This is a genomic window from Amycolatopsis sp. NPDC051372 (assembly GCF_040682095.1).
Classification (GTDB): domain Bacteria; phylum Actinomycetota; class Actinomycetes; order Mycobacteriales; family Pseudonocardiaceae; genus Amycolatopsis.
The window spans coordinates 71,718-127,537 of record NZ_JBFBAF010000031.1; the positions used below are offsets into that span (position 1 = coordinate 71,718).

Annotated in this window: 53 protein-coding genes and 5 pseudogenes (2 of these 58 cut by a window edge); 33 read left to right on the forward strand and 25 right to left on the reverse strand. The window is 69.9% G+C overall.

Annotated elements, in window-relative coordinates; all coding sequences use genetic code 11:
- Together aceB and aceA are read right to left on the reverse strand one after the other, a co-directional pair.
- Positions 1-1,139: the 5' portion of a malate synthase A gene (aceB, locus tag AB0M56_RS37510; protein ID WP_364185220.1), read on the reverse strand. The gene continues 469 nt to the left of window position 1, outside the view; 1,139 of the gene's 1,608 nt are visible here — the first part of the coding sequence; its start codon is at positions 1,137-1,139; the stop codon falls past the left edge of the window.
- Positions 1,140-1,207: 68 nt separating this feature from the next.
- Complete coding sequence (gene aceA / locus AB0M56_RS37515) at positions 1,208-2,497, reverse strand: isocitrate lyase (protein WP_364185222.1); 1,290 nt, start codon at positions 2,495-2,497, stop codon at positions 1,208-1,210.
- A 229-nt stretch (positions 2,498-2,726) separates the two neighbouring features.
- On the opposite strand from aceA, the gene AB0M56_RS37520 reads away from it, so the two are divergent.
- Positions 2,727-4,154 carry a short-chain fatty acyl-CoA regulator family protein gene (locus AB0M56_RS37520; protein ID WP_354880371.1) on the forward strand — a complete coding sequence of 476 codons (1,428 nt, stop codon included), beginning with the start codon at positions 2,727-2,729 and terminating at the stop codon, positions 4,152-4,154.
- Here the strand turns inward: AB0M56_RS37520 and AB0M56_RS37525 are convergent.
- Positions 4,149-4,520 (reverse strand): hypothetical protein, encoded by a 372-nt coding sequence (locus AB0M56_RS37525; RefSeq protein WP_364185224.1) that lies wholly within the window; start codon positions 4,518-4,520, stop codon positions 4,149-4,151. The genes AB0M56_RS37520 and AB0M56_RS37525 overlap by 6 nt on opposite strands.
- A 107-nt stretch (positions 4,521-4,627) precedes the next feature.
- Here AB0M56_RS37525 and ilvA point away from each other — a divergent pair, with 107 nt between their 5' ends.
- On the forward strand, positions 4,628-5,884 hold the full coding sequence (ilvA, locus tag AB0M56_RS37530) for a threonine ammonia-lyase IlvA (protein ID WP_364185226.1): 1,257 nt from the start codon (positions 4,628-4,630) through the stop codon (positions 5,882-5,884).
- A 45-nt stretch (positions 5,885-5,929) separates the two neighbouring features.
- On the opposite strand, the gene AB0M56_RS37535 is transcribed toward ilvA, so the two are convergent.
- The 3 genes from AB0M56_RS37535 to AB0M56_RS37545 form a co-directional block, all read right to left on the reverse strand.
- Entirely contained in the window at positions 5,930-6,274 is a 345-nt protein-coding gene (locus AB0M56_RS37535; protein ID WP_364185228.1) for a nuclear transport factor 2 family protein, read from the reverse strand.
- Positions 6,275-6,320: 46 nt separating this feature from the next.
- Entirely contained in the window at positions 6,321-7,781 is a 1,461-nt protein-coding gene (locus tag AB0M56_RS37540) for an alpha/beta fold hydrolase (RefSeq protein WP_364185230.1), read from the reverse strand.
- 100 nt (positions 7,782-7,881) lie between these two features.
- The gene (locus tag AB0M56_RS37545; RefSeq protein WP_364185232.1) at positions 7,882-8,607 is read right to left on the reverse strand and encodes an FCD domain-containing protein; all 726 of its coding nucleotides are present in this window, start codon (positions 8,605-8,607) and stop codon (positions 7,882-7,884) included.
- Positions 8,608-8,684: 77 nt separating this feature from the next.
- Here AB0M56_RS37545 and AB0M56_RS37550 point away from each other — a divergent pair, with 77 nt between their 5' ends.
- Together AB0M56_RS37550 and AB0M56_RS37555 are read left to right on the forward strand one after the other, a co-directional pair.
- Positions 8,685-9,566, forward strand: coding sequence for a carbon-nitrogen hydrolase family protein (locus AB0M56_RS37550; protein ID WP_364185234.1), 882 nt, complete (start codon positions 8,685-8,687; stop codon positions 9,564-9,566).
- Positions 9,563-10,897 (forward strand): APC family permease, encoded by a 1,335-nt coding sequence (locus AB0M56_RS37555; protein ID WP_364185236.1) that lies wholly within the window; start codon positions 9,563-9,565, stop codon positions 10,895-10,897. The genes AB0M56_RS37550 and AB0M56_RS37555 overlap by 4 nt, the downstream gene beginning before the upstream one ends.
- Positions 10,898-10,972: 75 nt before the next feature.
- On the opposite strand, the gene AB0M56_RS37560 is transcribed toward AB0M56_RS37555, so the two are convergent.
- A complete protein-coding gene (locus AB0M56_RS37560) occupies positions 10,973-11,728 on the reverse strand; it encodes an acyltransferase (protein WP_364185238.1) in 756 nt (251 codons plus the stop codon).
- A 53-nt stretch (positions 11,729-11,781) separates the two neighbouring features.
- Between AB0M56_RS37560 and AB0M56_RS37565 the strand changes: the two genes are divergently transcribed.
- Both AB0M56_RS37565 and AB0M56_RS37570 read left to right on the forward strand, forming a co-directional pair.
- On the forward strand, positions 11,782-12,729 hold the full coding sequence (locus AB0M56_RS37565; RefSeq protein ID WP_364185240.1) for a nucleoside hydrolase: 948 nt from the start codon (positions 11,782-11,784) through the stop codon (positions 12,727-12,729).
- A 488-nt stretch (positions 12,730-13,217) separates the two neighbouring features.
- Positions 13,218-14,381, forward strand: coding sequence for a C40 family peptidase (locus AB0M56_RS37570; RefSeq protein ID WP_364185327.1), 1,164 nt, complete (start codon positions 13,218-13,220; stop codon positions 14,379-14,381).
- Positions 14,382-14,419: 38 nt separating this feature from the next.
- Here AB0M56_RS37570 and AB0M56_RS37575 read toward each other — a convergent pair.
- Positions 14,420-15,712 (reverse strand): annotated as a pseudogene (locus AB0M56_RS37575) (FAD-dependent oxidoreductase).
- A 77-nt stretch (positions 15,713-15,789) separates the two neighbouring features.
- Here AB0M56_RS37575 and AB0M56_RS37580 point away from each other — a divergent pair.
- From AB0M56_RS37580 to AB0M56_RS37600, 5 genes are all read left to right on the forward strand, one after another.
- A complete protein-coding gene (locus AB0M56_RS37580; protein WP_364185242.1) occupies positions 15,790-16,401 on the forward strand; it encodes a helix-turn-helix domain-containing protein in 612 nt (203 codons plus the stop codon).
- Positions 16,402-16,419: 18 nt separating this feature from the next.
- Positions 16,420-17,322 carry a carboxymuconolactone decarboxylase family protein gene (locus tag AB0M56_RS37585; RefSeq protein ID WP_364185244.1) on the forward strand — a complete coding sequence of 301 codons (903 nt, stop codon included), beginning with the start codon at positions 16,420-16,422 and terminating at the stop codon, positions 17,320-17,322.
- Between the two features lie 85 nt (positions 17,323-17,407).
- Positions 17,408-17,764, forward strand: a complete 357-nt coding sequence (locus tag AB0M56_RS37590) for a GatB/YqeY domain-containing protein (protein WP_364185246.1) — start codon at positions 17,408-17,410, stop codon at positions 17,762-17,764.
- A gap of 217 nt (positions 17,765-17,981) precedes the next feature.
- Positions 17,982-18,803 (forward strand): helix-turn-helix transcriptional regulator, encoded by an 822-nt coding sequence (locus tag AB0M56_RS37595; protein WP_364185248.1) that lies wholly within the window; start codon positions 17,982-17,984, stop codon positions 18,801-18,803.
- A gap of 116 nt (positions 18,804-18,919) precedes the next feature.
- The gene (locus AB0M56_RS37600; RefSeq protein ID WP_364185250.1) at positions 18,920-19,642 is read left to right on the forward strand and encodes an SDR family oxidoreductase; all 723 of its coding nucleotides are present in this window, start codon (positions 18,920-18,922) and stop codon (positions 19,640-19,642) included.
- Between the two features lie 149 nt (positions 19,643-19,791).
- On the opposite strand, the gene AB0M56_RS37605 is transcribed toward AB0M56_RS37600, so the two are convergent.
- Genes AB0M56_RS37605 through AB0M56_RS37615 form a run of 3 tightly spaced genes read right to left on the reverse strand, consistent with a single transcriptional unit; the run spans position 19,792 to position 21,269 of the window.
- The gene (locus AB0M56_RS37605) at positions 19,792-20,286 is read right to left on the reverse strand and encodes an SRPBCC family protein (protein WP_364185252.1); all 495 of its coding nucleotides are present in this window, start codon (positions 20,284-20,286) and stop codon (positions 19,792-19,794) included.
- Positions 20,237-20,644 carry a metalloregulator ArsR/SmtB family transcription factor gene (locus AB0M56_RS37610; protein ID WP_364185254.1) on the reverse strand — a complete coding sequence of 136 codons (408 nt, stop codon included), beginning with the start codon at positions 20,642-20,644 and terminating at the stop codon, positions 20,237-20,239. The genes AB0M56_RS37605 and AB0M56_RS37610 overlap by 50 nt, the downstream gene beginning before the upstream one ends.
- A gap of 31 nt (positions 20,645-20,675) precedes the next feature.
- Positions 20,676-21,269, reverse strand: coding sequence for a cupin domain-containing protein (locus AB0M56_RS37615; protein ID WP_364185256.1), 594 nt, complete (start codon positions 21,267-21,269; stop codon positions 20,676-20,678).
- Between the two features lie 90 nt (positions 21,270-21,359).
- Between AB0M56_RS37615 and AB0M56_RS37620 the strand changes: the two genes are divergently transcribed.
- The 4 genes from AB0M56_RS37620 to AB0M56_RS37635 all read left to right on the forward strand — a co-directional run bounded on the left by AB0M56_RS37620 (position 21,360) and on the right by AB0M56_RS37635 (position 25,099).
- Positions 21,360-22,364 carry an NAD(P)/FAD-dependent oxidoreductase gene (locus AB0M56_RS37620; protein WP_364185258.1) on the forward strand — a complete coding sequence of 335 codons (1,005 nt, stop codon included), beginning with the start codon at positions 21,360-21,362 and terminating at the stop codon, positions 22,362-22,364.
- Positions 22,365-22,366: 2 nt separating this feature from the next.
- A complete protein-coding gene (locus AB0M56_RS37625; protein ID WP_364185260.1) occupies positions 22,367-22,996 on the forward strand; it encodes a class I SAM-dependent methyltransferase in 630 nt (209 codons plus the stop codon).
- A 208-nt stretch (positions 22,997-23,204) separates the two neighbouring features.
- Positions 23,205-23,600 (forward strand): MmcQ/YjbR family DNA-binding protein, encoded by a 396-nt coding sequence (locus AB0M56_RS37630; protein ID WP_364185262.1) that lies wholly within the window; start codon positions 23,205-23,207, stop codon positions 23,598-23,600.
- Positions 23,601-24,088: 488 nt separating this feature from the next.
- The gene (locus AB0M56_RS37635; RefSeq protein WP_364185264.1) at positions 24,089-25,099 is read left to right on the forward strand and encodes an aldo/keto reductase; all 1,011 of its coding nucleotides are present in this window, start codon (positions 24,089-24,091) and stop codon (positions 25,097-25,099) included.
- Between the two features lie 6 nt (positions 25,100-25,105).
- On the opposite strand, the gene AB0M56_RS37640 is transcribed toward AB0M56_RS37635, so the two are convergent.
- Complete coding sequence (locus AB0M56_RS37640; protein WP_364185266.1) at positions 25,106-25,324, reverse strand: hypothetical protein; 219 nt, start codon at positions 25,322-25,324, stop codon at positions 25,106-25,108.
- Positions 25,325-25,502: 178 nt separating this feature from the next.
- Between AB0M56_RS37640 and AB0M56_RS37645 the strand changes: the two are divergent.
- Positions 25,503-26,150, forward strand: a pseudogene (locus AB0M56_RS37645) (transposase); the annotation flags it as partial.
- A gap of 416 nt (positions 26,151-26,566) precedes the next feature.
- Entirely contained in the window at positions 26,567-27,340 is a 774-nt protein-coding gene (locus AB0M56_RS37650) for a chitinase (protein ID WP_364185268.1), read from the forward strand.
- Positions 27,341-27,391: 51 nt separating this feature from the next.
- Here the strand turns inward: AB0M56_RS37650 and AB0M56_RS37655 are convergent, their stop codons facing one another.
- From AB0M56_RS37655 to AB0M56_RS37675, 5 genes are read right to left on the reverse strand one after another with little or no spacing between them, the layout of a single operon-like run.
- Positions 27,392-28,153: an HAD family acid phosphatase gene (locus AB0M56_RS37655; protein WP_364185270.1), complete on the reverse strand. Its 762-nt coding sequence runs from the start codon at positions 28,151-28,153 to the stop codon at positions 27,392-27,394.
- A 55-nt stretch (positions 28,154-28,208) separates the two neighbouring features.
- On the reverse strand, positions 28,209-29,405 hold the full coding sequence (locus AB0M56_RS37660; RefSeq protein ID WP_364185272.1) for a class I SAM-dependent methyltransferase: 1,197 nt from the start codon (positions 29,403-29,405) through the stop codon (positions 28,209-28,211).
- Position 29,406: 1 nt separating this feature from the next.
- Complete coding sequence (locus AB0M56_RS37665; RefSeq protein ID WP_364185274.1) at positions 29,407-30,372, reverse strand: class I SAM-dependent methyltransferase; 966 nt, start codon at positions 30,370-30,372, stop codon at positions 29,407-29,409.
- Positions 30,369-31,148, reverse strand: a complete 780-nt coding sequence (locus tag AB0M56_RS37670) for an enoyl-CoA hydratase-related protein (RefSeq protein WP_220237540.1) — start codon at positions 31,146-31,148, stop codon at positions 30,369-30,371. Before AB0M56_RS37670 ends, AB0M56_RS37665 begins: the two co-directional genes overlap by 4 nt.
- Positions 31,149-31,203: 55 nt before the next feature.
- Positions 31,204-32,016: an ABC transporter ATP-binding protein gene (locus AB0M56_RS37675; RefSeq protein WP_364185276.1), complete on the reverse strand. Its 813-nt coding sequence runs from the start codon at positions 32,014-32,016 to the stop codon at positions 31,204-31,206.
- 327 nt (positions 32,017-32,343) lie between these two features.
- Between AB0M56_RS37675 and AB0M56_RS37680 the strand changes: the two genes are divergently transcribed.
- Entirely contained in the window at positions 32,344-32,889 is a 546-nt protein-coding gene (locus AB0M56_RS37680; RefSeq protein ID WP_364185278.1) for a cysteine dioxygenase family protein, read from the forward strand.
- Complete coding sequence (locus AB0M56_RS37685; protein ID WP_364185280.1) at positions 32,886-33,281, forward strand: rhodanese-like domain-containing protein; 396 nt, start codon at positions 32,886-32,888, stop codon at positions 33,279-33,281. The genes AB0M56_RS37680 and AB0M56_RS37685 overlap by 4 nt, the downstream gene beginning before the upstream one ends.
- Positions 33,282-33,308: 27 nt before the next feature.
- Here AB0M56_RS37685 and AB0M56_RS37690 read toward each other — a convergent pair whose 3' ends face one another.
- Both AB0M56_RS37690 and glgP read right to left on the reverse strand, forming a co-directional pair.
- Positions 33,309-33,566 carry a GNAT family N-acetyltransferase gene (locus tag AB0M56_RS37690; RefSeq protein WP_364185282.1) on the reverse strand — a complete coding sequence of 86 codons (258 nt, stop codon included), beginning with the start codon at positions 33,564-33,566 and terminating at the stop codon, positions 33,309-33,311.
- Positions 33,567-33,814: 248 nt separating this feature from the next.
- Positions 33,815-36,358, reverse strand: a complete 2,544-nt coding sequence (gene glgP, locus AB0M56_RS37695) for an alpha-glucan family phosphorylase (protein WP_364185284.1) — start codon at positions 36,356-36,358, stop codon at positions 33,815-33,817.
- 98 nt (positions 36,359-36,456) lie between these two features.
- On the opposite strand from glgP, the gene AB0M56_RS37700 reads away from it, so the two are divergent.
- The gene (locus tag AB0M56_RS37700; RefSeq protein ID WP_364185329.1) at positions 36,457-37,881 is read left to right on the forward strand and encodes a neutral zinc metallopeptidase; all 1,425 of its coding nucleotides are present in this window, start codon (positions 36,457-36,459) and stop codon (positions 37,879-37,881) included.
- 85 nt (positions 37,882-37,966) lie between these two features.
- Here the strand turns inward: AB0M56_RS37700 and AB0M56_RS37705 are convergent, their stop codons facing one another.
- Positions 37,967-38,203: a hypothetical protein gene (locus tag AB0M56_RS37705; protein WP_364185286.1), complete on the reverse strand. Its 237-nt coding sequence runs from the start codon at positions 38,201-38,203 to the stop codon at positions 37,967-37,969.
- 200 nt (positions 38,204-38,403) lie between these two features.
- Positions 38,404-39,333: a tetratricopeptide repeat protein gene (locus tag AB0M56_RS37710; RefSeq protein WP_364185288.1), complete on the reverse strand. Its 930-nt coding sequence runs from the start codon at positions 39,331-39,333 to the stop codon at positions 38,404-38,406.
- Between the two features lie 165 nt (positions 39,334-39,498).
- On the opposite strand from AB0M56_RS37710, the gene AB0M56_RS37715 reads away from it, so the two are divergent.
- Positions 39,499-39,903 carry a hypothetical protein gene (locus tag AB0M56_RS37715; protein ID WP_364185290.1) on the forward strand — a complete coding sequence of 135 codons (405 nt, stop codon included), beginning with the start codon at positions 39,499-39,501 and terminating at the stop codon, positions 39,901-39,903.
- 4 nt (positions 39,904-39,907) lie between these two features.
- Here the strand turns inward: AB0M56_RS37715 and AB0M56_RS37720 are convergent, their stop codons facing one another.
- Positions 39,908-40,213 (reverse strand): thiamine-binding protein, encoded by a 306-nt coding sequence (locus AB0M56_RS37720; protein ID WP_364185292.1) that lies wholly within the window; start codon positions 40,211-40,213, stop codon positions 39,908-39,910.
- Between the two features lie 86 nt (positions 40,214-40,299).
- Between AB0M56_RS37720 and AB0M56_RS37725 the strand changes: the two genes are divergently transcribed.
- Complete coding sequence (locus AB0M56_RS37725; RefSeq protein ID WP_220237531.1) at positions 40,300-40,800, forward strand: MarR family transcriptional regulator; 501 nt, start codon at positions 40,300-40,302, stop codon at positions 40,798-40,800.
- A 95-nt stretch (positions 40,801-40,895) separates the two neighbouring features.
- On the opposite strand, the gene AB0M56_RS37730 is transcribed toward AB0M56_RS37725, so the two are convergent.
- From AB0M56_RS37730 to AB0M56_RS37740, 3 genes are all read right to left on the reverse strand, one after another.
- Complete coding sequence (locus tag AB0M56_RS37730) at positions 40,896-41,267, reverse strand: DUF3817 domain-containing protein (RefSeq protein ID WP_364185294.1); 372 nt, start codon at positions 41,265-41,267, stop codon at positions 40,896-40,898.
- Positions 41,268-41,567: 300 nt separating this feature from the next.
- On the reverse strand, positions 41,568-43,967 hold the full coding sequence (locus AB0M56_RS37735) for a GH92 family glycosyl hydrolase (RefSeq protein ID WP_364185296.1): 2,400 nt from the start codon (positions 43,965-43,967) through the stop codon (positions 41,568-41,570).
- A 76-nt stretch (positions 43,968-44,043) separates the two neighbouring features.
- On the reverse strand, positions 44,044-47,286 hold the full coding sequence (locus tag AB0M56_RS37740; protein ID WP_364185298.1) for a GH92 family glycosyl hydrolase: 3,243 nt from the start codon (positions 47,284-47,286) through the stop codon (positions 44,044-44,046).
- 322 nt (positions 47,287-47,608) lie between these two features.
- On the opposite strand from AB0M56_RS37740, the gene AB0M56_RS37745 reads away from it, so the two are divergent.
- From AB0M56_RS37745 to AB0M56_RS37795, 11 genes and pseudogenes are all read left to right on the forward strand, one after another.
- On the forward strand, positions 47,609-48,592 hold the full coding sequence (locus tag AB0M56_RS37745; RefSeq protein WP_364185300.1) for a LacI family DNA-binding transcriptional regulator: 984 nt from the start codon (positions 47,609-47,611) through the stop codon (positions 48,590-48,592).
- Positions 48,589-49,626 (forward strand): class I mannose-6-phosphate isomerase, encoded by a 1,038-nt coding sequence (locus tag AB0M56_RS37750; protein ID WP_364185302.1) that lies wholly within the window; start codon positions 48,589-48,591, stop codon positions 49,624-49,626. Before AB0M56_RS37745 ends, AB0M56_RS37750 begins: the two co-directional genes overlap by 4 nt.
- 4 nt (positions 49,627-49,630) lie before the next feature.
- Positions 49,631-49,932 (forward strand): annotated as a pseudogene (locus tag AB0M56_RS37755) (ATP-binding cassette domain-containing protein); the annotation flags it as partial.
- Between the two features lie 20 nt (positions 49,933-49,952).
- Positions 49,953-50,177, forward strand: a pseudogene (locus tag AB0M56_RS37760) (ABC transporter permease); the annotation flags it as partial.
- 75 nt (positions 50,178-50,252) lie between these two features.
- Positions 50,253-50,474: pseudogene (locus AB0M56_RS37765) on the forward strand (sugar ABC transporter substrate-binding protein); the annotation flags it as partial.
- A gap of 106 nt (positions 50,475-50,580) precedes the next feature.
- The gene (locus AB0M56_RS37770; protein WP_364185304.1) at positions 50,581-51,639 is read left to right on the forward strand and encodes a histidine kinase; all 1,059 of its coding nucleotides are present in this window, start codon (positions 50,581-50,583) and stop codon (positions 51,637-51,639) included.
- The gene (locus AB0M56_RS37775) at positions 51,636-52,391 is read left to right on the forward strand and encodes a LytTR family DNA-binding domain-containing protein (protein WP_364185306.1); all 756 of its coding nucleotides are present in this window, start codon (positions 51,636-51,638) and stop codon (positions 52,389-52,391) included. The genes AB0M56_RS37770 and AB0M56_RS37775 overlap by 4 nt, the downstream gene beginning before the upstream one ends.
- A 37-nt stretch (positions 52,392-52,428) precedes the next feature.
- Positions 52,429-52,776 carry a hypothetical protein gene (locus AB0M56_RS37780; protein ID WP_364185308.1) on the forward strand — a complete coding sequence of 116 codons (348 nt, stop codon included), beginning with the start codon at positions 52,429-52,431 and terminating at the stop codon, positions 52,774-52,776.
- Positions 52,777-54,519, forward strand: coding sequence for a cation acetate symporter (locus AB0M56_RS37785; protein ID WP_364185310.1), 1,743 nt, complete (start codon positions 52,777-52,779; stop codon positions 54,517-54,519).
- 71 nt (positions 54,520-54,590) lie between these two features.
- On the forward strand, positions 54,591-54,950 hold the full coding sequence (locus AB0M56_RS37790; RefSeq protein WP_364185312.1) for a DUF485 domain-containing protein: 360 nt from the start codon (positions 54,591-54,593) through the stop codon (positions 54,948-54,950).
- Positions 54,947-55,820, forward strand: the 5' portion of a protein-coding gene (locus AB0M56_RS37795; protein ID WP_364185314.1) for a cation acetate symporter. 758 nt of this gene lie beyond the right edge of the window; the window shows 874 of its 1,632 coding nt (coding positions 1-874); it begins with the start codon at positions 54,947-54,949; its stop codon lies off the right edge, out of view. The genes AB0M56_RS37790 and AB0M56_RS37795 overlap by 4 nt, the downstream gene beginning before the upstream one ends.

Consider the following 55,820-nt stretch of genomic DNA (forward strand, 5'->3'; position numbering starts at 1 on the left):
AAGACCTCGCGACAGACGGGGGCCAGCCCGGGGTGTGCGACCCACGAGCCGTCGAACCCGTCGCCCGCCTCGCGTTCCTTGTCCTGGCGGACCTTCTCGAACGCGGTCGCGTTTGCGTCAGGGTCCTTACTCGGGATGAACGCCGCCATCCCGCCGATCGCGTGCGCACCACGGCGGTGGCACGTGCGGACCAGCAGTTCGGTGTAGGCACGCATGAAGGGGACCGTCATCGTGACCTGCGCGCGGTCCGGCAGCACGAAGTCGGCGCCGTGCTCGGAGAAGTTCTTGATGACGCTGAAGATGTAGTCCCAGCGCCCCGCGTTCAGGCCGGCGGCGTGCTCGCGCAGCTCGAAGAGGATCTCGTCCATTTCGAACGCAGCGGTGATCGTCTCGATCAGCACGGTCGCGCGGACGGTGCCCCGCGGGATACCAAGCTCCTGCTGCGCGAACAGGAAAACGTCGTTCCACAGGCGCGCCTCGAGGTGGTTCTCGAGCTTCGGCAGGTAGAAGTACGGGCCGCTGCCGCGCGCGATCAGCTGGCGCACGTTGTGGAAGAAGTACAGCCCGAAGTCGACCAGGCTCGCCGACAGCGGGCGACCGTCGATGCGGATGTGCTTCTCCACCAGGTGCCAGCCGCGCGGGCGGGCGACGATCGTCGCCGGGTCGTCGCCGATCGTGTAGTGCTTGCCTGACTCGGTGGTGAAGTCGATGTTGCGGCGGATGGCGTCGAACAGGTTCAGCTGGCCGTCGACGATGTTGTGCCACGTCGGCGAAGTCGCGTCCTCGAAGTCGGCGAGCCAGACCTTCGCGCCGGAGTTCAGGGCGTTGACGGTCATCTTGCGGTCCGTCGGGCCGGTGATCTCCACGCGGCGGTCCTCGAGACCGGGCGCCGGCGGCGCGATGCGCCAGCTGTCGTCGGCGCGGATGCGGCGCGTCTCGGGCAGGAAGTCCAGCTGCTCCTCCCCTGCCTGCACGCGCTCGCGACGGCGGCGGCGCTCGTCGAGCAGCTCGCGGCGGCGTCCGGCGAAGGCGTTGTCGAGCTTGGCCACGAACTCCAGCGCGGCCGGGGTGAGGATCTCGGCGAACCGGTCACCGGCGGGACCGGTGATTTCGATGCGGTAGTTCAGCTTGTCGGCCATCTCGTACCTCCGCGAGGGAAAGAAGGGGGGCGGGCCGGCGACCGGAATCGCCGGCCCGCGGGGGTAGGTCAGTGGAACTGGTCTTCTTCGGTCGAGCCCTTGAGCGCGGTGGTCGAGCTCTCCGGGTTCAGGGCCGTGGACACCAGGTCGAAGAAACCGGTGCCGACCTCGCGCTGGTGCTTGGTCGCGGTGTAGCCGCGCTCCTCGGAGGCGAACTCGCGCTCCTGCAGCCCGACGTAGGCGGTCATGCCTTCACGGGCGTAGCCGTGGGCCAGGTCGAACATCGAGTAGTTCAGCGCGTGGAAGCCGGCGAGCGTGATGAACTGGAACTTGTAGCCCATGGCGCCGAGCTCGCGCTGGAACCGCGCGATGGTGTCGTCGTCGAGGTGCTTCTTCCAGTTGAACGACGGCGAGCAGTTGTAGGCCAGCATCTGGTCCGGGAACTCGGCCTTGATCGCCTCGGCGTACTTGCGGGCGATCTCGAGATCCGGAGTGGACGTCTCCATCCACAGCAGGTCGGCGTACTGCGCGTAGGCCAGGCCGCGGTCGATGCAGGGCTCGATGCCGTTGTTGACCTCGTAGAAGCCCTCGGCCGTGCGACCGCCGGTCAGGTACTTCTGGTCACGCTCGTCGACGTCGCTGGTCAGCAGCGTCGCGGCCTGCGCGTCGGTGCGGGCGACGACGAGGGTCGGCACGTTCAGCACGTCCGCGGCGAGGCGGGCGGCGTTGAGGGTGCGCTCGTGCTGCTTGGTCGGGATCAGTACCTTGCCGCCGAGGTGGCCGCACTTCTTCTCGGACGCGAGCTGGTCCTCCCAGTGCACGCCCGCGGCGCCGGCGGCGATCATGCCCTTCATCAGCTCGAACGCGTTCAGCGGGCCACCGAAGCCGGCCTCGGCGTCGGCGACGATCGGCGCGAACCAGTCGATGTCGGTGTTGCCCTCGGCCCAGTTGATCTGGTCGGCGCGGCCCAGCGCGTTGTTGATGCGGCGGACGACGGCCGGGACCGAGTTGGCCGGGTAGAGGCTCTGGTCCGGGTAGGTCTGGCCGGCCAGGTTGCCGTCGGCGGCAACCTGCCAGCCGGACAGGTAGATCGCCTTGAGGCCCGCGCGGACCTGCTGGACGGCCTGGTTGCCGGTGAGGGCGCCCAGCGAGTGGACGTAGTCCTCGGTGTGCAGGAGCTCCCACAGCCGCTCCGCACCGCGACGGGCGAGCGTGTGCTCTTCGACGACGGAGCCACGCAGCTTCACCACATCGGCGGCGGAGTAGGTCCGCTGGACGCCCGCCCAGCGGGGGTCGGTCTTCCACTGCTCGGCCAGCTCGGCCGCCGCCTGGTCGAGCTGCTTGGCCTGCTCGGTCATCGGACTCTCCCGTGTTGCGAAGTTTGCGATTGCTCGCCTTGCCTGGTTACGACCCTGACACGAGCACGAAAAGGCGGTCCATAGCTCCAATTTGCCAATTTATGTGAAGGATGCGTAGCATCTTGCAAAGCTTGCGAATCGCTGATTGGCAAGTCGGGTGAAAATCCACGGCCTTGATCGTTCACGTAATCGTTCAGGGCCGGAAACCTTCCGGCCGATCGGAGGAGCGATGGACAAAACTTTCGCCGGGGCGCGGCTACGGCATCTCCGTGAGAGCCGTTCGATGAGCCAGGCCGACCTCGCTCGTGTGCTCGAGATCTCACCCAGCTACCTGAATCAGATCGAGCACAACTCACGGCCGTTGACGGTGCCCGTGCTGCTGCGGATCACGCAGGCGTTCGGCGTCGACACGGAGTTCTTCGCCAACAACGACACGTCTCGCCTGGTCGCGGACGTGAAGGAGGCGCTGCTCGACGAGGTCGTCGGCGTCGAGGTGACCACGAGCGAGCTCAACGAGCTGGCCTCCAACCTGCCCTCGATCGCCCAGGCACTGGTGAAGCTGCACCGCAGCTACCGCAACGCCGTGGAGAGCACGGTCGCGCTGACCACGGAAAACGGCCTCGGCCTGCACGGCAGCGCCGCGGCGCCGTTGCCGCACGAAGAGGTGCGCGACTTCTTCTACGAGCGGGAGAACTACGTCGCGGAGCTCGACGAGCGCGCCGAACGCATGGCCGCGGAGATCCCGTTGCGCCGAGGCTCGGCGCTGACGTCGCTGAAGGATCGCCTCTGGCAGCGCTACGGCGTGGAGGTGACTAGCGAAGGGCTGAACGAAGCCGCAGGTCAGCAGCACCGCTACGAGCCGGCGACGCGCGTGCTGCGGCTCGCACCGAGCTTGCGCGTGGGGCAACAGGCGTTCCGGATGGCTTCGCAGATCGCGTTGCTGGAGTACGACGACCTGATCACCGAGCTGGCCGACTCGTGGGCGTTCTCGGGGCCGACCGCGCGGACGCTCGCGCGCGTGGGCCTGGCGAACTACTTCGCCGGCGCGCTGATCCTGCCGTATGGCCCTTTTCTGACCACGGCGGAGAAATTCCGCTACGACATCGAGCGGCTGTGCGACCACTTCGGCGTCGGCTTCGAGACGGTGTGCCACCGGCTGTCGACGCTTCAGCGGCCGAAGCAGCGGGGCATCCCGTTCTCGTTCGTGCGCGTGGACCGGGCGGGGAACATGTCGAAACGCCAGTCGGCCGCGGGGTTCCACTTCTCGCGCGTGGGCGGCGCGTGTCCGTTGTGGAACATTTACGAGGCATTCGCTTCGCCTGGCAAGATCCTGACACAGATCGCGGCCCTGCCCGACGGCAAACGCTACTTCTGGGTCGCGCGCACGGTCTCGCGCAACATCGGCGGCTTCGGCAGCCCGGGCAAGACGTTCACCGTCGGCCTCGGCTGCGAACTCCGTCACGCGGGACGGCTCGTCTACTCCACCGGCCTCGACCTGGACGAGCCCGCCGCGGCGACGCCGATCGGGATGGGCTGCAAAGTCTGTGAACGCCCGGCTTGCTCGCAGCGCGCGTTCCCGGCGATCGGCAAGCCGCTGACGGTCGACGAGAACACCAGCACGTTCGTCCCGTACCCGGCGGTGCCGAAGAGTTCATGAGCTGCGGAGGCGGATGTAGGTGTTGGACGCCGGCAGGTAGGCGAGCACGAGGCCGATCAGTGACAACACGCTGAGCATGACATCGAGGACACCGATGGTCGGCAGAGCGTGCCCGTCCACCAGCGCGCTCACCGCCGCGTAGCCGGGCACCAGCGTGACAACACGTGATCCGGCCCCAGCGCCCGCCCAGCCAGAGCCGCACCACCGAATACACCAGCACCAGGCACCAAGGACAGCGAGCAATCCGATGCCACCGGACGCCGGCGAAAGTGCGCCCATGGCCGGCAACACCGCGGTCTGGCCGATAAAGAAGGCGGCAGCGAGCACGACCGAGACCGGCCGGTCAGGCTCGTCCGAAACGTTCATGACTGCGCAAATTAGGCCGTTCCCCCGGCAGTCGGTGACGGCTGACCGCAAGCTGCCGCCCGCACCGCCTCGGACGTCGCGATGAGCGGGAAGTAGATTCAACGATCGTGCAACGGATCGATACCGTCAGTGCCCAGATGGTGGAACAGGCCGCCGAGCGGCTCACGGGTGTGGTCACCCGGACGCCGCTCGAGCCGAACGCCCGGCTCTCGTCCCGCGTCGACGCGCGAGTGTGGCTCAAGCGGGAGGACCAGCAGACGGTCCGCTCGTACAAGATCCGCGGCGCCTACAACTTCATCGTCCAGCTCGACGAGGCCACGCGCTCGCGCGGCGTCGTGTGTGCGAGCGCCGGCAACCACGCGCAGGGTGTGGCGTACGCATGTCGCCGTTTGGGGGCGAACGGCCGCGTTTACGTGCCAGGCACCACGCCGCGGCAGAAGCGCGAGCGCATCGCGACGCTGGGCGGTGCGCACATCGAGGTGATCGTCGTCGGCGAGACGTACGAAGACGCGTTCGCCGCCGCCAACGACGACGCTCAACGCACGGGCGCGACGCTCGTGCCGGCGTTCGACGACCCTCGCACCGTCGCCGGCCAGGGAACGGTGGCGCTGGAGGTCGTCGAGCAGCTCGGCTTCGTGCCGGACGTGCTCGTGGTGCCCGTCGGCGGCGGTGGCCTGCTGGCCGGCATCGCGACCTGGGTGCGCGAGCGGCACCCGGAGATCCGCGTCGTCGGCGTCGAGCCGGCCGGGGCTATGTGCATGGCCGCGGCACTGGAGGCCGGCAAGCCGGTGCGGATCGAGGCGGTGGAATCGTTCGTGGACGGCGCCGCGGTCCGTGAGGCCGGCGGCGTGACGTACCCACTCGTGCGCGACAGCGGCGCCGAGCTCACCTCCGTGCCCGAGGGCGCCGTGTGCACGGAGATGCTGGCCATGTACCAGGCCGACGGCGTGATCGCCGAGCCCGCGGGCGCGCTGGCGTCGGCCGCACTCGGGACCACGGTCCTGGTCGAACCCGAGCAAACGGTGGTGTGCATCGTCTCGGGCGGCAACAACGACGTCAGCCGCTACAGCGAAATCCTCGAGCGCTCACTGATGCACGAAGGACTGAAGCACTACTTCCTCGTCAGCTTCCCCCAGGAGCCGGGCGCGCTGCGGCGCTTCCTCGACGAGATCCTCGGACCGGAGGACGACGTCGCGCGCTTCGAGTACGTGAAGCGCAACAACCGCGAGCTCGGGCCGGCGCTGATCGGCATCGAAATCCCGCGGCCGGCCGAGCTGCCCGGCCTGCTCAAGCGGCTGGAGGCGAGCCCGCTGCAGGTCGAGCAGGTGGAGCCGGGGAGCCCGCTGTTCCACTTCTTGCTGTGACGTTTCCGCTGGTCAGAAGCATTCGCCGCTGAACGGCAACGGGGTTCAGTCGAGTTCTGCGCTGCCCTCGCGATAGATCTTGGCGGAAGCGATGCGGCCGTTGCGAAGGCGGTAGAAGCCGGCGATCGAGAACCTGTGCTCCTCTCCGCCGTGGGTGAGTCGCTCGGTCAGCTGGGCGGCCATGCGATCGCCGTCGATCAGGATCTCGTCGATGGTCAGGGTCGGCAGGAGCTGGGTGATGGCGCTCTCGAAAAGGCCGGCCAGCTCGGCGCGGCCACGGGCAACCGTCGTGCCCGTGATACAGACGGCGTCGTCGGTGAAACCCCCGAGCAGAGTGGTGAGGTCGCGGTCGTTGAACGCGGCCACGTGACGCCGCAGGATCTCGCTCACGAGGTGAGGTTATCCGCGGCGTCACGTGGGTTTCGCCTGTCAGCGGCTACGCCTTCGGAGCCGGGATCGGCGCGCCGGGGCAGGACTGGGTGGTCGTCTGGCCGGTGTCGAAGAACGTCACGGCCGCGGCGGCGCAGGGCAGGCTCGATAGCGAGCCGTGGGCGTCGTCTTCGACGGTCATGAGGGAGCCGCCGATTTGCCGTTGCATGGCGAGGGCCCAGCCGATGGGCGTGACCGGTTCGAAGGCGTGGCCGACGAACTGCAGCGGGCTCTTGCCGGCGCTGAACTGCCACTGCGTCGCGGGCACAGGCCAGCCGACGCACATCTGCTCGTAGACGCCGAACGAGCCGGCGACCGGGTTGGCCTTGATCCGGTCGGTGCGGTGCTGCCAGACCGTGTCGAAGTCGCGGGGGCTGGGTGATTCGTTGCAGAGCAGGGCGTTCTGCTGGAAGAAGTTGCCACCGGTCCGTTCGGTGTCCCAGCCGAAGCCGGTTTTCGGCGAGGCTGTGGCATCGGGCTGTGCCGTCGAAGCACCGCCGTCGCGGATGGCGGCGAGCTGGCCGGCGGCCTCCACCCACTGGCGGCGCGGGTAGGCGAAGAACTGGTTGACGGTTTCGCCGTTGAGTGGCGAACCGTCGGGGCCGGTGCGCGGGTGCGCGGCGAGCTCGGCGCGCAGGTCGAGCAAGGCCTTCTCGACCTGGGGTTCGATGCCGCCGAAGTGGTAGACGGAGTCGTAGCGCGCGACCCACGCGGAGAATTCGCGGAACGTGTTCTCGCCCGCGGCGGCCTGGTCGTCGTCCATCGTCGTGACGCTCAGCTCGGGCGGCATGACGGAGTCGAGCAGCATCTTGTCGACGTGGTTGTCGAAGAGCGTCCGGTACTCGGCGCCGAGGGCCGTGCCCCAGGAGACGCCGTAGTAACCGATCTTCTGTTCGCCCAGCGCTTCGCGGATGCGGTCGACGTCGCGGGCGACGTTGGGCGTGGTGAACGACTTCACGAGGGCGGGGTCCTTCGCGAAGCACGCCGCGTTGGCCGCGGCCTTGTGTTCGGCGAGGAACCGCGCCTGGTCCTTTTCGGACAACGACGGGTCGGGCTGGGCGTCGTCCTCCTCGCACTGGAGGCTCGCGCTGTAGTCGACGCCGCGCGGGTCGAAGCCGATGAGGTCGTGGTGCTCCAGCAGGCCGGACGCTTTGCTCTCCGACATGGTGAGCGGCATCTTCATCCCGGACTGGCCGGGGCCGCCGGGGTTGAACACGATCGCGCCTGTGCGCGTGCCCGTCGCGCGGATTCGGCTGACGGCGATGTCGATCGTGCGGCCGCTGGGGTCGGAGTAGTCGAGCGGCACGGTCACCATCGCGCACTCGGTGCGCTGGTCGTCGGCATCCCAGCCCTTCGCGATGGACACGCAGGGTTTCCAATCCAGCCCCTGCGCGGACGCGAGCGCCGGCACCAGGGGGACCATCGCGACGGCCGCGACAACCGGGACGAGTAAACGGAACTTCGGCATGTTGATGATCATCGGGCTCGTGCGCGAAGACCCGGATCAGCCGATCGGCTGATGTGCGTCACCGATGGGTCGAGATCAGTCCGTAGTGGACTGTCGCGCGTCAGGAACCTGACACGTCCGGCAGGCCGACGAACATCGTCCGGTGCAGATCCCCGACGTGAGCGCGGGTCATGATCGCCGCCTCGTCGGGATTGCGCGTGGCGATCGCGCGGACGATCACCTCGTGCTCCCGGTTGGACGCGCGCAGCGCCGACATCCGGTACGGCAGGTAGAAGCGGTACAGCTCCCGCAGCACTAGTTCGTAGTGCCTCACCGCCGCCGCCGGCGCGCCCGAGGCGGCCACGGCGAGGTGGAACTCGGCGTCGAGCTCGTGGAACTCGGCCCACCCGGCGGCGTCGTCCATGCGGCGGACGAGGTCGCGCAGCCGCTCGACGTCCTCTTCGGTTCGCCGCGTGGCGACGAGCTGGACGAGCCCCGCCTCGATCACCAGCCGGTGGTCGATCAGGTCGTGGACCTCGTCCGCCGACTCGCGGTACGCGTTCACCGCCCCGACCCGGCCAGCCGGCGCGTCGGGGGCGACGCTCGTGCCGCCGTTGCGGCCGCGGCGGCGCACCAGCACGCCGTCTTCGCACAATGACACCAGCGCCCGGCGCACGGTGATGTCGCCGACACCCAGCGCACGCGCGATTTCGCCGTTGGGCGGCAACCGCTCCCCCGGGCCCAGCAGGCCCAGCTCGATCGCGAGGGCGATGCGGGCCCGCACGGTCTCGAGCGCGGACAGGCGCCGGATGCCCGTCAGCGCCGGCGAACCCAGGTCGGCAGCCATGCGGAGACCATACCCAACAAAACATCTCAAAGTGAACACTATTGTTTAAGTGAGCAAGATGGACTATTTTTCGGCGCATGCCCCGCCCCCTGCCGATCGCGCTGGCGCAACTGCCACTGCGGCCGTACACCGACTCCGTCGCGGCGTTCGCGGACCAGGTCGGGACCGTGCTGGCCGAGTACTCCGGAACCCGCCTCGTCGCCTTTCCCGAGCTGCACCTCTGCGGGGTCGAAGGGACCGCTGACGAACGCACCGAGCAGCTCAACGCCGCCGCGCAGCCCCTCGACGGTCCGCGAACCCGCGACCTGGCCCAGCTGGCCGGCGACCTCGACGTGTGGCTTTCGCCGGGCAGCGTCTGCGAACGCGGCGAGCACGGCGAGCTGTTCAACACCGCCCTCGTCTTCTCGCCCGAAGGCGAGCTGGCCGGCAGCTACCGCAAGGTGTTCCCGTGGCGGCCGTATGAGCCTTATGACCCCGGTGACCGTTTCGTGGTCGCCGATCTCGCCGATGAAGGGCGAATCGGCTTCTCGATCTGCTACGACGCCTGGTTCCCCGAGGTCACGCGCCACCTTGCGTGGCTCGGCGCGGAGCTCGTACTCAACCCGGTGCAGACCACCACTCCCGACCGGGCGCAAGAACTCGTGCTCGCGCGCGCCAACGCGATCACCAACCAGGTTTTCGTGGCGAGCGTGAATACGGCCGGACCCGTCGGGGTAGGAGACAGCATCCTGGTCGACCCCGAGGGCACCGTGCTCGGCGAGCTGCCGGGCGCCGCGTCCGGCGTGCTCGCGAGCACGGTCGACCTGGACGAGGTCGCCCGCGTCCGTCGCGAAGGGACCGCCGGCGTCAACCGGATGTGGGACCAGTTCACACCGGGTGACAAACCGCTGGAACTCCCCCTGTACGGGGGCCGCATCGAGCCGGACCGGTGGCGTCCGCGAGGAGAAGGAGCCCGATGAGCACCACGAAGGTGACCCCTGGAGCCAAGCTCGAACGACGGCTCGGGCTGCCCGGCGTCGTCCTTTTCGGACTCGCGTACATGGCGCCGCTGATCGTGCTGGGCACGTTCGGCGTCGTGGCGACGACGACCGCGGGCACGGTGCCATCGGCATACATCGTGGCGCTGGTGGCGATGCTGTTCACGGCCGCGAGCTACGGCAAGATGGCCGCGACGCACCCCGTCGCCGGCTCCGCCTACACGTACGTGCGCAAGGCCATCGACTCCCGGCTCGGCTTCCTCGTCGGCTGGGCGGTGCTGCTCGACTACTTCTTCCTGCCGATGGTGATCTGGCTGATCGGCGGCGCGTACCTGTCGGCGCAGTTCCCGGAAGTGCCGAGCTGGCTGTGGCTGATCGCGTTCATCGTGCTGACGACGTTCCTGAACGTGCTGGGCATCAAGATCGCCGAGAAGGCCAACTTCGTCCTCATGGCCTTCCAGGTGCTGGTGATCGTGTTCTTCATCATCCTTTCGCTCAAGCAGGTGCTCGCCGATGGTCACTCAGTGGCAAGCGGTGACCCGTTCTTCCGCCCGGGCAGCACGTTCGGCACGATCTCGGGCGGCGCCGCGGTGGCGACCTACTCGTTCCTGGGCTTCGACGCCGTGACGACGTTGACCGAGGAAGCCGTGGAGCCCAAGCGGACGATCCCGCGCGCGATCCTGCTGACGGCCCTCATCGGCGGCGGCGTGTTCATCGTGCTCGCGTACGTCACCCAGCTCGTGCACCCGGGTTTCTTGTTCGACGACGAGTCGTCGGCCGCGTTCGAGATCGCGCGCCACATCGGTGGCTCGCTGTTCGGGGCGTTCTTCCTGGCGGGGCTGGTGGTGGCGCAGTTCGCGTCGGGCATCGCCGCGCAGGCCAGCGCGTCGCGACTGATGTTCGCGATGGGCCGCGACGGGGTGCTGCCGCGGATCTTCGGCCGGTTGCAGCCGAAGCTGAACACGCCGGCGTTCGCGATCGGGCTGACGGGCATCGTCGGGCTGATCGCGCTGGCGCTGGACGTGACCACGTCGACGTCGTTCATCAACTTCGGCGCGTTCACGGCCTTCACGATGGTCAACGTGAGCGTGATCGCGACCTGGATCCGCACGCGGCACACGACCTCGCGCAACGTGCTGACGTGGCTGGTCGCTCCTGTGATCGGCGCGGTGGTGGACCTGTGGCTGCTGGTGAACCTCGACGGGCTCGCCCTGACCTTCGGCCTGGTGTGGCTGGGGATCGGGATCGTCTACCTGGTCGTGCTGACGCGTGGGTTCCGCCGGCCACCGCCGGAGATGTCGTTCGAGGAGTGACGGGTGTTCGCCGCTGGATGGCCAAGTTGCCGTTCAGCGGCGACAACCAGGTCGTCGCCGCTGAGTGGCAAAACTTCAGCCCTCGCCGAGCGTCTTCTGCAGGGCCCTGTTCGCCTTGCGCGCCATGTCGGCGACGGCTTCGCGGCGGGCGGCGTCGGCGGCGTAGTCGTCTTGGCGGTTGCGCACCACGCGCGCGGGCGAGCCCACCGCGATGGAGTAGTCCGGGATGTCGCCGCGGACCACGGCGTGCGCGCCGAGCACGCAGCCGCAGCCGACGCGCGTTCCCTTCAGGACACTGACCTTCGTGCCGAGCCACGTGTCCGGGCCGATGCGCACCGGCGACTTCACGATGCCCTGGTCCTTGATGGGCACGTGGATGTCGGCCGTCACGTGGTCGAAGTCGCAGATGTACACCCAGTCGGCGACGAGGGTGGCGGCGCCGAGCTCGATGTCGAGGTAGCAGTTGATCACGTTCTGCCGCCCGAACACGGACTTGTCGCCGATGCGAAGGGACCCCTCGTGGCAGCGGATCGCGTTTCCGTCACCGATGTGGACCCAGCGGCCGATCTCGAGCCGGCCGTAGCCCGGGCGGCAGTGGATCTCCACGTCCTTGCCGAGGAACACCATGCCGCGCAGGATGATGTGCGGGTTGGCGAGCCGGAACTTGAGGAGGCGGAAGTACCGCACGAGGTACCACGGCGTGTACGCCCGATTGCGCAAGACCCAACGCAGCGATTCGCGTGTCAGGAACTTCGCCTGGTGCGGGTCGCGCCGGGCCCGCCGCCAGGCACGCACGCGGGACAACGCGGGCGCACCCCACATCGACGTCATGCCGTTGACCGTAACCTGTGCGGGGACGCCCGCCACAGGCAAGGGGAGCACGGATGGGGAGCAAGCTGATCATCGACACCGACCCCGGTGTCGACGACGCTTTCGCGATCGCGCTGGCGGCGGTTTCCGCCGACGTCGAGCTGCTGGGGGTGACCACGGTGTTCGGCAACGTGCCGCTGACCAGCACCACCGCCAATGCGCGGCGCCTGCTCCAGCTGTGCGACCGCCCCGACGTGCCGGTCGCCGCCGGGGCTTCGCGGCCGTTGGTGCACCTGAACAAACGCGGTTCGAGCCACGTCCACGGCAATGACGGGCTCTCGGGCCACGCCGCGACGCTGCCCGAGGCGAAGCGGCCGTTGGAGTCGCTGGACGCCGTGGGGCTGATGGTCTCGCTGCTGGAAGCGTCCGACGAACCGGTGACGATCGCGCCGATCGGACCGCTCACCAACATCGCCGCGCTGCTCGCCGCGCACCCCGGCGTCAAGTCGAAGATCTCGCGCATCGTGCTGATGGGCGGCGGTGTCGCGCGCGGCAACAGCACGGCCGTCGCCGAGTTCAACGTCTGGGCCGACCCGGAGGCCGCGCGCCGCGTGATCGCCGAGGACGACGTGCCGTGCGTGATGGTCCCCCTCGACCTCACGCACCGCTGCGCCGTGGACAGCGCGTGGCTGGCGAAGCTCGCCGCGTCGGGGCCGCTGGGCCAGACGCTGGAAGGGCTGACGCCCGACTACCTCGCCCACTACCGGCAGGTCCTGGGCTTCGACGGCATCGTGATGCACGACGCGGTGGCCGTCGCGGAGGCGATCAGCCCCGGGATTCTCCAGACGGAGACCTACCCGGTGGACATCGACGTGACCGCGGGGCCGGCGCGCGGCATGACGCTGGTCGATCGCCGCGCGGTGCCGATCGATCCGACGGGACGGCCGATCGAGGTCGCGGTCGACACCGACCTCGACGGGCTGCGGGAGTTCGTGCTGTCGAGACTTGCCGGGGGCCGGTGATGGCGGGGTCGTCGTGCGGTTCGCAGTCGTCGCCGCTGGGTGGCGACGGCGAGAACGCGGTGTCGCCGATCAATGGCGACGGCCAAGTCAGCGGGCCTTCGCCGATTGAAAGCGACAACTCGGCCGGCGCCGAGTCGCCGATCAATGGCGACGACCAGACCACTGAGCTGTCGCCGGCCAGCGGCGACGGCACGGCGAGCACCGCGGTGTCGCCGCTCGATGACCACACCGCGCTTTCGCCACTCGATGGCGACGCCCAGGCTGACGTGTCGTTGGATGGCGACGACCAGACCGTCTCGGCGTCGCCGCTGAAGGGCAACAGCACGGATTCCGCCAGACCGTCGTCTCTGGATGGCGACGAGAGCGCCGGCGCGTCGCCGTTCGCTGGCGAAAACGCCGGTTGGGAAACGTCGCCGATCAGGGGCGACGGCCAGGTCGGGCACGAGTTTTCCGCTCCGGTCGAGCCGCTGCCGCCGTTCTCCGCGGCGATGACGGAGCACCTGTCGCCGCTGAGTGGCGACGGCGAGAAGCCCCAGGTCGGGAGGCGGAAGCCGCGGCGGGGGCGGGCGGTGGTGGTCGCAGCGGTCGTCGTGGCCGTCGTAGCATTGGTGGTGGCCGTGCAGTTCGCGCCGGGGTCGGAGCAGGCCGCGACCACGGCCGCCGAGCCGTCGTCGTCAGCCCAGGCGCCGGTGCCGTCGGTGGCCGCGTCGAGTGCGGCGGTGCCGACGACGCAGCCGAACGTGCCGCAGCCCAGTGAGTTCGACGCGTGGGCGTCGAAGACGAGCCAGTGGCTGGACATCCCGCTGCGGGCGATGACGGGGTACGCGCAGGCGACCGTCACACTCACCAAGGAACAACCCGCGTGCCACCTGTCGTGGGTGACGCTCGCGGCCATCGGCAAGGTCGCGAGCGACCACGGGCGCGCGCAGGGCGACCGCGTCGGCACCGACGGCGTGCTGGCCAAGCCGCTGGGCACCGTCGAGGTCCGCGACTTCTACGGCCGCGTCGTGTCGACGGCCAACGCGTCCGGGCCGATGCAGCTGGCGCCGGCGGTGTGGTCGAAGTGGCAGCGCAGCGGGTCGGGCGGCAAGCCCGACCCGCAGAACGTCGACGACGCCGCCCTCACCGCCGGTCACGCGCTGTGCGCGGGTGGCCGCGATTTGGCGGCGGACTGGTGGAACGCCGTTTCGTCGCTGCAGGGCGCGCCCGTTTCGCTGCATCGGATCCTGGCGACGGTGAACGTGTACGGCACCGTCGGGCAGAGTAGCCAGGCGCCGAACCCCGCGGTGCTGAGCGCGGTCGACTTCGCGATCGACCAGATCGGTCTCCCCTACGTGTGGGGCGGCAACGGCAGCGGCGATCCCGATCCAGGCTTCGACTGCTCCGGACTGACGACGGCCGCGTACGGCAGCGCGGGCGTGAAGCTCATGCGCACGGCGGACACGCAGTTCCACAGCGTCGCCCACGTGAGTGAACCTCAGCTGGGCGACCTGATCTTCTACGGTGAACCCACCACGAAGATCCACCACGTCGGCCTCTACATCGGCAACCAGCAGATGATCGACGCCCCGCAGACGGGCCAGGCCGTGCAGGTGCACCCGTACCGCAAACCAGGCGACGACTACGCGGGCGCGGGGCGACCGACGGCCTGACGGTCACGGCGCGTCGGACCCCGCGATCGAACCCCAGGTCAGTGCGGACGCGATGGTGATGCCGCCGTCGATGGTGCCCGGCCCGAAACGGCCGCGGCGTCGTTGCCTGCCGCGTACAGCCCGGGAATGGGCTGACCGGTCCAGTCGAGCACGCGGGCGCGGTGGTCGGTCCGGGCGCCGCCCTTGGTGCCGACGGCGCTCGCGTGCACGAGGAGCGCGAAGAACGGCGGTTCGGAAATCGTGCCGAGGTTGGGGTGTGGCGCGGTGGCGTCGCCGAAGGCGCGTTCGTAGGCCGTTTCGCCGCGGTGGAAGTCGTCGTCGCGGCCGGCGTCGACGGCGGCGTTGAAGCGGGTGACGGTGTGCTGCAGCGCAGCGGCGTCGATGCCGACCAGGGCGGCGAGCTTGTCGAGGCTGTCGGCGCCAGGAAGCCAATCCGGCAACGGCTGGTGGGGCGGCACGCCTCCGACGGGGTAGCGGGCGCGGAACTGCGCGTCGCCGATCGCCCACGCGGGGAGGTTGCGCGGGCGGTGGGTGTTGGCGTCGAGCCCGGCGAAGGAGACGGCACAGTTGTGGCTGGCCTCGTTGACGAATCGCCGGCCGGCGGCGTTCACCCAGATCACGTGTGGCAGGTAGCGCTCGGCCATCACGAGCTGGGCCTGCGGGGTGCCGGCGTCGTCGGGCCAGCGCCGGTCGGGTGCCTGGAACGCGGGCCAGGATCAGTATTCGCCGGTGCGGGACAACTGCGCGCCGGCGTCGGCGGCCAGGCGAAGGCCGTCGCCGTGCTGGACGGGCGGGGTGACGGGGTGGCTGAGCGGGCCGGCGAGCAGCTGTGACCGCAGGTCGGGGTCGTGCTCGAACCCGCCGGTCGCGAGCACGACGCGGCGCGCGTGCAGCCGCCACGGGGTGCCGTCCCGTTCGGCTTCGACGCCGGTAATCCGCCCGTCGGTCCGGATCAGCCGTCGTACGCGGCAGCCGCGGGCCAGCTCCACGCCGGCGGCGCGGCAGCCGCGCAGCAGGCCGACGACGAGGCCCGCACCGAGCGCGACCTCCCCCGCAGCGACCCGCCGCTGCATCAGGTCGAAGGGCGGCGTGCGCCGGCGAACATGCGGTGCTCGAAGAATTCGTCGTTGGTGACCACGGCCGCGCCGTACGGCGGGGGCCACAGGAGCTCGTCGGGCGTGCCCAGGCCGTCGGTGGTCAGCGGCTGAGCCTCGAGGTGCCGGGCGGGTTTGCCGCCGGAGAGCTCGGCGAACGTGTCGGGGTAGCCGTGGAACGCGACCAGCGCGCGAGGCGGCCCGACCGGCCTGGTGCTGTCTCAGCCATGTGCGCAGTCTCGCACCGTTCGATCATCCGTTCCGACTACACGCGCGTATAGTCAGCTGTACGCACGTGTAGTGAGGAGGATGCAATGGTCGAACCCGACGACCTGACGGCGCGCGCCCGGATCCGCGACGCGGCGATGCAACTGTTCGGCGAGCGAGGGTTCGAGGGCACCACGGTCCGCGGCATCGCGGAGGCGGCGGGAGTGTCGTCGGGCCTGGTGCGGCACCACTTCGGGTCCAAGCAGGCGCTGCGCGAGGCGTGCGACGCGCACCTGGTGAAGCTGATCCACCGCCTCAACGACCAGGCGCTCGCGGGTGCCGGCGGCAATCACGTGGCGGCCGCGCGAATCGCCGTCGGGCCGTACCAGGGGTACCTCGCGCGGGCGTTGGTGGACGGTGGCGCCGCGCCGTTGTTCGACGAGATGGTGCGGCTGGGGGCGCAGTGGCTCGCCGACGTCGATCGGACGCGGCCGGACGCGCCGGACGTCGCGCCCGAAGTGAGAGCGGCGGTGAGCACCGCGATGGCGCTGTCGATCACGGTGCTGCACGAGCACGTGTCGCGCGCGATGGGCGTCGACGTGTTCAGCCCTGAGGGCGACGTGCTGCTCGCACGCGCCCTGATCGACCTCTATTCGCACCCGATGCTCAGCGCCGAGGACGCGCGGAAGGCGCTCGACGGGATCGAGCAGCATCGGTGACTTTGGGAGGAACCTGTCATGCCTCATGCGACCCATCCCCGGATCGCGCCGCATCCGTTGGAGGAAATGGCGCCGGAGGAGCAGAAGCTCGCGAAACTCGGTGCCGATGAGGTGATCCGGGTGCTCGCGCGGAACCCGTCGTTGATGAAGGCTTCGTCGGGTCTCGGCGAACACCTGCTGTCTCAAGGCAAGCTGCACCCGCGTGTCAGGGAATTGGCGATCTTGCGGGTCGCGCTGCGGTGTGAAGCGCCGTACGAGTGGGCGAACCATGTGCCCCCCGCGCTCGGCGCCGGCGCGACGGCGGACGAGATCAACGCATTGTCGGACCCGGCCGCGTCGTGGTCGCCGGAGGACGACGCGGTGCTGCGGGCGGCCGACGAGTTGTGCGCCGCGGCATTCGTCTCGGACGAAACATGGGCGGCGCTCGCGTCGATGTTTGATGAGGCGACGATCCTCGAGGTGCTGTTCCTCGTCGGCTACTACCGGATGATGGCGGGGTTCCTGAACTCCGCGGGGGTCGAGGTGAAGCCGGGGCAGCCGGTGCTGGGCGAGCGTGTGGCGCCGGCGGTCGTCGCGGAGGCGGTCGTGGCCGGCGCGTTGCCGTTCAGTGGCGAAACCGGCGTCGACGGGACGTGGCACATCACCTTCACGCACCCGGCGGGGAGCAAGGAGCTGGTACTGAACCTCGAAACCGTGGCCGACGGCGTGGCTGGGTCCGTCGTGGACACTCAGCTGGGCGTGACGGTCCCCATCGTGTCGGGCAATGTCGCCGACCATCGCCTGGAGTTCACCGCCGTGGTGACCGATCCAGCGCGGTTCGACATCGGCGTGGTGGGCACGGTCGACGACGATGTGTTCACCGGATCGGTGACGATCTCGGGTGGCGGGACGTTCCCGTTTTCGGGCGTGCGCGCGAGGTGAAGTCGCAGAAAATGGCGCGCTTGAGGTCATGCTCGGCTGCTAGCGTCCGAATCGTTCGTTCCGACTCCCGGATGGAATTCGCACTATGCGCGCCAGCCTTCGTGCCGGCCTGAAGACGGCACTCAAGAACCGCGACCGCGTCGCCACCACCGCCCTGCGCTCGGCACTGGCGGCGATCGACAACGCCGAGGCCGTGCCCGTCGATCAGCTGTCCACGGCGACCGGGACGGAACACGTCGTGGGTGCGGCGCTGGGTGTCGGCGCCGCGGAGGCCGAGCGTCGTGATCTGACGGAAGCCGATGTGCGCGCGATCGTCGAGAACGAGGCGCTGGAGCGAACGACTGCCGCGGACGAGTACGAGAGGCTCGGCCGGACCGAGGCCGCGGAGCGGCTGCGCGCGGAAGCCGACGTGCTGAGGCAGCACCTGGAGCCGTCCTCCTGAGGTCGGATCCGGCGATGCCCGCGGGCCGGAAATCGGCGCTGACCTCGGTGTCGCCGTTTTTCGGCAACGATCTCGGCGAGGCACCAGCCGCTTGCCGGTGACGTCGGATTCCCCTTCGCCGTTGCGGAGTTTCGCCAGATCCAAGGCCCGTCCTGCCTGTGGTGATACCGCGTGGACAGCACCGTCGGGAAGCCGGAGCGCCCGGTACCGTGGTGACGTGAGCGGCAACGAGCTGGGAGAGTTCCTGCGCGCGCAGCGGGCCCGGCGGGCGCCCGAGGACGCGGGCGTGGCCAGTCATCGCCCGAGGAGGGTGAGCGGACTTCGGCGCGAGGAGGTCGCAGTGCTGGCGGGCGTCAGCGCAGACTACTACGCGCGCCTCGAACAGGGGCGCGAGCGCAACCCGTCCGGGCCGGTGCTGGACGCGATCGGGCGGGCGCTGCGGCTGAACGCCGATGGCCTCTGGCACGCCTACCGCCTCGCCGGACTCGTGCCGCGGGTGCCGGAGCACCGGCGCGACGACGTCTCCCCCGAGCTGCTGCGGCTCATGGACACCTTCCCCAACGCGGTCGCGTACGTCACCAATCGGCGCCTCGACCTGCTGGCGACCAACGCGCTTGCCGACGCGCTCTTGTCCCCCGTCGGCAAGCCGGCGAACATGGTGCGCACGCTGTTCCGCGACCCGGCGGCGCGCGAGCTGTTCGTGGAGTGGGACGACATCGCGGCCAGCGCCGTCGACGCGTTGCGGCTCGCGAGCGGCTACGACCGCGAGGAGGTCGGCGAGCTCGTAGACGAGCTGCTGGTCACGAGCGAGGAATTCGCCGTTCTGTGGCGAAACCACGGCGTGAAGGGGCTCGCCGGGACGCGCAAGACGTTCCACCACCCGGCCGTCGGGCGGATCGTGCTGGACTACCAGACCTTCGACGTGCGCGACGCGTCCGGCCAGTACCTGCTGGTGGGCATCGCGGAGCCGAACAGCGCGAGTGCCGACGCGCTGGCGTTGCTGGGGTCGTTGCACGCGGTGGCCGACCAGCCGCTCTGAGCCCGGCCAGGGTGTGCCACTCCTAGGCAACGGCGTCCTTCCGGAGGCGTTTCGCCGCGGGCAGCCTCGAGGTCACGACGGTCCCCACGACCGCGCAGACCTCACGAGGAGTACGCATGAACGGCAAAATCGCGCTGATCACGGGTGCGAGCAGCGGCATCGGGGAGGCCACCGCACTGCGCCTGGCCGCCGACGGACACCACGTCGTCCTGGGCGCGCGCCGCACCGACCGGCTCGCGGCGCTGACGGAGAAGATCCGCGCGAACGGCGGCGATGCCGACTTCCGGCCACTGGACGTGACCAGCCTGGAGAGCGTGCGCGCGTTCGTGACGGCCGCGCACGAGACCCACGGCCGAGTGGACGTGCTCGTGAACAACGCCGGCGTGATGCCGCTGTCCACTCTGGACAAGCTTCGCGTCGATGACTGGAACCGCATGATCGACGTGAACCTGCGCGGCACGCTGCACGGGATCGCCGCCGTGTTGCCGCTGATGGGCGAAACCGGGGGGCACATCGTGAACGTCGCGTCGACGTCCGGCCTGCGAGTGGACCCGACGGCGGCCGTGTACTGCGCGACGAAGTTCGGGGTGCGGGCCCTTTCCGAAGGCCTGCGCCAGGAGAACACGAACATCCGCGTCACCATCGTCAGCCCGGGCTTCACGCACTCGGAGCTCGCCGACCAGGGCGGCGACCCCGAGACACAGGCGGCGGCGCGGGCGGCGAGCGAGCAGCTGGGCATCCCGGCTTCGGCCGTCGCGGACGCAATCGCTTACGCCGTGAGCCAGCCGGCGGCGGTGGACGTGAACGAGATCGTGGTGCGGCCGACGGCCCAGACCTGAGCCGTCGCGAGCCCGCTCAGGCGCGGCGGGACCCGCCGTGCCGACCCGGCGTGGCGAGACCCATCGTGTCCGTTTTCGACACGGCGGGTCCCTTCGCGACACCGGACTCCGCGCGGGCAGAATCCGGTGCCGCAGAACAGATCCGCGAGTCAGGCCAGCGAGGCGGCCAGCTCCTCCAGCAGGTCCATCTGCTCCTGCATGCCACCCTCCATACCGGACTCGATGATGGCGTCGCGGACTTCGCGGCTGCCCGTCTCCATGAGGATCGACAGGCTGGTGCGGTCGCCCGAGCCGGCGAAGGTCGTGGTGGTGACGGCGGCGTCCTCGTCGGACGCGCCAGGGGTTTCGTAGACCTCACTGCTGACGATGCGTTCGTTCGGGACGATCTCGCGGTACTCGCCGTGGAACGCGACCTCGAAGCCGCCGTTGGCGTCGAGGACGTAGCGCCACCGGCCGCCGACACGCAGGTCGATCTCGACGGAACGCATAGTGCCGCGGTGGCCCGCCCAGAAGCGTTTGACCAGCTCGGGCGTGGTCCACGCGCGGTAGACGAGGTGCCGCGGGGCGGCGAACTCGCGGGTGATCAGGATCTGGTCATCGGCTGGCAGGGTCACCTTCGCCGTGCCCGTTGTCGTCTCGGTCATGGTCGTTCTCCTCGCCCGTGGATCGGTCGTCGGTGCGTTCGAGTTCCTCCAGCACGGAATCCAGCAGCTCGAACCGCTCCTCCCAAGAGCGCTCGAACTGCCGCACCCAGTCGTGGATCGGCTTCAGGGCACGGCCGTTGAGCCGGTACAAGCGCTGACGTCCTTCGTCCCGGACGTCGACCGCGCCCACTTCGCGCAGCACACGCAGGTGTTTCGACACCTGCGGCTGCCCCATGCCGAGCAGCCGGACGAGGTCGTTGACGGGGTACTCGCCACCGGCGAGCACATCGAGGATCTCCCGTCGCCGCGGTTCGGCCACGGCGTTGAACACGTCGGTCGTCGTCGCTGCTCGTGCCACGCCCACCATCGTATTCCCATATGGGTATGTGTCAAGAGGACGCCGGCCGAGCGCGGACGTGGAACCGCTCCCCCTGTGGCCCGAAAAGGGCGAGAACCTCGCACGGCACGTCGCCGGGGTTGCCGAACCAATGCGGAACGTGCGTGTCGAACTCCACGACTTCACCCGGTTTGAGGATCACGTCGTGCTCGCCGAGGATGAGCCGCAACTGTCCGGAAAGGACATAGGCCCATTCGTACCCCTCGTGCACACGCGGATCGGGGTCCGTGTCGGGCCAGTGCGGCGGGAAGATCTGCTTGTACGCGCGCAACCCGCCGGGTCGGCGAGTGAGCGGGAAAAACGTGATGCCGTGGCGCACGAAGGAGTTCGCGTGCAGCCGCGGGTCACTGGTCGGCGCGGTGCCGACGAGCTCGTCGAGCGGCACCTGGTGGGCGCGGGCGAGAGCGAGCAGGAGCTCGAGCGTCGGCTTGCGCCGGCCGGATTCGAGGCGCGAGAGCGTGCTCACCGAGATGCCGGTGGTCTCCGACAGCTGGGCGAGCGTGGCGTTGTTCTGCTGGCGGAGCGCGCGCAGCCGCGGGCCCACCGATTCGAGGACGCCGTCGACGTCCGGGAGTTCACCGTCCATGTCTCCATTTGCTACTTCGGCAAACTCATTTGTCAAGTCGGCGAGATCTGCGGATAGTCCGAGGGGAGGGACGAACTACAGGAGGACCAGGTGAACGAGAACTACGACGTCGTGGTGGTCGGCGGCGGCGCCGCGGGCCTCAGCGGGGCGGTGGCGCTTGCGCGCTCACGGCGTTCCGTGCTGGTGGTGGACGCCGGCGAGCCGCGCAACGCGCCTGCCGGCCACGTGCACAACTACCTCGCCCGCGAGAGCACGCCGCCCGGCGAGCTGCTGGCGGCCGGGCGCGAAGAGGTCATCGGGTACGGGGGCGAGATCGTGGCCGGCGCGGTGACCTCGGCCGTCGCACTGGACGGCGGCGGGTTCGCCGTGACTCTCGCCGATGGGAGGACCACGCGGGCGCGTCGCCTCCTGGTGGCGACGGGGCTCGTCGACGAGCTGCCGGACGTCCCGGGCGTCGCCGAGCGATGGGGCCGCGACGTGCTGCACTGCCCGTACTGCCACGGCTGGGAGGTGCGTGACCAGGCGATCGGCGTGCTGGCGACGAACCCGATGGCCGTCCACCAGGCGCTGATGTGGCGGCAGCTGTCGGACGACATCGTCGTTTTCCGGCACACGGCCGCGTTCGACGAGGAGCAGCTCGCGCAGCTGACCGCGCGCGGGATCCGCGTCGTCGACGGCGAGGTGGCGGCGCTTCGCGTGGAGGACGACGCGCTCACCGGAGTCGTGCTGCGCTCGGGTGAGGTGGTGGCCCGGGAGGCCGTGGTGGTCGCGCCACGGTTCACGGCGCGGGCCGACGTGCTCGTGTCGCTGGGGCTGGAGCCGGTGGAGCTCGAGGTCGACGGGCACGTGATCGGCAGCTCGGTGCCGGCCGACGCGAACGGCGCCACCTCGGTGCCCGGGGTGTGGGTGGCCGGGAACGTGACCGACATGAAGTCGCAGGTCGTCGTATCCGCGGCGGCCGGGCTGACGGCCGGCGCGGTCATCAACGGCGATCTTGTGGCCGAGGACGTACGACGCGCGCGGGAGCCTTTCGCGCACGAAATGGAACGACAGGTTGCCGCGCTGGTCGGCGGCTCGACGAAGCACGGGGTGTGACGATGCCCGAGCAGCACGAAGAAGTCCCGTTCGATCAGGACTCCTGGGACGAGCGGTACCGCTCGAAGCCCGCGATCTGGAGCGGGCGGCCCAACGCGCAGCTCGTGACGGAGGCCGCCGACCTGCGGCCGGGCAGCGCGCTCGACGCCGGGTCCGGCGAAGGCGGCGACGCGCTGTGGCTCGCACAGAACGGCTGGCGCGTGACGGCGGCCGACTTCGCGGCCACCGCCCTCGACCGGGGTGCGGCGCAGGCGGCCGAGCTGGGTCTGGGCGACCGGATCCGGTGGCTGACGACCGACCTCACGACGTGGGTGCCGGACGAGAAGTACGACCTCGTCACGTCGCACTTCCTGCACCTGCCGACCGCCCAGCGCGTGCCGATCTTCGCGCGGCTCGCGGACGCGGTGGCGCCGGGCGGGACGTTGCTCATCGTCGGCCACCACCCGACGGACGTGGAGGGCGCCGCGCACCGGCCGAACGTGCCGGACATGTTCTTCCTGGCGGAGGACGTGGCGGCGACGTTGGACGAGTCGTGGGAGTCCGTGGTGACCGATGCACGCGAGCGGGCGCACGTGATCGAAGGACACGAAGTGTCCATTCGCGACACTGTGTTGGTGGCGCGGAAGCGGTGATTCTCTTGGCCGGGCGCCTGTTGCCGTTTGGCGGCGACGGGTGTCCGGACGGGGTTTTCGCCGGCTGCTGAAGGTTGTCGCCGTTCAGTGGCGATGGCTCGCGTCGTTCGCCGTTCAGTGGCGACGGCGTTCGCCGTTCAGTGGCGATCGGCTGGTGCACGAGCGAAAAACGGCGCCGCGAGGGGGAAGCCGGGTTAGCCTGGGCGGCATGGCGACGTGGGAAGACGTGGCGCGACTGGGGGCGCATCTGCCGGGGACGGAGCTGGTCGTCAAGAGGGATACGCGGTCGTGGGACGTTAAGGGCAAGGCATACGCGTGGGAGCGGCCCTTGCGCAAAACCGATTTGGACGCGCTCGGGGACGCGGCACCGGAGGGCGACGTGCTGGCGGTTCGGGTGCCGGATGTCGGGGCGAAGGAGGCGTTGCTGGCGGACGAGCCGGGCGTCTTCTTCACCACGCCGCACTTCGACGGCTACCCGGCGGTGCTCGTGCGGCTGGCCGAGATCGATCTGCCGACGCTTGAAGAGGCGCTCGTCGAGGGGTGGCTCTGCCGGGTGCCGAAGAAGATCGGGAAGCAACACCTGGAGGAGCGCGGCACCGCCTGACATTTTCCAGCTTTTCTTAACTATTCGTCAGATCGCTGAGCGGGCGCGTGTTGGCACGCGAAAGCCGCCGGGCGGACGCGGAGCTCGTTGGTGAAGCCGCCGGGCGGGCGCGAGTTGGCGGGCGAAGGCTGTCGAGCCGAGTTGGTGGAGAGAGGCCGGACGGAGCTGCGGCGGGGTGCCTACTTAGAGATCCCGCGGGTTGGGGCGCCGTCGCGAGCGCCGCGATACCGCCGCCCGGACCGTCGGAATCCCTTAGTGATCGAGCGATGATCGGTCGTGGCGACGGACCCGCGAGGACGGTTTGCCGTCGGGGGGTGAGTAGTGCCACACGTGCTCGGCCGAGAATTTGTTACTCGCTACCACCGCTTTCTCTGGTACTTCTGGCCGAAACGGTCGAAACCTGACAGGGGCACTCATGCCCCACGCCTCCGAATTCCGGACCGAGAGGTATTGCGTTAGAGCGCACTCCAACTCCTAGGTTCGGCCGCATGCGATACATCAAACTCGGAACGACCGGACTGGAAGTCTCCGCCATCACCCTCGGCTGCATGAGCTTCGGTGAGCCGGACCGGGGCGGCGAGCCCTGGTCGCTGGGCGCGGACGCCAGCCGGGACATCATCAAGCAGGCCCTCGAAGGCGGCGTCAACTTCCTCGACACGGCCAATGGGTACAGCGCCGGAAGCAGCGAGGAGATCGTCGGCCAGGCGGTCAGGGACTTCACCCGGCGGGAGGAGGTCGTTCTCTCCACCAAGGTCTGGATGCGGATGCGCCCCGGCCCGAACGGCGCCGGGCTGTCCCGCAAGGCGATCTTCGCCGAGCTCGACGCGTCCCTGAAGCGACTGGGGACCGAGTACATCGACCTGTACCAGATCCACCGCTGGGACTACGACACCCCGATCGAGGAAACCCTCGAGGCGCTGCACGACGCGGTCAAGTCCGGGAAGGTCCGCTACATCGGAGCCTCTTCCATGCACGCCTGGCAGTTCGCCAAGGCCCTGTTCCTGGCTGATCTGAACGGCTGGACCCGGTTCGTGTCGATGCAGGACCACTACAACCTCATCCACCGAGAGGCAGAGCGGGAGATGTTCCCGCTCTGCGCCGACCAGGGCATCGGCGTGATCCCGTGGAGTCCGCTGGCGCGGGGCAGGCTGACGCGGGCCCGGGACACCGCCACGGCGCGTGCCGAGACCGACGAGGGCGGCAAGATCCTCTACCGCGACGGGGACCAGGCAGTGGCCGAGCGCGTCCACGAGATCGCGGGCAAGCGGGGTCTGTCCCCGGCCCAGGTCGCCCTGGCCTGGGCCATGCGCAACCCGGCGGTGACCTCGCCCATCGTCGGGGTCACCAAGCCGGCTCAGCTGGCCGACGCGGTCGCCGCGGTGGACGTCGAACTCGACGAAGACGAGGCCGCTTACCTGGAGGAGCCCTACCAGCCGCACGAGGCCGCCTACCTGGAGGAGTCCTTCTACAAGCCGCACCCTGTGCCGGGCTCCCGGTAGTCCGGGCTACCGCCGGGCCTTCGGCGAGTCCTTGGCCTCGGCCTTCACAGCCCTGTGGTCGGCCCGGCGGTGCTTGCGGGCGGTCGCGCGCAACTGCATGATCCGCGCGTTGCCCGACAGCCCGGTGAGTAGGAGGCCCGCCACCGCGGCCAGCAGCAGGGCCACGCGCAGCGGAGCGTGCCCGTGGGCACCGAAGGAGCGCGTCCACCGGCTGAGTTTGGTCAATTGGTAAGAGATTTCGCGGGTAGGGGCGTCAGGCTGATGTGACGCGGGCACCGGGATCCGTTTGACGTGGGACTTCGACATCTCTAGATCTGAAAACGGAGCACCGGTGCCCGCCGTCGAAGCAGGCCGATCGAGCCCTTGCGGGTCCAGTTCGAGGCCCTGCTGCAATTCGCATCTCGAGACACGTCCGGGGGGCTGTCACAACCCACGGATCCCGGACCGGATCGTGTTCGACAAGCTCGTCGCGAAACTCGTCTTCGGTGGCTCGTACGAGAAGCACGCCGATCAATCGTGCTCGGCAACCACGACGAGAACCCGACGCGACGAGTGGATCGCGGCCGGTGTCTTCGCGGGGCTGGAGCAGATCGCCGGGAAATCACCGATTGACCGGGGAAACTCGGGATCAAGTGGGCGGATGACCGACGGACGCGGGATCCCGCTGAGCTGTGTCGTGACCGGCGCGAAGCGGCACGACTCCCCGTTTCTGCGCCCGACGCCAGAGAAGCTCGGGCATTTCGAGCTCGCGTTGCCTGAGCAGATCACGGTGCACCTTGACGCGGGCTACGACTCCACGGTCACCCGCAAACTGCTGACCGATCTCGGCTGTGAGTGGCGAATCCGGCCCAAGGGCGTCGTGATCCCGATCAACCACACTCGCGGCTGGGTCGTCGAGCGCACCGACTCCTGGTACAGCCGCGGCTTCAACTTCACCCTGTCCTGCACGGAACGTCGAGCGGTCGTCATCAACGCACCGCTCGCGTTGATGACCGCGATCACCGTAATCCGACCAGCCAACGCTGGCCCACAGCCAGCCCGCCGACCATGACGCCTTGTCCTCTACTGCGGAATCTCTTAGTCGCGGCGGAAGTGTGAAGAAGGTTGGCCCGGAGTGAAAACGCAGGTCAGCAGCATCGTTGCCGGTGATCGGGACGGGGTGGCATCCGAATGGCGTATGGCACGAGTCACATTATTGGTCTATACCATTTGACAAGGTTTCCCCGGTTTTCAGGTCCCCGCTGTGGAGGTTTCACCATGAGGCTCCCCTCTCCCCGGAAGTTGATCGCTGCGTTGGGTGGATTGGCGGCTGTGGCCGCCGGGTTGGTTGCGCCGGGGGGTGTGGCGGCTGCGGCGGCTGGGTCGCCGGTGCCTGTGGCGCCGTATGTGGATATGGGGGCGTGGCCGACGCCGGTGTTGTCGACGATAGCGGCGAAGGGTGGTGTCAAAGGGTTCACGCTCGGGTTCGTGACGGGCGCCGGGTGTAAGGCCAGCTGGTTCAACGCGTATGACCCGCGATCGGCGTGGCAGGCGAGTGAAATCGCGAAGATCCGGTCGGGCGGGGGTGATGTGAAGGTGTCCTTCGGGGGTGCGTCGGGGATTGAGCTGGCGCAGGCGTGCAGCAGCGTGTCGTCGCTCGCGGCGGAGTACGACGCGGTGGTGAAGGCGTACGGGCTGAAGTACATCGACCTCGACATCGAGGGTGCCGCCGTGGCGGATACGGCGTCGATTCAGCGGCGGTCGCAGGCCCTGAAAACCGTGCAGAGCAACAATCCCGGGCTGAAGATCTCGCTGACGCTGCCGGTGCTGCCCAACGGGCTCGACAGCAACGGCCTCGGTGTCGTCAACGCCGCCAAGGCCGCGGGTGTGAACCTGGACCTGGTCAACGTGATGGCCATGGACTACTACCAGGGCGCCGGCGACCAGCGTGCGAAGGCAATCTCAGCCGCCAAGGCGACGCAGGCGCAGCTCAAGTCCATGTTCGGCCTCTCGGACGCCGCCGCGTGGAAGAAGGTCGGGCTGACACCGATGCTGGGCGTGAACGACTCGCAGAACGAGATCTTCTACCAAAAGGACGCCACCGCGGTGGTGAACTTCGCGAAGAGCGTGCACCTCGGCATGCTGTCGTTCTGGGAGGCCGGCCGCGACGCGAACGCGTGCAACGGCGCGCTGTACCGCTGCACCAACGTTTCCCAGCAGCCGTACGAGTTCTCGAAGATCTTCTCCGGGTACAACGGCTGACCGGAGGCCCGACCCGGGTGTCCAATCAGGACGCCGGGCCGGGCAACGCCGTCAGGGCAGGTAGTACATCGGGTTCGGCAGCTTCACCGGGTGGTCGGCGTAGCCGCCCTCGAGGTCACTGAACTGGTCCCCCAGGTTGAGCACAATGTGGGCACCCGTCGCCTGGATGTGGGCGCGGGTGCCCGACTTGTACTGGATCGTGGTGCAGGTCAGACCACACGGCAGGTAGTCGGGCGCCGTGCCGGCCGGCTTGAAGAACGCGCCCGCCGGGGCCGGGTAGCCCTCGTTGGCCAGGTTCTTCAGCGACTGCGGACCCTGCGGGGTGCTGCGGCCGGTGAGGAAGTAGATCTTCACGCCGCGCTGCGCGGCCCAGTTCGCCAGCTCCAGCACGGGCCTGTTGGCCACGAACGTGCCGTTGTCGATCGCCTGCTGCTGCTTGACCGGGTCGAACCCGAAGTCGTTGTCGGCCTCCCACCCGTAGGTGACCTCGGACGTGTCGTCGACGTCGAGGACGATCGCCGGGTTCTTCACCTTGCCGAGCTTCTGCGTGAGGTAGCGCTTCGCGTCAGCGACGACACGCTTGGTGTCGGTGACGAACCGGCTCGAGTCGGAGTACTGGTGCTTGCCCGACGCGTCGAGGTAGTCGCCGTAGTAGGCCTTCACGTCGTTCTTGACCTGGCCGATGTTCGCCGGCTCCCGACCGTGGGCGGCGGTGACGGCGTCGGAGCCGGCCAGCGCGGTTGCACCACTCGCGACGGTGGCGCCGATCGCCGCGGCGGCGGCGAGCTTGAGCAAGGTGGGAAAACGGGACACGGCGAACCCCTCCAGAGTGAACTTCGGGTAAACTGCGCCCGAAATCTACGCCACCTCAGGCGCCAGGAGAACCCTCCGAAGGGATGCGTTCGGCGCGGCAGACGAAGGCCACCGGCGACCGGCCGATGCGCGTGAGCACCACAGAGGACTCGGCGCCGCCACGAGGTTTCAGACGGCGACGCAAGGCGTCCGGGTCGATGTCCAGACCGCGGACGAGGATCTCGAGACGGCCGACGTCGCGGCGTTTCAGCGTGGCCCGCAAGGCTTTTTCGCTGTACGGCCCGTGTTCCAGCACGCGGAAGGCGCGCACACCCGGCGGCGGTGTGTCACCGGTCAGGTACGCGATGCGTTCGTCCAGCTGCCACAAGCCGTGGCGAGCGGCATAGTGGCGGACAAGGCCGGCGCGGACGACGGCGCCGTCCGGGTCGATGATCCACTCCCCCGGCGGCAACCCAGGCAGGTCGTCGGGTTCGGTGTCGGTGACCGTCCACTGAGTACCGTCCGAACGCAACACCGTGGCCCGGCGGGAGACGCCCCCGTCGAGGCCGCGCCAGAGGCAGGCCTCACGCACCGCGCCGTCGAGCGAGACCACTTCAACTTCCGAAGCCCACGGCGCGATGGCGAAGTCCAGGCCCGGCGCGCATTTCACGGACAGCGGACGTCCCGCATACGCGGAGACGAGCTCGTCCAGCGGCGGCAGGAAGTCCGCCGGTTTCCACGTACGCCGTCCGGCCGAGTCGCGGCGGGCCGGATCGGCGACCACAACCGTGTCCCGGCTGACCGGGCGCAGCGCGTCGGCCTGCACCACGCCGGCCGAAACCGAAGCGGCGGAAGCGTTGTGCCGCGCCATTTCCAGCCGGACCCGGTCCACATCGGACCCCAGCGCCCGCGAGGCGACGCGCGCCAGCTCCACCAGGTCGGCGCCGACGGAGCACGTCACGTCGTGCACATCGCGGCCGGCCAAGCGGGATGCCCGGTGCCGTGCCACGGCCGTCGCGCTCGCCTGCTGCAGCGCGTCACCGGTGAACAGCCACGAGGCCGCCTGAGACAGCTTCAGGGCCGATTTCCGCCGCAGCACCACCGTTTCCAGCACCGGCGCGGCGAAGCGCTGCCCCACCGAGCGGCGCACGGCGGCGACGTCGGCGATGCGGGAAGCGTCCGTCAGTGGCAATGCCGCACAGTCGGCGAGCGCCGCCCGTCCCGCGGCGGAGCGCAGGAAGGCGACGTCGTCGAGCGAGAACCCGTAAGCCAACTCAGGAAGGCCGCTTGGTCCCGGTGATCATCACGTTGTAGAACAGCTCGCGCGGCAGCACCTTCGAAAGCACCTTCTTGTCCAAAGCGGACAGCCGCAGCCACAGGTGGTAGGCGAACAGGCGCCACCGCACCGTGAGCTTCTCCTGAGGCACCGCGGCCTCGAACGTCCGGATCGGCCACCCGGCCAGCGCGGCCGAGAATTCGTCCGTCACCGCGCGCACGTCCTGGGCACCAGCGCCGCGCGCCATCCCCTCGAGCTCCGACGGGTCGAAGGTGTGGATGTCCACCACGGCTTCCAGGGCCGCCGCGCGCGAGGATTCGTCCAGTTCGGACTGCGGGCGCCGCCAGCCGTTCAACGCGGGCAGCTTCGTGACGCGCGTGGTGAGGTACCAGGTGATCTGGCCCAGCTTGCGCGCGTAGAAGTCGCCGACCTTGGTCGGCTCGCCCGCGAAGACGAAGCGCCCGCCGGGCTTCAGCACGCGCAGCACCTCGCCGAACGCCTGGCGCACGTCCGGGATGTGGTGCAGCACGGCGTGGCCCACCACGAGGTCGAAAGTGTTGTCCTCGTACGGGATCCGCTCCGCGTCGGCCACACGGCCGTCGACGTCGAGGCCCAGCTTCTCCGCATTGCGCAGGGCCACCTGAACCATGCCGGGCGAGAGGTCCGTGACGGAGCCCTTCTTCGCGACGCCGCCCTGCATGAGGTTCAGCAGGAAGAACCCGGTGCCGCTGCCCAGCTCCATCGCGTGGGTGTAGGGCTGGCCGTCCTCGCCCGCGACGGCGTTGAACACGTCGGTGGCGTAGGAGATGCAGCGCTCGTCGTACGAGATCGACCACTTCTCGTCGTACGTCCCGGCTTCCCAGTCGTGGTAGAGCACGTTGGCGAGCTTCGGGTCGTCGTAGGCCGCCTTGACCTCGTCGGCCGTGGCGTGCGGGTTCGGGGCCGGGTCGGCCACGGCCGTCACTTCCCCTCGAAAGTGGCCTTGCCGGGGCCGTTCTCGACGAAGGACTTCATCCCGTTCTTCTGGTCCTCGGTGGCCCACAGCGCCGTGAACAGCTGCGTCTCGATCTTCAGGCCGGTGGCCAGGTCGACGTCGAGTCCCGAGTCGATGGCGGCCTTCGCGGCCTTGAGCGCCACGGCGGGACCGTTCACGAACTGCGCGGCCCACTTGTGCGCGGCGGCGTACACGTCGTCCGGCGCGACAACCTCGTCGACGATGCCGAGCTTCAGCGCTTCGTCGGCCTTCACGAACCGGCCGGTGTAGATGAGGTCCTTGGCCTTGCTCGGGCCGATCAGGCGCGAAAGCCGCTGCGTGCCGCCGGCGCCCGGGATGATGCCGAGCTGGATCTCCGGCTGGCCGACCTTCACGTTGTCGCCCGCCACGCGCCAGTCGGCGGTGAGCGCCAGCTCCAGGCCGCCGCCGAGGGCGTAACCGGTGATCGCGGCGACGACCGGCTTCGGGATGGCCGCGACGAGCGAGCAGGACGCGGTGAGCTCGGCCCCGAACTTCGAAATCTCCGGGTAGGTGCGGTCGCCCATCTCCTTGATGTCCGCGCCGCCGGCGAAGGTCTTCTCGCCGCCGTACAGGATCACCGCACGCACGTCTGCGCGGTTCGAAGCCTCGCGCGCGGCCTCAGCCAGCTCGGTCTGCAGCTGGTTGTTGATCGCGTTGACCGGCGGCCGGTTCAGCCGGATCGTGCCGACCCCGTCCTCGACCTCGAGGTTTACGAACTCTCCCACGCGACTTCCTCCTCGTTGACGGATGCCGGCAGGCTACCGGCCGGTACGCCCGAACTTACCGGCGCCGGGCGAAGAACCGCTCGCCCGAACGCTGCAGCACCAGGTCCTGGTCGAACGTCTTCGACAGGTTCTCGCTCGTGATCACGTCGTCCATCAGACCCCCGACCACGGCGTGCCCGTCGCGCAGCAGCAACGCGTGGGTGAAGCCCGGCGGGATCTCCTCGACGTGGTGCGTGACGAGGACCATGGCCGGTGCGTCCGGGTCCATCGCGAGGTCGGACAGCCGCGCCACGAGGTCCTCGCGCCCGCCCAGGTCGAGACCGGCGGCCGGCTCGTCGAGCAGCAGCAGCTCCGGGTCGGTCATCAGCGAACGCGCGATCAGCACGCGCTTGCGCTCGCCTTCGGACAGCGTGCCGAAGGTGCGCTTCGCCATGTGCGCGATGCCGAGCGTGCCCAGTAGCTCGGCGGCACGGTTGAGGTCGAGGCTGTCGTAGGCCTCGCGCCAGCGGCCCATCACGGCGTAGCCGGCGCTCACCACCACGTCTTCCACGCGCTCGTCGCCGGGGATGCGCTGGGCGATGGCGGCGGAGGTGAACCCGATGCGGGGGCGCAGGTCGAAGATGTTCACGCGGCCGATGCGGTCGCCGAGCAGGTCGACGGTGCCGGCCGTGGGGTGCAGCTCCGCGGCGGCCAGCCGCAGCAAGGTCGTCTTGCCCGCGCCGTTGGGTCCGAGCACGACCCACCGTTCGTCGAGTTCGACGCTCCAGTCGAGGTCCGCGAGAAGGTCGTTTCCGCTGCGGCGGACGCCGACACCGGACATCCGCACCACGAGGTCGTCAAGGTCGCTGGGCAGGATCGGCTCGCTCACGAGCCCATTGTGGCCGTCCACGCGCGCGCGTTCGCACCCGCCCGGGGTTGACAACGCACCCGCGCGCGTGTGACCCCGCGACGGCGTCCAGCGGATGGGACGAAGCAGCGTACAAAGTGCGAGCTGTGGCACGATCGGCGACGTGTCCAGGTCCGCGTCCGCCGCCGTCCCCGCAGCCCGGGGCTCGTTCTGGCGCCGGCGCACGATCGACCTGCTCCTCGTGGCCTCGTGCGGGTGTACGCGAGCGCGGCACGCCTGCTGAACGCGGGTTTCGTGCCGCGCTGTGCCGTCTCGCCAGCCATCACCCCTGCTTGAGGAGCACCCCCGTTGACCACGTCGTTCACCCGTCCCGACTTCGAGATCCACCCCCGTCTGACCGATCCCCTGCTGGCGCGGCTGCTGCAGCCCGAGCGCCTGCTGTGGACGCCGCGTGAGCTGGCCGACCTCACCAAGACCGTGACCACCGAGCTCACCTCCAGCCTGCGCGACGTGCTGCGCTTCGACGAGGAAGGCCGCTGGTGGGCGCGGCTCGCGCTGACCGACGGGCTGGAGCTGTGGCTGTTGTCGTGGCTGCCCGGCCAGCAGACGAAACCCCACGACCACGGCGGCGCGGCCGGCTCGTTCACCGTGCTGCAGGGCGAACTGGGTGAGGAATACCGCTATCCCGGCGGTCCGATCCGGCGCCGCACGCACAAGGCGGGCGAGAGCATCGGCTTCGGCGCCGGGCGCGCGCACCAGGTCACCGGCCTCGGCGACGAGCCGTCCGCCAGCGTCCACGCGTACTCGCCGCCGCTGGTGCCCACGCGCGAATACACGACGCTGGCCGACGTCCCCGGCGAAATCCCGCCGCTGCCGGTCATACTCGGCCGATGAGCTCGATCGACGACTTCCTCGCCGGCGCCCGGTCCTCCCTGGACCGGGTTCCGCCGGCGCGCGCGGCCGCGCTGCAGGCCGAAGGCGCGCTGATCGTGGACATCCGGCCGCACGCCAACCGCGCCGCCGAGGGTGAGATCCCCGGCGCCGTGGTCGTCGAGCGGATCCACCTGGAGTGGCGGCTCGCCCCGGACAGCGATTGGCGGCTGCCGGATGTGACTCCTGACACGACGGCGATCGTGGTGTGCAACGAGGGCTACTCGTCGAGCCTGGCCGCGGCGGATCTGCAGCGGTTGGGGTTGAAGAACGCCACGGATCTCGAGGGCGGGTTCCGGGCGTGGGCGGCTGAGGGGTTCCCTGTGGTGGAGGGTGGGTCGCCGGCGGTGCCGTGACGGCGGTTCAGGGTGCGGTTCGCGGAATCACGTGCCGGATTCGCCGGTGGGGATCCAGAAGTGCAGCGCCGGACCATGTTCAGTGTCCCGGCGCTCTTCGAAGACTCCGCCGAGGCGCTCGATCGTTCGCGCCGAAGCGACGTTGCCGGCCTCGCAGACGAGCAGCACGCGGTCGATTCCGAGCCCGCGCGCCTCGTCGACCATCCGGCCCAGCGCCCACGCGGCCAACCCGCGACGTCGAGCCGACGGCCGGATGCCGAAGCCGATGTGGCCAGCTTGACGCACGAAGTCGTCGAACCCGTGCCGCAGGCGCGATTCCGCCGAGCACGCGGTCGTCCTCGACGAGCCACCGGTACGTCACCCGATCCGACTCGGCGGCCAGCCGCGCCACCCAGGCAGCGAACCCGGTCGGCGAGCCGACCTCGTCGACCGGCACCAGCCCGAAACCGTCTTCGTGGCTGCCAGGGCCCCACTCGGCGTGCGCGTCGAGCCAGGCGGGGTCAGCCGGGTCGTGGGGCTGATCAGCGCCGGCACTACGCGAGCACCACCCGGGCCAGTTCCGCCGGGCTCGCCAGCAGGGGGTGCTTCGGCAGCACCCGCACCGTGTAGCCCACCGAGCCGGCGCGGGGCAGGCGCAGTGAGGCGGAGAACGCGCCGATGCCGTCGCCGTGCATGGGGACCGTGACGGTGTCGGTGAGTTCGTCGCCGTCGCCGACCTGGCCGACGACGGCCTGGATGTCCACTTCGGACGGGTCCAGGCCGGCGAGGTCGATGCGGGCGCGGACGGTGACCTCGGTGCCGACGACCAAGCGCGAAGCGTGGTCGTAGAGCAGTTCCGAGTCGAAGATCCGCACGCGGGGCCACGCGACTTCGAGCTTGGTGCGGTAGTCGGCCAGCGACAACGCGCCCGCGTAACCGTCGTCGACCGCGGCGGCGACCATGCGCGACGCGGGCAGGTAGCCGGAGTCCACGTACTCGCGGACCATGCGCGACGCCTGCACGCGCGGGCCGAGCGTCTCCAAGGTGTGCCAGACCATGGACAGCCAGCCGGAGGGGACGCCCGAAGCGTCGGTGTCGTAGTAGAGCGGCGCGATCTGCTGGCCGAGCAGGTCGTAGAGCGCGGCGGCCTCGAGGTCGTCGCGGCGCAAGGGATCCGTGACGCCGTCGGCGGTGGGGATGGCCCAGCCGTTGGAGCCGTCGTAGCACTCGTCCCACCAGCCGTCGCGGATGGAGAGGTTGAGGCCACCGTTGAGGGCCGACTTCATGCCCGAGGTGCCGCACGCCTCCAGCGGCCGCACGGGGTTGTTGAGCCACACGTCACAGCCGCGGTAGAGGTAGCGCGCCATGGACATGTCGTAGTCGGGCAGGAAGACGATGCGGTGGCGCACGGCGGGGTCGTCGACGAATCGCACGATCTGCTGGATGAGCTGCTTGCCGTTCTCGTCGGCGGGGTGCGACTTGCCGCCGATCACGATCTGGATCGGCCGCTTCTCGTCGAGCAGAAGCGCACGCAGGCGGTCGGGGTTGCGCAGCATCAGCGTGAGGCGCTTGTACGTGGGCACGCGGCGGGCGAAGCCGACGGTCAGCACGTCCGGGTCGAACACGCGCTCCGTCCAGCCCAGCTCCAGCGCCGAAGCGCCGCGCTGCATCCACGCCGCCCGCACGCGCCGGCGCACCTCCCCCACGAGCTTTCCCCGCAGCTCGCGGCGCAGCTCCCACAGCTGCTGGTCCGTGACTCCGTCGCGCAGCGAGCTGTCCGGCGTGCGGCCCTCGTGGCCGAACTCGTCGTGATTGCCGCCCAGCAGCGCGCTCAGCTCGCGCGCGACCCACGTGGGGCCGTGCACGCCGTTGGTGATGGACGAGACCGGCACCTCGTCGTCGTCGAACCCGGGCCACAGGCGGGAGAACATGCGCCGGGTGACGCGGCCGTGGAGCTCCGAGACGCCGTTGGCGCGCTGGGCGAGCCGCAGCCCCATGTGGGCCATGTTGAACAGGCCCGGGTTGTCCTCAGCGCCCAGCTGCAGCACGCGGCGCACGTCGATGTCGGGCACGAGCCGGCCATCGGAGAAGTAGCGCTGCACGAGGTCCACGGGGAAGCGGTCGATGCCGGCGCTCACCGGCGTGTGGGTGGTGAAGACCGTGCCCGCGCGCACGGCCGGGAGCGCCTCGTCGAAGCCGAGCCGGTCGGCCTGGATGATCTCGCGGGCGCGCTCGAGACCGAGGAACCCGGCGTGGCCCTCGTTGGTGTGGAAGACGTTCGGCTGCGGGTGGCCGGTGAGTTCGCAGAACTTCCGCACAGCCCGGAAGCCGCCGATGCCGGCGAGGATCTCCTGGCGGATGCGGTGGTCGGCGTCGCCGCCGTACAGCCGGTCGGTGACGGGGCGCAGGTCCTCGTCGTTGGCCTCGATGTCGGTGTCGAGCAGCAGCAACGGGATGCGGCCCACGCGGGCGCGCCAGATCTGCGCGTGCAGCGTGCGCCCGCCCGGCATGGCGACCTCGACGAGCACTGGGTGCGCGCCGTCGGTCACCAGCTCCAGAGGGAACGCGTTGGGGTCGATCACCGGATAGTGCTCGACCTGCCAGCCGTCGAGCGACAGGCTCTGGCGGAAGTAGCCCGACCGGTAGAGCAGCCCGACGCCGACCATCGGCACGCCGAGATCCGAAGCCGCCTTCAGGTGGTCGCCCGCGAGCACGCCGAGGCCGCCCGAGTAGTTGGGCAGGGCCTCGGTGACGCCGAACTCCATCGAGAAGTACGCGACGGCCGCGGGCAGGCCTTCATCGGTGCGCCGCTGGTACCAGCGCGGCTCGGTGAGGTACTGCTCCAGCCCTGCCGCGGCTTCGTGGGTGCGGCGCAGGAAGTCCTCGTCCACGGACAGCTCCCGCAGGCGCTCCGGCGGCAGCGCGGTGAGCATCCGCAACGGGTCGCGGATGGCGTTGAAGAGCTCGGCGTCCATCGACGCGAACAGGTCGCGGGTCGGTGGGTGCCAGGTCCAGCGCAGGTTCGTCGCGAGCGCACCAAGGCCCGCGAGCGATTCCGGCAGGCTGGCTCGGACGGTGAACCGGCGGACAGCACGCATGGTCAGCGACCATATCGGGCCGCCCGTTCCGGCGCTCGCGACCCGTTCGAGAATAACGCTCACATCGGGCACACCCGCTGGGTAGGGTCCCGGGCGTGATGAGGCGAGGGGGAGCGCTGCTGGCGCTCGCGATGGTGGCGGCGTTGGGCGCGGCGGCCTGCGGAACTGGTTCGGCCGGACCGGTGACGCCCGGGGCCGGCAACGTCGCGGGCCTGCCCGTGACCCACTTCGACAGCGGCCTGAAGAGCGGCGCGCCGAAGCCGAACCTGACCGTGAAGAACGCCGAGGGCGGCCAGGACGACCAGCTGGCCACGGCCGCGATCGCCGACGTCGAGGCCTACTGGGGCGAGGCACTCCCGACCGACTTCGGGCAGGACTTCAAGCCCGTGACGTCGCTGCTGTCCTACGACTCGCGCACCGACACCGAGCAGACGGCGTGCGGCAGTGTGAAGAAGCTTGTGAACGCGTTCTACTGCTCCGCAGACGACTCGGTGGCGTGGGATCGCGGCGTGCTGCTGCCGATGCTGCGCCAGCGCTTCGGGCCGATGTCGGTGGTCACCGTGCTGGCGCACGAGTTCGGCCACGCGATCCAGTACCGGCTCGGGCCGAAGGCCGGCATCACGAAGAGCACGCCGAGCGTCGTGAAGGAGCAGCAGGCCGACTGCTTCGCGGGCAGCTACTTCCGCTGGGTGGCCGAGGGGAAGAGCAAGTACTACCAGGTGTCCACGGCCGAGGGTCTCGACCGGATCATGGCCGCGATGTTCTTCATCCGAGACCAGGCCGGCACCAGCGCCACCGACCGGCAGGCCCACGGCACGGCGTTCGACCGGACGTTCGCGTTCCAGTCCGGGTTCGAGAAGGGCCCGAAGGAGTGCGCGGGCATGAACGCGCAGAACGTGCAGGCGCGGCTCACGGAGCGGCCGTTCGACAGCTTGGACACCGGCAAGGGCGACGCGAAGATCTCCGAGCAGACGCTGACGCTGCTGAAGGCGAGCCTGGACTCGGCGTTCGGCGGCGCGGGGGTGAAGGCGCCGACGATCGTGCCGGGCAGCGGCAGCTGCTCCGGTGGGCCGTCGACCCCGCCCGCGTCTTACTGCCCGGCCGACAACACGGTGAACATCGACGTTTCGCGGCTGACCCAGCTGGCCCAGCCCGTGGACGCTGACTCCGACGCGTCGGGGCGGCAGAGCACGGGGCTGGGCGACTTCGCGGCGTTCGCGGAGGTGGCGTCGCGGTACGCGATGGGGATCCAGAAGGGCGTGGGAGCGTCGCTGGACAACCCGAACGCGGGGCTGCGGACGTCGTGTCTGGTGGGCGCCTGGGCGGCGTTCACGAACCGGCCCGGCTCGCTGCGGCTCTCGGCCGGCGACCTCGACGAGGCGATCGCCGACCTGCTGCGCCCCGACGGCCTGGTGTCGGCGGACGTGAACGGCAAGCGGCCGGACAGCGGTTTCGACCGGGTCGAGTCGCTGCGACGGGGCTACCTCGAGGGTTCCGCCGTCTGCTCGAAGCAGTACGGCTGAGCATCTGGAGGCGGGTTTTCCACGCAGGCTGGAAAATCATCGTGAACGGAGTTTCCAGGCATGCTGGAAACGCGACGGCCGAGGCTCAGCCGATCGCGGGCGCGGGCCAGGTGACCCCGTTGTCGTCGGCCGGCAGGTGCTCGAGCAACCCGGCCGCGGAGGCCTCCGGGAAGATCAGGACGCCGCTCTCGTACGTGAGCTCCGCGGCGAGGTTGCGGGTGTGAACTTCGACGGCGGCCTTGGCCGTGATGTAGGCGTTGCCCCCGAGCAGGCCTGCGGCAAGCTCGGAGGTGGCCGCGAGCTCGGCCTGCGACCGGGCCACGAGGACGACCTCGGCGCCGCGCCCGGAGAGGCCGGCGCGACCGCGCGACCAAGGCCCCGGCGGGCGCCCGTCACCAGGGCTGTTTGGCCCCGCAGGCTGGAGATTCGCCTGTCCCCGAGGCCGGCGCTTCATGATCACGACGAAGGCCCCCGGATCCCTTCACAGTGCCAGGGGACCGAGGGCCTTCGTGGTGGAACGGCTCAGAACAGGGCGCTCGCCAGGTTGCGGCGGGCCTTCATCACGCGCTCGTCGGCCGGGTCGAAGAGGTCGAACAGCGCGACCAGGTGTTCGCGGACGCGGTTGCGGTCGTCGCCGGCGGTGCGGCGGACGGTGTCGATCAGGCGCGTGAACGCGGCGTCCACGTCCTGCTCCGCGATCTCCAGGTCGGCGGCCGCGAGCTGGGCGTCGAGGTTCGTCGGGTCGGCGTCGGCCTTGGTGCGGGCGTCCGGGTCGGCCGCTTCGGCGCGGGCGGTGAACTTGACCTGGGCCAGGGCGTTCTTCGCGAGCTCGTTGGCGGGCTCGGCGTCGAGGATGCGCTCGTAGGCGGCCTGCGCGGCGGCGAAGTCGCCCTGTTCGAAGGCTTCCTCGGCCTCGGTGAAGCGCGGGTCCTCGGGCTCCTCGATCGGGCCGCGGGCCTCCTCGGCGGCGCGGGTGCCGGGGAGCTTGTCGCGCAGGGCGTCGAGCAGCGCGCCCAGCCACTTGCGGATCTCGGGCTCCGGCAGGGCGCCGGAGAACGCGTCCACGGGCTGGCCGCCGCCGATCGCGACGACGGTCGGGATCGACTGGGCGCCGAACAGCTGCGCGATGCGCGGGTTGGCGTCCACGTCGACGCGGGCGAGCACCCACGCACCGGCCGCTTCGGTGGCGAGGCGCTCCAGCACCGGGCTGAGCTGCTTGCACGGGCCGCACCAGTCGGCCCACAGGTCCACGAGCACGAGCTGGTTGAGTGAGCGCTCGACGACGTCGGTCTGGAACGTGGCTTCCGTCACATCCATGATGACGTCCGACGGCGGCGCGCCGCCCCCGGCCGGCGCCGCACCCGCAGGCGGCGCGGGGGGCTGGCTCCGGGACGCTTCGGCCCGGGCCTTGAGCGCGGACAGGTCGACCGCGCCGGACAGTGCGGCGGACATGGCCGCTGAGTTCGCTGCAGATCCGCGTGGGTGTGTCACGCCCTCCATCCTGGCACGGGGCGGCGGGACATTTCACCGCCGGTGCCCGGGTGTCGCACTCGCGCCACGATTGGCAGGAGCGCCCGGCTCGTGCATGCTCACGGCGGAAAGATCAGGGAGGCTGTGATGCTGAGCCGGCGCAACGCCACCGTGGCGGTGGCCGTCGGGGTGGGCGTGGCGTGGGTCGTGGCGATCACGGTGATCATCGCGAACCAGCCGGACCCGGGCGCGCCCTCGCCCGTCGCCCTGCGTGATTCGCTGCGCAGCGCCCTGGTCGCCCGGGACTCCGGCGAGCTCGAAGACCTGCTCGACTACCCGGGCTCCGGCGCCTCCGACTTCGCCGACGACTACGTGGCCGTGCTCGGCGAAGAGGACGTTCGCGACATCGCCGTGCAGCTCGTTCCCGACGAGCACTCCCCCACGCGCGCGGTGGTCAGCGGGGTGACGCACGGGTCGCGATTCACCTACTCCCTGGCGGTGACAAGGGAGGAAGGCCGGTGGACCGTGGCGTTCACCCCGCCGCTGCCGTAGGCGCTCAGTCCTCGCGCAGGTGTGCTTCCACTCGGTCGACCTTCGCGGTGAGCTGGCCCGTGTCGTAGCCCGGGCGGATGTCGGCCTTGAGGACGAGGCCGACACGCGGCGAGCCCTCCCCCGCGGCCAGCACGGCCTGCTTCACGACGGCCATCACCTCGTCCCACTCGCCCTCGATTTCCGTGAACATCGAGCTGGTGGAGTTGGGCAGCCCGCTGTCGCGGACGACCTTCACGGCGCGCGAGACGGCTTCGCTCACACCGGCGTCCGGGTCGCCGCCGGAGGGGCTCACACTGAACGCGACGATCATCTCGGATCCTTTCGTCAGAGGAAAACAATGGCGGCTGAGCAGGGCGATCGCCGCCTTCCGGGTACCCGCTGGTAACTTCGCGTGTCATGAACCGACCGTTGCCGTTCGACCCGATCGCCCGTGCGGCCGAGCTCTGGGAGGACCGGATCGGTCCCGCCGGAACCATGGCCGCGGTCACCGGGTTGATGCGCGTGCAACAGATCATCCAGTCGGCGGTCGACGGCTCGCTCAAGCCGCACGGCCTCACCTTCGCCCGCTACGAGGCGCTCGTGCTGCTCACCTTCGCCCGCAACTCGCGGCTGCCGATGCGGGTGATGGGTGAACGGCTGCAGTTGCACCCCACCAGTGTCACCAACATAGTCGACCGCCTCGAGCGCGACGGGCTCGTGAAGCGCGTGCCGCACCCCACCGACCGCCGCACGACGCTGGTCGAGATCACCGACGACGGCCGCGCGCGCCGCGAAGCCGCGACGGCCGCGGTGACGGGCATCGACTTCGGGCTCACGGGGCTCACCGAGCGGCAGGTCGAACAGCTCACCGACCTGCTCACCAAGGTCCGCCGCTCCTCGGGCGACTTCACCGAATAGCGCCGAAACCGCACACGCCCCGGCGAACACGCCGGGGCAAACGCGAACGGGCCCGCACGACACGAGGTCGTACGGGCCCGTTGAAAGCGGGGAAATCAGGCGTTCACGGTCTCCCGCACGCGGGACTCGAACAGGCCGACACCGCCGTGGGTGAGGCGCTGCGGGCCGTCGAGGCGGCCGTTGCGCAGGGCCCACTTCTCGAAGATCCAGGTGAACAGCGGCGGGATGCTGGACAGCAGCGCGAGCACCAGGGTCTTCGGGCGCCAGCCGAGCGGCTTGGCGACGGACAGGGAGACCACGACGTAGAGCACGAAGATCACGCCGTGGACCATGCCGATGACGGGCACGCCGCCCTCACCGGAGGAGTGCACGACGTACTTGAGAAACATGCCGATCAGCAAACCGGCCCAGGACAGGGCTTCGGCGACTGCGGCCACGCGGAACACGATAGCGGCCTTGCTGGACACGACTTCCTCCTGTGCGTCACACGGGTGCGTGCTGCCTGCACACACAAAAACGCGTCCGGTGCACTGTCCAAGGGGGACTACCCACTTGACGTCAACAGCACTGTCGGACGCGTATGACACCAGTGTGAGGCGTGACGGCCCTCACCGGAACACCGGGGCCCGTGACCATCCTCACGACCCCTCCCCAATATGGTCTGGACCACTCCCGGAAACCGGGGGATATGCCCGGAAAACCGTGAAGGCCCCTTCCCGGTCTCGCATTCCGGGAAAGAGCCTTCACGGATAGTTCTCAATCGGACACTAACCGGCACAAGGTGACGGCGGTGCCGACGAAGGTGATGTTGCCCACGTGGCCTGCGTGGCGTCGGCGGTCAGGGTGAAGTCCAGTGTGGTCCCGCGCCGCAACTGCTCGACGCTCACGTAGGACTTGTCCGAAGGCCGCGCCTGCCGCCCGTCGCCCACCTCCAGGCCGCGGACGTACTGGAGCTTCGCCCCGTCGGCACCCGGCGCCTCGATGGTGACCGAACGCCCGTTCTGCAGGTGCAGCACGGACTTGGCGAACTGCGGCGCGTTCAGCACGAAGTTACCGGTACCGGGCACGGCCGGGTAGAGGCCGAGCGCGCTGAAGACGTACCACGCCGACATGGTGCCGAGGTCGTCGTTGCCCGTGACGCCATTGGGGGCGTTCGTGAACAGCGTGTGGGCCGCGCGCACCACCGCGGAGGTCTTCCACGGCTGGCCGGTGAGCGTGTACATCCACGGCGAGTGCAGGTCGGGTTCGTTGTTGGGGTTGTAGCGGAACTGGTTGTAGTAGGAGTACGGCCCCACGACCCATTCCTCCCGGACGGTCTTCGCCGGGTCCTTCACGAGGTCGTCGTAGGCGAAAAAGTCGTCGAGGCGGGCGTGGGTGTTGTCGGCTCCGCCCATCTCCTTCATCAGCCCGGGCACGTCCTGCTGCACGAGCCACTGGTACTGCCACGCGGTGCCCTCGTGGAAGCCGTCCTGGCTCTGCGGGCTGTACGGCTGGCCCGCCGGCGTGAACCAGTCACCGCCGGCGACCTTCGGGCGGAAGAAGCCCGTGAAGCCGCGGTCGGTCACGGTCGGGTCCCACAGCGTCTGGTAGGTGCGACCCTTCGCGGCCAGCGCCGCCGCGTCCTGCTTCTTGCCCAGCGCCGCGGCCATGGTCGAGAGCGAGCAGTCGCCGAGGGCGTATTCGAGCGTGGCCGAAGCGCCGTGGTTCGGGTCGGTGTCCTGGCCCTTCTTCGGGAAGTTCGGGTCGTACTGCACGAACCCGTCGGCCTGGTAGCTCGCGTTGCCCGAGCGGCCCTGGAACGGCGAGGACGCCGGCGGGATCTGCTGCGAGTTCTGCAGCAGCGCCTCATACGCCTCGACTTCGTCGCCCTTCAGCGCGCCGAAGCGCCACAGGTCGACCAGGAACGGTGTGACCGGGTCGCCGGTCATGGTGTTGGTCTCCTGGCTCGCGTACGCCCACCGCGGCAGCCAGCCGCCCTGCTCGTGGATCGCCAGAATGCTCTTCGCGATGTCGCGCGCCCGGTCGGGCTTCAGCAGCGCAAGCAGCTGGTTCTGGCTGCGGTAGGTGTCCCACAGCGAGAAGAAGTCGTAGTACGTCCAGCCGATCGCGCGGTGGATCTTCTTGTCGAAGCCGTAGTAGCGGCCGTCGGCGTCGTTCGCGGTGAGCGGCTGCAGGAAGGCGTGGTAGAGCGAGGTGTAGAACACCGTGCGCTCGTCGGGTGTGCCGCCGGTGATGTCCACGCTGGACAGCTCCTGGCGCCATGTGCGCTGGGCGTCGGCCTTCACGGCATCGAACGGGCGCACCCGCGAGGCGGCGAGGTTCACGTCGGCGCCGTGGGCGTCCACCTGGGAGATCGACGTGGTGGCGGTGATCTGGTCGCCCTTCGGGAAGGTCAGCCACGCGCCGCGCAGGCCCGCGCCGCCCGCCGAGGACTTGCTCGACGGCGTGCCGCCGGTCGGCGACCAGGTGCCGTAACTGGAGAACGGCTTGTCGAACTTCGTGGTGAAGTACGTCGTGTAGGCCTTGCCGCCGCAGAAGGCCTGTGACTCGACGGTGCCGGAGATCGTGTGGTCGTCGACGATCCGCACGCTGCTGCCGGTGACGGGTTCCTTGGCGTTGGCCTGCCCGACGTTCACGAACACGTTGGCGGGACCGGACTTGTCGAACGTGTAGCGCTCGACGCCGCTGCGGGTCGAGGCCGTGGTCTCCACGTCGACGCCGCCGTAGCCGGTCAGGCGCACCTTGTAGTAGCCGGGTTTCCCGACTTCGCCGTCGTGGGTGTAGGGCGCGGCGTAGTTGGCGTTGTCGAAGGTGGCCGGCTTGGTCGTGTCGAACGCGGCTCCCGGACCGACATCGCCTGTGGTGGGCAGGGTGGACACCAGGCCGCCCTGCTCCCAGCAGCCCGCGCCGGAGAGGAAGAAGTGGCCGAAGCCGCGGATCGCGGTGTCGGTGTAGAGGTACCCGGCGTAGTGGGTCGTTTGTGGACTGACCTGCGTCATGCCGAACGGCACCGAGGCCCCGGGGAACGTGTTGCCCTCGTCCTGCGTGCCGATGAACGTGTTCACGGACTCCAGCGCGTCGGCCGGTCCGGCCGAGGCGGTGACCGGCGTGAGGCCGGCCGCCACGACGGCGAGCGCGACCGCGCCCGCCAGTGTTCTGCTCCTCATCGAGCTCCCTCAAGGAAACGGTCCGTGGAGGGCCCCTCGCGTGAGGAGCCCTCCACGGATCACGGACTGGCGAAGATCAGCCGACGGCGATGGCGAAGATGTGCATGGCGCCACCGCTGACGTTCGACGGCAACGTCACGCTCGCCACCGTCTTACCGGCGTCGAGGGTGATCGGCGCGGTGCCGAACACCATCGTGCGAATCTGCTGCGGGTCGGTGCCCGAAGCGTTGCGGTACGGCGTGGACAGCACGATCCGGTTGCCGAACGACGGCTGCGCGGCGCCGCCACCCAGCGTCCAGTCGGACACACCGACCGTGGCGGTGGACGTGGTGCCGTCGGTGTAGGTGATGGTGAGCGTGCCCTGCGCGTTGCCGTTGGAGCCGGCGCCGAGCAGCGCGAGCCGGCCCGAGCCGGTCACGGTCACCTTCTGGCCGTTGGCCACGACGTTGTCCGGGTCGCCCGCCGGGAACGACGGCCACGTGAAGTTGAGGCCGTCACTGGTCACGGTGCCGCCGGGCTTGGCACCGGCCGCGGCCAGCGCGTCGGCCGAGTAGCTCCAGCCACCGCCGTCGAAGTTGGCCTTCGTCGAATCGGAGTCGGGCGAGATGCCGGCGTTGTCCACTGTGGCCAGCCAGCTGCCCGGCTGCGCCACGAGCACCGTGAGCACGGCCTCGGTGCTCGCCAGCCCCGGCGCGGAGAACGTGACCGGGATACGGCGGGCGCCGTCGGCGGTGCCCGCGGGGACGGTCACGTTGACCGTGGCCTGTGCCTTGCCGTTGGCCGGCACCGCGACCGAACCCGACGCGGGCGAGAGCGTGATGCCGTCGGCGCTGCCCGCGGTGTAGGTCCACGTCTTCGCGGTACCGGACAGATCCTGCACACCGACGCTCGCCGTCGCGGTCGAGCCCGCCGGGGTCACCACGCGGGCCGGGTTGGCGAACGCCAGGCTCGGCTTCTCCTGCTCGCGGAACGACGGCGGGGCGTCGGCCGCCGCGGCACCCCACTGGGTGGCCGTGGCCGAGCGGGTGAAGTCGAGCGTGCCGCCGGTCGAGATCAGGGCCTCGGGCAGCCACGACTTCGAGGCCGCGCCGCCGTTGACCTTCAACGAGCCGACGTAGTCACCGGTGCCGGGCGCGTTGATCGTGATCTTCTTGCCCGCGCCGGTCGTGAGCACGGCGTGCTCGAACCGCGGCGTGGACAGCAGCACCTCGGCGCGGCCCGGGATCTCCGGGTAGACGCCCAGCGCGGACCACACGTACCAGGCCGACATCTGGCCGAGGTCGTCGTTGCCGATCAGGCCCTCGGGACGCGGGTTGTAGAGCTCGTCCATCGACCGGTGCACGATGGCCTGGGTCTTGGCCGGGGCACCCGTGTACGAGTAGACGTAGGGCGCGTTGGAGTTCGGCTCGTTGCCCATGAAGGCGAACGGCTCCTGCGTGCCCGCGTTCAGCTGCGTGAAGAAGGTGTCCAGCCGCGACTGGGTCGCCGTGTCGCCGCCGAACGCCGAGACGACGCCACCGAGGTCGTAGGGAACCATCCACTCGTACTGCGCGCCGTTGCCCTCGACCCAGCCCTGCGAGCTGGCCGGGTCGTACGTGCCGGCGAAGGAGCCGTCGGCGTTACGCGGCTGCAGGTGGCCGGTGCCCGGGTTGTAGAGGTTCTGCCAGTTCTGCGCGCGCTTCATGAACGTGGTGTAGGTGGCGCTGTCGCCGAGGCGCTTCGCGAACTGCGCGATGGCGAAATCGGCGCTGGTGTACTCCAGCGTGTCCGCGCCTGCGCCGGGCACGTAGCCGAGACGCATGTAGTCCGCGAGGCCGGGCCGCTCGGTGTAGCCCTGCGTGGGTTGCGTGGCGCCCTTGATCATCAGCAGCAACGCCTTCTGGGCGTCGAAGTCACGCGCGCCGAAGGCGTACGCGCTGGAGACGATGATGTGGTACGGGTCGCCGTTCATCACACCGGTGTAGTCGTTGGCCACGGTCCAGCGGTCCCACGAGCCGCCCTGCTCGGCGTAGGCCATCATCGAGCGCACGATGTCCGACGTCTGGGCCGGGTCGATCGTGGCCAGCAGCGGGATCTCCGAGCGGTAGATGTCCCAACCGGAGAAGTTGGTGTACATCGCGTGGCCCTTGTCGGCCTTGTGGATCCGGCCGTCGAAGCCGGGGTAGGAACCGTCCACATCGGAGAACACGTTCGGCTGGATCAGCGAGTGGTACAGCGACGTGTAGAAGGTCGTCATGTCGGCGTCGGACCCGCCGCTGACGGCGACCTTGCCGAACTGGTCGTTCCACGCCTTGCGCGTGCCGGCCGCGATCTGGTCGAAGGACTTCTTGCCGTTGTTCTCGGCCTTCAGGTTCGCCTTCGCGCCGTCCACGGACACGAACGACAGGCCGACCTGCACGTTGACCTGCGCGCCGTTGAGGTTCGCGAAGGTCACGTAGCCGCCGCTGCCGGGGCCACTCACTGTGGTGTCCTGCGTCTTGGCCTTGGCCGGGCGCGCGATGGCGGCGTTCACGCCGTTGGGCTGCGCCACCTTCGCCTTGGCCCCGCCGGTCTCCGACGTCTTGCCGGGCGTCACCGCGCCGTTCTTCCACGTGCCGATCGAGGCGAACGGGGTGTCGAACTTCGCGGAGAAGTACACGCGGTAGGTGTTCTGCGCGCCGCAGAAGCGGCCGCTGGTCGCCCAGCCGCTGATGGTGTCCTTGCCGATGGTGATCGACGCGTCGTCGGTGCCGTTGACCGAGCCGGACGTGTTGACCAGCAGCGTCGAGGACGCGCCGGCGGGGTAGGTCAGGCGCGCGGAGCCGGTGCGCTGCGTCGCGCTCAGCTCGACCTTCGCGCCGCTGTCGAGGGTGACGTCGTACTCGCCCGCGGTGGCGTGCTCGTTGTCGTGGCTGAACTTCGACGTGTAATGGCCCGGGTCCGTCGCGGGCGAGGTGCTGACCTCGCCGACGTACGGGATGAAGGGGATGTCTTCGTACGTCGAGCAGCCCGCACCCGAGAGGTGCGTGAGGCTGAAGCCCGTGAGGGCGTTGTCGTCGTAAAAGTAGCCGCCCGGCTGCGACTTCACCGTGTCCGGGCTCCACTGCACCATCCCGAACGGCGCCACCGCGCCCGGGAACGTGTTGCCGGCACCGCCACCCGTGCCGTGGTCCTCACCGCCCGGCCGGGTGCCGACGAAGGGGTTCACCCACTTCGCGAAATCAGTGTCCGGGGCTTTCGCGGCCACCGCCGCGGTGGCCGGCGCGACCGCCGCCACCACCGCCGTGGTCAGGAAGATCAGTCCGGCTCTCCAGCGCGCTCGCGCCATCGCCATCGCCATCGCCTCTCCAGTCGTCGGCGCGACTCGGCCGTCAGGGCCGCGGAGGAGTGGGATGACAACCTTGTCGCGCACACCGTCGATGCGGGCAACCTTGGGCAATCCCTCACGAAAACGTCAAGTCTGCCGTGAGAGCCTGTCCGGTTCAGGACACACTGATCAGCCATCTGCCTCACAACTTTCGCAGGCTGAATCCCATTCGGCGCGAAGCGGGCATTGACAGCGACCCGGGCTTTGGTGTGCAATCTGCGCCACTATGACAACGTTGTCTCCTCATGGTCGGGAAGCGGACGGGCTTCCCCGCCCGGCGAGCCGACGGGCCACGATGAGCGATGTGGCCCGGCTCGCCGGCGTCAGCATCAAGACCGTGTCCCGGGTGGTCAACGACGAGCCCGCGGTACACCCCGACACCGCCGAGCGCGTGGTGGCGGCCATCGAGCAGCTCGGGTTCCGCCGCAACCTCGGCGCCCGCAACCTGCGTCGCGGCTCCACCACGGGCACGATCGGCCTCATCGTCGAAGACGTCGGCAACCCGTTCTACTCCGAGCTCAACCGCGCGGTGGAGCGCATCGCCACGTCGTTCGGCCGCCACGTGCTCACCGGTTCGTCGGAGGAGAACTCCGACCGCGAACGCGAGCTGGCGCTGGAGTTCTGCGCGCGCCGGGTCGACGGGATCCTCGTGGTCCCGGCCGGCATGCAGCACGGCTACCTCGTGCCGGAAATGCGCGCGGGCACGCCGGTGGTGTTCCTCGACCGCCCGGCCGGCGACATCGTGGCCGACACCGTGCTCGTGGACAACCTCGGCGGCACGATCGACGCGGTCGCGCACCTGGTGCGGCACGGCCACCGCCGCATCGCGTTCCTCGGTGACAGCCCCGACATCTTCACCGCGGCAGAGCGTCTGCGCGGCTTCCGCGAGGGCTGCGTGCGCAACGGCGTCTCCTACGACGAGAGCCTCGTCGTGATGCGCACGCCGACGCCGGAGACCATCGCCCACGCCGTGGCGACGCTGCTGACGGGCCCGTCGGCCGCTACCGCGGTGATCGCGGGCAACAACCGCGTGGCCGTGCACCTGCTGCGCGCGCTGGCCCACGCCGATCACCGGCCCGCCATGGTGAGCTTCGACGACTTCGAGCTGGCGGACCTGCTGGACCCGCCGGTGACGGTCGTCGCGCACGACGTCAGCGCCCTGGGGCACGCGGCGGCAGAGCTGCTGTTCGCGCGGATCCAGGGGGATCAGTCCGCACCCAGAAAGGTAGTCCTGCCCGTGCATCTCGTAGCCCGTGGTTCCGGTGAGGTCGCCCCGTGAGCACGCACCTCGAACCGATCCGGCTCCCGGCCAACCAGCCGCCGCAGTTCTACCGCGGTGGCGACGCGATCGCCGCGCTGCGCGGTGCCACCGGTACGGACTCGAAGTTCGGCCCGGAGGACTGGGTCGGCTCCGTCACCACGATGTTCGGCCAGGACACCAACGGCCTCACGAAGCTCCCCAGCGGTGTTTGGCTGCGCGACGCCGTGCGTGAGAACGCCGAGGCGTGGCTGGGTGCCGCGCACGTCGCCAAGCTCGGCGACTCCACCGGCCTGCTGGTGAAGCTGCTCGACGCGGGCCAGCGGCTGCCCGTGCACTTCCACCCGTCCGACGAGTTCGCCAAGCAGCACTTCGACTCGCACTTCGGCAAGACCGAAGCGTGGATCGTGGTGGGCACCTACGGCGACGACCCGCGCGTGTACCCGGGGTTCAAGGAGACGGTGAGCAAGGCGACCGTCGCCGAGTGGACGCGCGAGCAGGACGCGCCGACCATGCTGGGTGCCCTCAACAGCGTGCCGGTGCAGGCCGGCGACACCGTGTACATCCCGGCCGGGCTGCCGCACGCGATCGGCGAGGGCGTGTTCGTGGTGGAACTGCAGCAGCCCACCGACTTCTCGCTGACGCTGGAGTGGCGTGACTTCCTGGCCTCGCCCGAGAAGGGCCACCTCGGCATCGGCTTCGACACCGCGATCGAAACGCTCGACACCTCGGGCTGGGACGCCGAGCGGCTCACCTCGATCGTGAAGCACACCGCCGAGGACAAGGCCACGTCGGTCGACCTGCTGGCCGCGGGTTCCGACGAGTTCTTCCGCGCCGACCGAGTGCAGCTGACCGGTGGCTCGCTGGCGTTCGACCCGTCGTTCTCGGTGCTCGTGGTGCTCGACGGTTCGGGCACCCTGCGCACTGAACACGGCGGCGAGTTCGCCCTGGCCAAGGGCGAGACCTACGTGGTGCCGTTCGACGCCGGGCAGGTCGAGGCGGCGGGCTCGCTCACCGCGATCCGCTGCCGCCCGCCCGCACTCGAGAAGAGGTAGGCCGATGAGCGAGATCCTGCTGGACGCGGTGGACCTCACGAAGCACTACGGCTCGGTGGAAGCGCTACGCGGCGCTTCCTTCCAGGCCCGCGCGGGTGAGGTCACCGCTTTGATCGGCGACAACGGTGCCGGCGCGCTCAGGAAGTGCCTTTCCGGCGCCGGGCAGCCGACGTCCGGCAGGATCCCGCTCGACAGCTCCGCGGTGCACTCGACTCCCCGTGACTGTGCGGCTCGGGATCGAGACGGTACAGCAGGACCTGGCCGTCACGCCCGTGCTGAACTTTGGCGGCGAACCTGTTCCTGGGCCGGTAGATCCACCGCGAGGGTTGCCGCTCGGCAAGTGGCTCATCGGCACTAGCACGTTCTGGATCGCGCTGGTGCTCGTGGCGCTCACATCGTGTTCACGGTGCTCACGCCCGCCGAGTTCGCGACGCTGTTCACGCTGCGGACGATGCTGATCGAGACGTCGGTGCTGCTCGTGCTCTCCGCGGGGATGGCCTTCGTGATCATCAGCTCCGGCATCGACCTGTCGGTCGGGGTCCGTGCTGATCGTCACCCTCGGCATACTGGGCGCGGCCCTACTTCTCAACAACGGCTCCGACGCTGCGGCGGCGCGGCGCTCGGGCATCGGCTTCGACACGAATCCCGTCCGAAGTGGCCTGCGCAAGGGCGAGTACCAGGGCCTCATCGCCCAGGACCCGGCCGCGATCGGCACCCAGGGCGTGCAGCAGGCAGTGGCGGCGCTGGAAGGCAAGCCCGTGACGCGGACGCTCACCGCGCAGCTGCACTCCATCACCAAGGACGACATGGACGCGAACTCGCAGTACTTCTACAAGCAGAGCTGCTGACCTTCCAGGGTTTTCGAAGGGGACTTTCCCGCGCGGAAAGTCCCCTTCGCCGCGTTCGGGGCTAGGATCTACTCCCCCAGACTCCGTCGCCGAGGGGAGGCCGCCGATGACCGAGGGTGTCCGGCTGCCGTGGCGCGCCGCCGCGCGCGCCGACCCGGTGCCGGTGCTGGCCGCGGCGCGCAAGATCACCGACGACCTCATCGACGGCCTGGCCGGCGCCCACGCGCGGCGCGCGGCCCACGGCCTGCGGCGGCTGTTCGGCGTGGCCGGGCTGGGGCTCACGGACCTGTCGGGCTCGCTGCTGTGGTCGGGCCGGCCGGGACCCGACGCCATCGTGGCGCACGTGCTCGACGAGGTGCTGCACAGCGAGGAGCCCGCTTCCGTCGACGTGGTGGAAGCGGTGCCACTGCACGTCCACGACGAGCTGGCCGGCGCGTTGCTCGTGGTGGGCGCGCGGGGTTCGGAGGTGGTGCGGCAAGCGGCCGACGTCGTGGTGCAGGCACTGGAACGGGGCCGGCTCGAGGCGTCGGCGGACCAGGCGGCGCAGGCCGAGCTGCGGGCGTTGCGGGCGGAGATGTCACCGCACTTCGTGTACAACGCGCTGACGGTGATCGCTTCGCTGGTGCGCTCGGAGCCGGACCGGGCGCGGGACCTGATGCTCGACTTCGCCGACTACACGCGCTACAGCCTCGCGCGCCACGGCGAGTACACCGTGGTGGCCGAGGAGTTCCGCGCGGTGGAGACCTACCTGGCGCTGCAGCGCGCGGTGCTGGGCGAGCGGCTGAAGGTACAGGTGCGCGTGGCGCCGGAGGTGCTGGCGGTGGCCGTGCCGTACCTGGTGCTGGAGCCGCTGGTGGAGAACGCCATCCGCCACGGCATCGAGCCGCGCGCGACCACCGGGCTCGTGCAGGTCCACGGGCAGGCGGAAGGGAACGACTGCGTGATCAGTGTGGAGGACGACGGGGTCGGCATGGACCCGAAGCTGGCCGCCGACATCCTCGCCGGCCGGGTCGCCGAGGGCAGCGGCCTCGGTTTGGCCAATGTGGACAGACGACTGCGCAACGTCTACGGCGCCTGGTACGGGCTGACCGTGGAGACGGAAGTGGGTGCCGGCACGCGCGTGGTCGTGCGGGTGCCGCGGTTCCAGCCGGGGGTGCTGCCGTGAGCGGGCTGCGGGTGCTGGCCGTCGACGACCTGGCGCCGGCGCTGGACGAGCTGTGCCGGATGCTGCGCGAGGCCCCGGAGGTCGGCGAGGTCGTGGGTGCGGGCGATGCGCTGCGCGCGCTGAAGCTGTTGCAGGCGGACCACTTCGACGCGGTGTTCCTCGACATCTCCATGCCGGGTCTGGACGGGCTGGAGCTGGCGACGCTGCTGGCTCGCCTGTCGGAGCCGCCGGTGATCGTGTTCGTGACCGCGCACGACGGTCACGCCGTGGCGGCGTATGGCATCGGTGCCGTGGACTACCTGCTCAAGCCGGTGCGGACGGAACGGCTTTCGGCGGCGCTGGCGAAGGTCGTGCGCATGGCGCCTTCGGAGGCCCAGCGCGCCGTGCCCGACGCGATGGCCGCCCTGCCGGTCGACGCGGGCGGGCGCACGCGCTACGTCCGCCGCGACGACGTGTTGTTCGTCGAGGCCCATGGGGACTACGTCCGTCTCCACACCCGCGGCGGGGTGCACCTGGTACGCATGCCGATCTCGCGGCTCGAGGAGTACTGGGAGGGCACCGGATTCACGCGGGTGCACCGCGGTTATCTGCTGTCGGTGTCCGCCGTGCTGGAGCTGCGCAGCGACACCACGGGTGGGCTGCTGGCGCACACCCCCGTCGGCGACGTTCCGGTGAGCCGGCGGCACGCGCGGGAGCTGCGAGACCGGTTGCTGGAGGCGGCGCAGCAGGGGCAGCTGGGGTCGTCTTGGTGAGGGCCGGCTCGGTGAGGGCCGTCTTGGTGAGGGTCCCGTGAGCCGGGTCCGGCGGGTCGTCGTGATGAGCCCGCAGACGCGTCTCGCCCGCTCCCGCAGGCAGGCGCGCGGGCGCTGGCGGATGCCGCGGCTGAGGGCCTCGGACGCCGAACGCGCCGCCGTGCTCTACCGGACGCAGCGCAAACGCGGCATCCCCGCGCTGGTGGCCATGTTCGTGCTCGTGCTCGGGCTGCCCGTGGTGTTCGCCGTGGCGCCGGGGCTGGACGGGGTGCGGGTGTGGGGCATTCCGTTGTCCTGGTTGATGATCGCGCTGCTCCCCTACCCCGTGATGGCCGGGCTCGCGCGCTGGCAGCTGCGGCGCGCGGAGAAGGCCGAGGAGCGGTAGATGGACCTCGCGCTGGCCGTGACGCCCGTCGTGCTCATCACGCTGCTCATCGGCGTGCGCGGGGTGGCGGCGATGCGCACGACGTCGGACTTCCTGGTGGCCTCGCGGCGGATCTCGCCGTTCGTGAACTCCGCTGCGGTGTCCGGGGAGTACCTGTCGGCCGCGTCGTTCCTCGGGGTGGCGGGGCTCGTGGTGAAGGACGGCGTCGGCGCGCTGTGGTACCCGGTCGGGTTCACGGCGGGGTACATCGCGATGCTCGTGCTCGTCGCGGCGCCCATGCGGCGGTCCGGGGCGCTGACGGTGCCGGACTTCGCCGAAGCGCGCCTGGCCTCCCCGGCGCTGCGCCGGATCGCGGCTGTCGTGATCCTGGTGATCGGCACGATCTACGTCGTCCCGCAGTTCCGCACGGCCGGGCTAGTGCTCACGGCCGTGGGCGGCACGCCGTACTGGGTCGGGGTGGTCATCGCGGGCACGGCCGTGAGCGTCACGCTCGCGCTCGGCGGCATGCGCGCGGCGACGTACGTGCAGGCGTTCCAGTTCTTTCTGAAGCTGCTGCTGTTCCTCGTGCCCGCGCTGTGGCTCGTGCTGCACGTGAGCGACGCCGACCGCGACGCCGCGCTCACGCCCGTGGAGTTCACCCGCTTCACGCACGAGACGCCGGTGGACTTCGAGCACGACGTGACCGTGGTCCTGCGCGAGCCCACCACCATCGTCACCGCGGCCGGGCCGCGCACGCTCCCGCCGGGCGAGCTGACCGTCCACAGTGGAGAGCGGTTGGTCTTCGCCACCAACGCGCCGGTGCCCGACGTCAGCGACGGCGCCGCGCTCGGCGGCCCCGACTGGCAGCGGCCACTGCTCGACCTCGACAAGGGCTATCCGCTGCTGGGCACGTGGGCCGTGCTCATCGCGACGATGCTCGGCACCATGGGCCTGCCCCACGTCCTGATGCGCTTCCACACCAGCCCGGACGGCCGCGCCGCGCGCCGGACCGCCGCGATCACCGTGGCACTGCTGGGCGTGTTCTACCTGTTCCCCGGCGTCTACGGCGTGCTCGGGCGCGTGCTGGTGCCCGAGATCTACCTCTCCGGCGACACGGACACGGTCGTCGTCGCGCTGCCGGCGCAAGTGGACACCGGCTGGGCCGGCGAGCTGTTCACGGCGCTGCTCACCGCGGGCGCGTTCGCGGCGTTCCTGGCGACGTCGCTGGGGCTGCTGCTGGTGATGTCCGGCGCCATCGCCTACGACCTCATGCCCGGGGGCCTGCGCCGCCTACGCGTGACCGTGGTGTTCGCCGCCGCCGTGATGGTGGTGCTGGCGCTGCCGTCCGCGCAGCTCGACGCCGGGGTGCTCGTGACGTGGGGCTTCACGGTGGCCGCGTCGACGTTCTGCCCGCTGCTCGTGCTCGGCATCTGGTGGCCGCGCCTCACGGCCGCGGGCGCGATCAGCGGCGTGGTGACGGGGCTGGTCGCGTCGTCCGGTTCGATCCTGTTCGCGCTGGCCGGGCCGCGGCTCGACGGCTGGGTGGCGATCTTGGTGTCACAACCGGCACCCTGGTCGGTACCACTCGCGTTCGGCGTGATGGTGGCCGTCTCCCTGCGCGGCCGCCCGCCGTCCTGGGCCGGTGCGGCGATGCTCCGCCTGCACCTCGACGAGCGAGCGCCCGGCCCGCAGCCGCCCCATTCGTCCGCACCCGCGTACCGCTCGTCGACCGTTCGTCGTGTCGCCCGGCGTTTGAACCGCTGACGCTTCCTCGCGGGCGCTCGCCTCCCTACTGTGGCGCGGACCACAATTCGCAGCGTCGCGAGGGAGTGACGATGAGTCCCACCGACACCGATCTGCCCGGTGACCCGCCGGACTTGGACTGGGAACACGTACAGGAGAGCGCCGAGTTCAGGCAGCTGCGCGGCCGGTTGCGCCGCTTCGTCTTCCCGATGACTGCGCTGTTCCTGGCTTGGTACCTGCTGTACGTGCTGCTGGCGGACTACGCCCACGGCTTCATGAGCACGAAGATCGCCGGCAACTTCACCGTGGGCCTGCTGTTCGGCCTGCTGCAGTTCGTGTCGACGTTCCTCATCACGTGGCTCTACGTGCGCTACGCCAACCGGAAGCTCGACCCGCTGTCGGGGCGGATCCGTGAAGACATCGAGAACCCTGCCGCGAAGGAGTCCGAATGAACACCCTCGCGGCAGGCGTCGAGGGCAGCAACCCGACGCTGAACATCATCATCTTCGGTGTGTTCGTGCTGATCACGCTCGTGATCGTGTTCCGCGCGAGCCGCAACACGAAGACGGCCTCCGACTACTACGCCGCCGGGCGCGCGTTCACCGGCCCGCAGAACGGCATCGCGATCAGCGGTGACTACCTGTCGGCCGCGTCGTTCCTCGGTATCGCGGGCGCCATCGCGGTGTACGGCTACGACGGCTTCCTGTACTCGATCGGCTTCCTCGTGGCCTGGCTGGTCGCGCTGCTGCTCGTGGCCGAGCTGCTGCGCAACACGGGCAAGTTCACGATGGGCGACGTGCTGGCGTTCCGCATGCGGCAGCGTCCGGTGCGGGCCGCGGCGGCGATCTCGACGCTGATCGTGTCGTTCTTCTACCTGCTGGCCCAGATGACCGGCGCCGGCGGCCTCGTGGCGCTGCTGTTGGGCATCGAGGGCAAGACCGCGCAGTCGGTGGTCATCGCCGTGGTCGGCGTGATCATGATCGCCTACGTGCTCATCGGCGGCATGAAGGGCACCACGTGGGTGCAGATCATCAAGGCCGTGCTGCTCATCGTCGGCGCGCTCGCGATGACGCTGTGGGTGCTCGGCAAGTACGGCTTCAACTTCTCCGCGCTGCTGCAGGGCGCCGTCGACAAGGCGGGCAAGGCCGGTGAGACGCTGCTCGGGCCGGGCAAGCAGTACGGCGCGACGGGAACGTCCAAACTGGACTTCTTCTCGCTCGGCATCGCGCTGGTCCTCGGCACGGCGGGCCTGCCCCACGTGCTGATGCGCTTCTACACCGTGCCGACCGCCCGCGAGGCTCGCCGCTCGGTGGTCTGGGCGA

Bases quoted from the DNA above. Each gene is read 5' to 3' on its own strand.
- aceA (WP_364185222.1), bottom strand. From the start codon at position 2,497: ATGACCGAGCAGGCCAAGCAGCTCGACCAGGCGGCGGCCGAGCTGGCC.
- AB0M56_RS37520 (WP_354880371.1), top strand. From the start codon at position 2,727: ATGGACAAAACTTTCGCCGGGGCGCGGCTACGGCATCTCCGTGAGAGC.
- AB0M56_RS37525 (WP_364185224.1), bottom strand. From the start codon at position 4,520: ATGAACGTTTCGGACGAGCCTGACCGGCCGGTCTCGGTCGTGCTCGCT.
- AB0M56_RS37540 (WP_364185230.1), bottom strand. From the start codon at position 7,781: ATGCCGAAGTTCCGTTTACTCGTCCCGGTTGTCGCGGCCGTCGCGATG.
- AB0M56_RS37545 (WP_364185232.1), bottom strand. From the start codon at position 8,607: ATGGCTGCCGACCTGGGTTCGCCGGCGCTGACGGGCATCCGGCGCCTG.
- AB0M56_RS37550 (WP_364185234.1), top strand. From the start codon at position 8,685: ATGCCCCGCCCCCTGCCGATCGCGCTGGCGCAACTGCCACTGCGGCCG.
- AB0M56_RS37555 (WP_364185236.1), top strand. From the start codon at position 9,563: ATGAGCACCACGAAGGTGACCCCTGGAGCCAAGCTCGAACGACGGCTC.
- AB0M56_RS37560 (WP_364185238.1), bottom strand. From the start codon at position 11,728: ATGACGTCGATGTGGGGTGCGCCCGCGTTGTCCCGCGTGCGTGCCTGG.
- AB0M56_RS37565 (WP_364185240.1), top strand. From the start codon at position 11,782: ATGGGGAGCAAGCTGATCATCGACACCGACCCCGGTGTCGACGACGCT.
- AB0M56_RS37570 (WP_364185327.1), top strand. From the start codon at position 13,218: ATGACGGAGCACCTGTCGCCGCTGAGTGGCGACGGCGAGAAGCCCCAG.
- AB0M56_RS37580 (WP_364185242.1), top strand. From the start codon at position 15,790: ATGGTCGAACCCGACGACCTGACGGCGCGCGCCCGGATCCGCGACGCG.
- AB0M56_RS37585 (WP_364185244.1), top strand. From the start codon at position 16,420: ATGCCTCATGCGACCCATCCCCGGATCGCGCCGCATCCGTTGGAGGAA.
- AB0M56_RS37590 (WP_364185246.1), top strand. From the start codon at position 17,408: ATGCGCGCCAGCCTTCGTGCCGGCCTGAAGACGGCACTCAAGAACCGC.
- AB0M56_RS37600 (WP_364185250.1), top strand. From the start codon at position 18,920: ATGAACGGCAAAATCGCGCTGATCACGGGTGCGAGCAGCGGCATCGGG.
- AB0M56_RS37605 (WP_364185252.1), bottom strand. From the start codon at position 20,286: ATGACCGAGACGACAACGGGCACGGCGAAGGTGACCCTGCCAGCCGAT.
- AB0M56_RS37615 (WP_364185256.1), bottom strand. From the start codon at position 21,269: ATGGACGGTGAACTCCCGGACGTCGACGGCGTCCTCGAATCGGTGGGC.
- AB0M56_RS37625 (WP_364185260.1), top strand. From the start codon at position 22,367: ATGCCCGAGCAGCACGAAGAAGTCCCGTTCGATCAGGACTCCTGGGAC.
- AB0M56_RS37630 (WP_364185262.1), top strand. From the start codon at position 23,205: ATGGCGACGTGGGAAGACGTGGCGCGACTGGGGGCGCATCTGCCGGGG.
- AB0M56_RS37635 (WP_364185264.1), top strand. From the start codon at position 24,089: ATGCGATACATCAAACTCGGAACGACCGGACTGGAAGTCTCCGCCATC.
- AB0M56_RS37685 (WP_364185280.1), top strand. From the start codon at position 32,886: ATGAGCTCGATCGACGACTTCCTCGCCGGCGCCCGGTCCTCCCTGGAC.
- glgP (WP_364185284.1), bottom strand. From the start codon at position 36,358: ATGCGTGCTGTCCGCCGGTTCACCGTCCGAGCCAGCCTGCCGGAATCG.
- AB0M56_RS37700 (WP_364185329.1), top strand. From the start codon at position 36,457: ATGAGGCGAGGGGGAGCGCTGCTGGCGCTCGCGATGGTGGCGGCGTTG.
- AB0M56_RS37710 (WP_364185288.1), bottom strand. From the start codon at position 39,333: ATGTCCGCCGCACTGTCCGGCGCGGTCGACCTGTCCGCGCTCAAGGCC.
- AB0M56_RS37715 (WP_364185290.1), top strand. From the start codon at position 39,499: ATGCTGAGCCGGCGCAACGCCACCGTGGCGGTGGCCGTCGGGGTGGGC.
- AB0M56_RS37720 (WP_364185292.1), bottom strand. From the start codon at position 40,213: ATGATCGTCGCGTTCAGTGTGAGCCCCTCCGGCGGCGACCCGGACGCC.
- AB0M56_RS37725 (WP_220237531.1), top strand. From the start codon at position 40,300: ATGAACCGACCGTTGCCGTTCGACCCGATCGCCCGTGCGGCCGAGCTC.
- AB0M56_RS37735 (WP_364185296.1), bottom strand. From the start codon at position 43,967: ATGAGGAGCAGAACACTGGCGGGCGCGGTCGCGCTCGCCGTCGTGGCG.
- AB0M56_RS37740 (WP_364185298.1), bottom strand. From the start codon at position 47,286: ATGGCGATGGCGATGGCGCGAGCGCGCTGGAGAGCCGGACTGATCTTC.
- AB0M56_RS37745 (WP_364185300.1), top strand. From the start codon at position 47,609: ATGAGCGATGTGGCCCGGCTCGCCGGCGTCAGCATCAAGACCGTGTCC.
- AB0M56_RS37770 (WP_364185304.1), top strand. From the start codon at position 50,581: ATGACCGAGGGTGTCCGGCTGCCGTGGCGCGCCGCCGCGCGCGCCGAC.
- AB0M56_RS37785 (WP_364185310.1), top strand. From the start codon at position 52,777: ATGGACCTCGCGCTGGCCGTGACGCCCGTCGTGCTCATCACGCTGCTC.
- AB0M56_RS37790 (WP_364185312.1), top strand. From the start codon at position 54,591: ATGAGTCCCACCGACACCGATCTGCCCGGTGACCCGCCGGACTTGGAC.